At 65.4% G+C, this 57,193-nt stretch carries 56 protein-coding genes and 3 tRNA genes (1 of these 59 cut by a window edge); 28 read left to right on the top strand and 31 right to left on the bottom strand.

Features of this window, described 5'->3' with window-relative positions; genetic code table 11:
- Together VFC51_10225 and VFC51_10220 are read left to right on the top strand one after the other, a co-directional pair.
- Window positions 1-189, top strand: the end of a protein-coding gene (locus VFC51_10225) for a dienelactone hydrolase family protein (protein HZT07394.1). Its footprint begins 546 nt before the window's first position; 189 of the gene's 735 nt are visible here — the last part of the coding sequence; its start codon lies off the left edge, out of view; it ends in the stop codon at window positions 187-189.
- 47 nt (window positions 190-236) lie between these two features.
- The gene (locus VFC51_10220) at window positions 237-1,244 is read left to right on the top strand and encodes a VOC family protein (protein ID HZT07393.1); all 1,008 of its coding nucleotides are present in this window, start codon (window positions 237-239) and stop codon (window positions 1,242-1,244) included.
- Between the two features lie 103 nt (window positions 1,245-1,347).
- Here VFC51_10220 and VFC51_10215 read toward each other — a convergent pair whose 3' ends face one another.
- Window positions 1,348-2,271 carry an arginase gene (locus VFC51_10215; protein ID HZT07392.1) on the bottom strand — a complete coding sequence of 308 codons (924 nt, stop codon included), beginning with the start codon at window positions 2,269-2,271 and terminating at the stop codon, window positions 1,348-1,350.
- 99 nt (window positions 2,272-2,370) lie between these two features.
- Window positions 2,371-2,949, bottom strand: a complete 579-nt coding sequence (gene lepB, locus VFC51_10210; protein HZT07391.1) for a signal peptidase I — start codon at window positions 2,947-2,949, stop codon at window positions 2,371-2,373.
- 229 nt (window positions 2,950-3,178) lie between these two features.
- Here lepB and purQ point away from each other — a divergent pair, with 229 nt between their 5' ends.
- The 5 genes from purQ to purH are packed head-to-tail and all read left to right on the top strand — an operon-like array spanning window position 3,179 to window position 9,852.
- Entirely contained in the window at window positions 3,179-3,889 is a 711-nt protein-coding gene (gene purQ / locus VFC51_10205) for a phosphoribosylformylglycinamidine synthase subunit PurQ (protein HZT07390.1), read from the top strand.
- A 19-nt stretch (window positions 3,890-3,908) separates the two neighbouring features.
- Complete coding sequence (gene purL, locus VFC51_10200) at window positions 3,909-6,134, top strand: phosphoribosylformylglycinamidine synthase subunit PurL (GenBank protein HZT07389.1); 2,226 nt, start codon at window positions 3,909-3,911, stop codon at window positions 6,132-6,134.
- 22 nt (window positions 6,135-6,156) lie between these two features.
- Window positions 6,157-7,557 carry an amidophosphoribosyltransferase gene (purF, locus tag VFC51_10195; GenBank protein HZT07388.1) on the top strand — a complete coding sequence of 467 codons (1,401 nt, stop codon included), beginning with the start codon at window positions 6,157-6,159 and terminating at the stop codon, window positions 7,555-7,557.
- Window positions 7,558-7,613: 56 nt separating this feature from the next.
- Complete coding sequence (gene purN / locus VFC51_10190) at window positions 7,614-8,249, top strand: phosphoribosylglycinamide formyltransferase (GenBank protein HZT07387.1); 636 nt, start codon at window positions 7,614-7,616, stop codon at window positions 8,247-8,249.
- A gap of 49 nt (window positions 8,250-8,298) precedes the next feature.
- Window positions 8,299-9,852, top strand: a complete 1,554-nt coding sequence (purH, locus tag VFC51_10185; GenBank protein ID HZT07386.1) for a bifunctional phosphoribosylaminoimidazolecarboxamide formyltransferase/IMP cyclohydrolase — start codon at window positions 8,299-8,301, stop codon at window positions 9,850-9,852.
- 18 nt (window positions 9,853-9,870) lie between these two features.
- Here purH and VFC51_10180 read toward each other — a convergent pair whose 3' ends face one another.
- From VFC51_10180 to VFC51_10160, 5 genes are read right to left on the bottom strand one after another with little or no spacing between them, the layout of a single operon-like run.
- Window positions 9,871-10,962, bottom strand: a complete 1,092-nt coding sequence (locus VFC51_10180) for an MraY family glycosyltransferase (GenBank protein ID HZT07385.1) — start codon at window positions 10,960-10,962, stop codon at window positions 9,871-9,873.
- Between the two features lie 7 nt (window positions 10,963-10,969).
- Window positions 10,970-12,049 carry a polysaccharide biosynthesis protein gene (locus tag VFC51_10175; GenBank protein ID HZT07384.1) on the bottom strand — a complete coding sequence of 360 codons (1,080 nt, stop codon included), beginning with the start codon at window positions 12,047-12,049 and terminating at the stop codon, window positions 10,970-10,972.
- On the bottom strand, window positions 12,046-13,002 hold the full coding sequence (locus tag VFC51_10170) for a TIM barrel protein (GenBank protein HZT07383.1): 957 nt from the start codon (window positions 13,000-13,002) through the stop codon (window positions 12,046-12,048). Before VFC51_10170 ends, VFC51_10175 begins: the two co-directional genes overlap by 4 nt.
- A complete protein-coding gene (locus tag VFC51_10165; protein HZT07382.1) occupies window positions 12,947-13,867 on the bottom strand; it encodes an NAD(P)-dependent oxidoreductase in 921 nt (306 codons plus the stop codon). Before VFC51_10165 ends, VFC51_10170 begins: the two co-directional genes overlap by 56 nt.
- Complete coding sequence (locus VFC51_10160) at window positions 13,867-14,841, bottom strand: NAD(P)-dependent oxidoreductase (protein ID HZT07381.1); 975 nt, start codon at window positions 14,839-14,841, stop codon at window positions 13,867-13,869. The genes VFC51_10165 and VFC51_10160 overlap by 1 nt, the downstream gene beginning before the upstream one ends.
- Before the next feature lie 96 nt (window positions 14,842-14,937).
- Here VFC51_10160 and VFC51_10155 point away from each other — a divergent pair, with 96 nt between their 5' ends.
- Window positions 14,938-15,711: a WecB/TagA/CpsF family glycosyltransferase gene (locus tag VFC51_10155; protein HZT07380.1), complete on the top strand. Its 774-nt coding sequence runs from the start codon at window positions 14,938-14,940 to the stop codon at window positions 15,709-15,711.
- 23 nt (window positions 15,712-15,734) lie between these two features.
- Here VFC51_10155 and VFC51_10150 read toward each other — a convergent pair whose 3' ends face one another.
- The 5 genes from VFC51_10150 to VFC51_10130 form a co-directional block, all read right to left on the bottom strand.
- On the bottom strand, window positions 15,735-18,083 hold the full coding sequence (locus VFC51_10150) for a response regulator (GenBank protein HZT07379.1): 2,349 nt from the start codon (window positions 18,081-18,083) through the stop codon (window positions 15,735-15,737).
- A 3-nt stretch (window positions 18,084-18,086) separates the two neighbouring features.
- A complete protein-coding gene (locus tag VFC51_10145) occupies window positions 18,087-18,503 on the bottom strand; it encodes a response regulator (protein ID HZT07378.1) in 417 nt (138 codons plus the stop codon).
- Window positions 18,490-21,261, bottom strand: coding sequence for a response regulator (locus VFC51_10140; protein HZT07377.1), 2,772 nt, complete (start codon window positions 21,259-21,261; stop codon window positions 18,490-18,492). Before VFC51_10140 ends, VFC51_10145 begins: the two co-directional genes overlap by 14 nt.
- A 159-nt stretch (window positions 21,262-21,420) precedes the next feature.
- Window positions 21,421-22,080 carry a response regulator transcription factor gene (locus VFC51_10135; protein ID HZT07376.1) on the bottom strand — a complete coding sequence of 220 codons (660 nt, stop codon included), beginning with the start codon at window positions 22,078-22,080 and terminating at the stop codon, window positions 21,421-21,423.
- Window positions 22,077-23,204 (bottom strand): histidine kinase, encoded by a 1,128-nt coding sequence (locus VFC51_10130; GenBank protein HZT07375.1) that lies wholly within the window; start codon window positions 23,202-23,204, stop codon window positions 22,077-22,079. The genes VFC51_10135 and VFC51_10130 overlap by 4 nt, the downstream gene beginning before the upstream one ends.
- A gap of 56 nt (window positions 23,205-23,260) precedes the next feature.
- Between VFC51_10130 and VFC51_10125 the strand changes: the two genes are divergently transcribed.
- Window positions 23,261-23,337, top strand: a tRNA-Asp gene (locus VFC51_10125).
- 167 nt (window positions 23,338-23,504) lie between these two features.
- On the opposite strand, the gene VFC51_10120 is transcribed toward VFC51_10125, so the two are convergent.
- Entirely contained in the window at window positions 23,505-24,620 is a 1,116-nt protein-coding gene (locus tag VFC51_10120) for a hypothetical protein (protein ID HZT07374.1), read from the bottom strand.
- On the opposite strand from VFC51_10120, the gene VFC51_10115 reads away from it, so the two are divergent.
- Window positions 24,597-24,950: an LLM class flavin-dependent oxidoreductase gene (locus tag VFC51_10115; protein ID HZT07373.1), complete on the top strand. Its 354-nt coding sequence runs from the start codon at window positions 24,597-24,599 to the stop codon at window positions 24,948-24,950. The two genes, VFC51_10120 and VFC51_10115, sit on opposite strands and share 24 nt — an antisense overlap.
- 141 nt (window positions 24,951-25,091) lie before the next feature.
- Here the strand turns inward: VFC51_10115 and VFC51_10110 are convergent, their stop codons facing one another.
- The 3 genes from VFC51_10110 to VFC51_10100 form a co-directional block, all read right to left on the bottom strand.
- Window positions 25,092-26,165 carry a glycosyltransferase family 4 protein gene (locus VFC51_10110; GenBank protein HZT07372.1) on the bottom strand — a complete coding sequence of 358 codons (1,074 nt, stop codon included), beginning with the start codon at window positions 26,163-26,165 and terminating at the stop codon, window positions 25,092-25,094.
- 180 nt (window positions 26,166-26,345) lie between these two features.
- Entirely contained in the window at window positions 26,346-27,584 is a 1,239-nt protein-coding gene (locus VFC51_10105; GenBank protein HZT07371.1) for an MFS transporter, read from the bottom strand.
- A gap of 49 nt (window positions 27,585-27,633) precedes the next feature.
- Entirely contained in the window at window positions 27,634-28,116 is a 483-nt protein-coding gene (locus tag VFC51_10100; protein ID HZT07370.1) for a response regulator, read from the bottom strand.
- 275 nt (window positions 28,117-28,391) lie between these two features.
- On the opposite strand from VFC51_10100, the gene VFC51_10095 reads away from it, so the two are divergent.
- From VFC51_10095 to VFC51_10050, 10 genes are all read left to right on the top strand, one after another.
- Window positions 28,392-28,619, top strand: a complete 228-nt coding sequence (locus VFC51_10095; protein ID HZT07369.1) for a hypothetical protein — start codon at window positions 28,392-28,394, stop codon at window positions 28,617-28,619.
- A gap of 264 nt (window positions 28,620-28,883) precedes the next feature.
- Window positions 28,884-29,186, top strand: coding sequence for a YciI family protein (locus VFC51_10090; GenBank protein HZT07368.1), 303 nt, complete (start codon window positions 28,884-28,886; stop codon window positions 29,184-29,186).
- A 55-nt stretch (window positions 29,187-29,241) separates the two neighbouring features.
- Window positions 29,242-30,354, top strand: coding sequence for a DNA-processing protein DprA (dprA, locus tag VFC51_10085; GenBank protein ID HZT07367.1), 1,113 nt, complete (start codon window positions 29,242-29,244; stop codon window positions 30,352-30,354).
- Complete coding sequence (gene topA, locus VFC51_10080) at window positions 30,351-32,513, top strand: type I DNA topoisomerase (GenBank protein HZT07366.1); 2,163 nt, start codon at window positions 30,351-30,353, stop codon at window positions 32,511-32,513. Before dprA ends, topA begins: the two co-directional genes overlap by 4 nt.
- 2 nt (window positions 32,514-32,515) lie before the next feature.
- The gene (locus VFC51_10075; GenBank protein ID HZT07365.1) at window positions 32,516-33,667 is read left to right on the top strand and encodes a Xaa-Pro peptidase family protein; all 1,152 of its coding nucleotides are present in this window, start codon (window positions 32,516-32,518) and stop codon (window positions 33,665-33,667) included.
- Window positions 33,651-34,214 (top strand): elongation factor P, encoded by a 564-nt coding sequence (gene efp, locus VFC51_10070; GenBank protein HZT07364.1) that lies wholly within the window; start codon window positions 33,651-33,653, stop codon window positions 34,212-34,214. Before VFC51_10075 ends, efp begins: the two co-directional genes overlap by 17 nt.
- Before the next feature lie 15 nt (window positions 34,215-34,229).
- Window positions 34,230-34,685: a biotin/lipoyl-containing protein gene (locus VFC51_10065; protein HZT07363.1), complete on the top strand. Its 456-nt coding sequence runs from the start codon at window positions 34,230-34,232 to the stop codon at window positions 34,683-34,685.
- 21 nt (window positions 34,686-34,706) lie between these two features.
- The gene (gene xseA, locus VFC51_10060) at window positions 34,707-35,990 is read left to right on the top strand and encodes an exodeoxyribonuclease VII large subunit (protein HZT07362.1); all 1,284 of its coding nucleotides are present in this window, start codon (window positions 34,707-34,709) and stop codon (window positions 35,988-35,990) included.
- The gene (gene xseB / locus VFC51_10055) at window positions 35,971-36,195 is read left to right on the top strand and encodes an exodeoxyribonuclease VII small subunit (protein HZT07361.1); all 225 of its coding nucleotides are present in this window, start codon (window positions 35,971-35,973) and stop codon (window positions 36,193-36,195) included. Before xseA ends, xseB begins: the two co-directional genes overlap by 20 nt.
- A 12-nt stretch (window positions 36,196-36,207) precedes the next feature.
- The gene (locus tag VFC51_10050; protein HZT07360.1) at window positions 36,208-36,636 is read left to right on the top strand and encodes a divergent PAP2 family protein; all 429 of its coding nucleotides are present in this window, start codon (window positions 36,208-36,210) and stop codon (window positions 36,634-36,636) included.
- Here VFC51_10050 and VFC51_10045 read toward each other — a convergent pair.
- Window positions 36,633-37,298 (bottom strand): hypothetical protein, encoded by a 666-nt coding sequence (locus tag VFC51_10045; protein ID HZT07359.1) that lies wholly within the window; start codon window positions 37,296-37,298, stop codon window positions 36,633-36,635. The two genes, VFC51_10050 and VFC51_10045, sit on opposite strands and share 4 nt — an antisense overlap.
- Before the next feature lie 101 nt (window positions 37,299-37,399).
- Window positions 37,400-37,476, bottom strand: a tRNA-Arg gene (locus VFC51_10040).
- Window positions 37,477-37,601: 125 nt separating this feature from the next.
- On the opposite strand from VFC51_10040, the gene VFC51_10035 reads away from it, so the two are divergent.
- Window positions 37,602-37,677: transfer RNA gene (locus tag VFC51_10035), tRNA-Lys, on the top strand.
- Window positions 37,678-37,767: 90 nt separating this feature from the next.
- Here the strand turns inward: VFC51_10035 and VFC51_10030 are convergent.
- Together VFC51_10030 and VFC51_10025 are read right to left on the bottom strand one after the other, a co-directional pair.
- A complete protein-coding gene (locus tag VFC51_10030; GenBank protein ID HZT07358.1) occupies window positions 37,768-38,064 on the bottom strand; it encodes a tyrosine-type recombinase/integrase in 297 nt (98 codons plus the stop codon).
- Window positions 38,065-38,334: 270 nt separating this feature from the next.
- A complete protein-coding gene (locus tag VFC51_10025; protein ID HZT07357.1) occupies window positions 38,335-38,661 on the bottom strand; it encodes a hypothetical protein in 327 nt (108 codons plus the stop codon).
- 535 nt (window positions 38,662-39,196) lie between these two features.
- Between VFC51_10025 and VFC51_10020 the strand changes: the two genes are divergently transcribed.
- Window positions 39,197-40,789 (top strand): hypothetical protein, encoded by a 1,593-nt coding sequence (locus VFC51_10020; GenBank protein ID HZT07356.1) that lies wholly within the window; start codon window positions 39,197-39,199, stop codon window positions 40,787-40,789.
- A gap of 65 nt (window positions 40,790-40,854) precedes the next feature.
- Here VFC51_10020 and VFC51_10015 read toward each other — a convergent pair whose 3' ends face one another.
- Window positions 40,855-41,448 carry a family 16 glycoside hydrolase gene (locus VFC51_10015; protein HZT07355.1) on the bottom strand — a complete coding sequence of 198 codons (594 nt, stop codon included), beginning with the start codon at window positions 41,446-41,448 and terminating at the stop codon, window positions 40,855-40,857.
- A gap of 925 nt (window positions 41,449-42,373) precedes the next feature.
- Between VFC51_10015 and VFC51_10010 the strand changes: the two genes are divergently transcribed.
- The gene (locus VFC51_10010; protein ID HZT07354.1) at window positions 42,374-44,080 is read left to right on the top strand and encodes an ABC transporter substrate-binding protein; all 1,707 of its coding nucleotides are present in this window, start codon (window positions 42,374-42,376) and stop codon (window positions 44,078-44,080) included.
- A gap of 45 nt (window positions 44,081-44,125) precedes the next feature.
- Here the strand turns inward: VFC51_10010 and VFC51_10005 are convergent, their stop codons facing one another.
- Window positions 44,126-45,838 carry an ABC transporter substrate-binding protein gene (locus tag VFC51_10005; GenBank protein HZT07353.1) on the bottom strand — a complete coding sequence of 571 codons (1,713 nt, stop codon included), beginning with the start codon at window positions 45,836-45,838 and terminating at the stop codon, window positions 44,126-44,128.
- Window positions 45,839-45,932: 94 nt separating this feature from the next.
- Here VFC51_10005 and VFC51_10000 point away from each other — a divergent pair, with 94 nt between their 5' ends.
- Window positions 45,933-46,907: a dihydrodipicolinate synthase family protein gene (locus VFC51_10000; GenBank protein HZT07352.1), complete on the top strand. Its 975-nt coding sequence runs from the start codon at window positions 45,933-45,935 to the stop codon at window positions 46,905-46,907.
- On the opposite strand, the gene VFC51_09995 is transcribed toward VFC51_10000, so the two are convergent.
- The 3 genes from VFC51_09995 to VFC51_09985 all read right to left on the bottom strand — a co-directional run bounded on the left by VFC51_09995 (window position 46,908) and on the right by VFC51_09985 (window position 49,697).
- Window positions 46,908-47,465 (bottom strand): tripartite tricarboxylate transporter substrate-binding protein, encoded by a 558-nt coding sequence (locus VFC51_09995; protein ID HZT07351.1) that lies wholly within the window; start codon window positions 47,463-47,465, stop codon window positions 46,908-46,910.
- 58 nt (window positions 47,466-47,523) lie between these two features.
- Window positions 47,524-48,504, bottom strand: a complete 981-nt coding sequence (locus VFC51_09990; GenBank protein HZT07350.1) for a hypothetical protein — start codon at window positions 48,502-48,504, stop codon at window positions 47,524-47,526.
- 83 nt (window positions 48,505-48,587) lie between these two features.
- Window positions 48,588-49,697, bottom strand: coding sequence for a cobalamin-independent methionine synthase II family protein (locus VFC51_09985; protein ID HZT07349.1), 1,110 nt, complete (start codon window positions 49,695-49,697; stop codon window positions 48,588-48,590).
- A gap of 192 nt (window positions 49,698-49,889) precedes the next feature.
- Between VFC51_09985 and VFC51_09980 the strand changes: the two genes are divergently transcribed.
- Together VFC51_09980 and VFC51_09975 are read left to right on the top strand one after the other, a co-directional pair.
- Window positions 49,890-50,282 carry a VOC family protein gene (locus VFC51_09980; protein HZT07348.1) on the top strand — a complete coding sequence of 131 codons (393 nt, stop codon included), beginning with the start codon at window positions 49,890-49,892 and terminating at the stop codon, window positions 50,280-50,282.
- A gap of 46 nt (window positions 50,283-50,328) precedes the next feature.
- Window positions 50,329-50,751, top strand: coding sequence for a hypothetical protein (locus VFC51_09975; GenBank protein HZT07347.1), 423 nt, complete (start codon window positions 50,329-50,331; stop codon window positions 50,749-50,751).
- A gap of 196 nt (window positions 50,752-50,947) precedes the next feature.
- Here the strand turns inward: VFC51_09975 and VFC51_09970 are convergent, their stop codons facing one another.
- Genes VFC51_09970 through VFC51_09960 form a run of 3 tightly spaced genes read right to left on the bottom strand, consistent with a single transcriptional unit; the run spans window position 50,948 to window position 52,974 of the window.
- Window positions 50,948-51,781 (bottom strand): hypothetical protein, encoded by an 834-nt coding sequence (locus tag VFC51_09970; protein HZT07346.1) that lies wholly within the window; start codon window positions 51,779-51,781, stop codon window positions 50,948-50,950.
- Window positions 51,771-52,715: an FAD:protein FMN transferase gene (locus VFC51_09965; protein HZT07345.1), complete on the bottom strand. Its 945-nt coding sequence runs from the start codon at window positions 52,713-52,715 to the stop codon at window positions 51,771-51,773. The genes VFC51_09970 and VFC51_09965 overlap by 11 nt, the downstream gene beginning before the upstream one ends.
- Before the next feature lie 13 nt (window positions 52,716-52,728).
- On the bottom strand, window positions 52,729-52,974 hold the full coding sequence (locus VFC51_09960) for a hypothetical protein (GenBank protein HZT07344.1): 246 nt from the start codon (window positions 52,972-52,974) through the stop codon (window positions 52,729-52,731).
- A gap of 126 nt (window positions 52,975-53,100) precedes the next feature.
- On the opposite strand from VFC51_09960, the gene VFC51_09955 reads away from it, so the two are divergent.
- Both VFC51_09955 and VFC51_09950 read left to right on the top strand, forming a co-directional pair.
- A complete protein-coding gene (locus tag VFC51_09955) occupies window positions 53,101-53,223 on the top strand; it encodes a hypothetical protein (protein HZT07343.1) in 123 nt (40 codons plus the stop codon).
- A gap of 52 nt (window positions 53,224-53,275) precedes the next feature.
- On the top strand, window positions 53,276-54,481 hold the full coding sequence (locus VFC51_09950; GenBank protein ID HZT07342.1) for a Rieske 2Fe-2S domain-containing protein: 1,206 nt from the start codon (window positions 53,276-53,278) through the stop codon (window positions 54,479-54,481).
- Window positions 54,482-54,498: 17 nt separating this feature from the next.
- Here VFC51_09950 and VFC51_09945 read toward each other — a convergent pair whose 3' ends face one another.
- From VFC51_09945 to VFC51_09935, 3 genes are all read right to left on the bottom strand, one after another.
- Window positions 54,499-55,605, bottom strand: coding sequence for a sigma-70 family RNA polymerase sigma factor (locus VFC51_09945; GenBank protein HZT07341.1), 1,107 nt, complete (start codon window positions 55,603-55,605; stop codon window positions 54,499-54,501).
- 204 nt (window positions 55,606-55,809) lie between these two features.
- Window positions 55,810-56,343: a cyclic nucleotide-binding domain-containing protein gene (locus VFC51_09940; GenBank protein ID HZT07340.1), complete on the bottom strand. Its 534-nt coding sequence runs from the start codon at window positions 56,341-56,343 to the stop codon at window positions 55,810-55,812.
- Window positions 56,344-56,347: 4 nt separating this feature from the next.
- Window positions 56,348-57,193 (bottom strand): Glu/Leu/Phe/Val dehydrogenase dimerization domain-containing protein (locus VFC51_09935; GenBank protein ID HZT07339.1); only part of this gene is annotated, 846 nt, incomplete at its 5' end.

The raw sequence follows: 57,193 nt of genomic DNA, 5'->3' as shown, positions 1-57,193 counted from the left end.
CGCGCGGAGCTCGCGAAGCACGGGAAGGACTTTGAGATCATCACGTATCCGGGGGCCGACCACGGCTGGACCAATCCAAAGGGGACCGCCTACGTGGAATCGGCCGCCGAAGATTGCTGGCGCAAGTCGGTGCAGTTTCTGACCAAACGGATTGCGGCGCGTGAGATGGCCAGGGCCAGCGCGTCCTGATCCCCCGGAGTACACTGGGAGCAATTCATGAGATAGAGGAGGTGGCGATGTCGGAAGACCAGAGGCCTGGTGCGATTCATTGGATCGATCACTTCGCGGTTCCCACGAGCGATCTCGATCGATGGGTCGACTGGGCGGAGAACGTTCTGGGCGCAAAGGAGTCGTGGGGCGCCACAGGTGAATCGCACGGCCCTCGCTTTGCCGAGTTTCGGAACCTCGGTGGGTCGCACATCATCGGGTTCGTGCAGAGCACCCCGATTCCGCCGAACGCGGGCCTCGGAAAGGCGCATCCGCGGTACGGCTTCTACGTCAACGCCGCGGACATCGACGAGCACCGACGGCGCCTGGACCAGTTGAACGTGCCCCATACCGACCCGGTCCGCGTGTCCGACGGAGGTGAGCCTGGAACCGCGATCTATTTCGAAGACCCCGACGCGAACCAGTATGAGCTGTGGGCGCCGAACCGCCTGCCCGACGGCGCGATGGACAAGATGAGCGCCCTGAAAGTCGGGCGCATCAGCCACGGCGTGCACGAATCCCGCGATCTGGCCCGAACGGCGGAGTTCTACACGCGTTATTGCGGGATCGATCCCATGGCGGGCGCGGACATTCCGGATGACACGCTGGTCTTCCCCATGGTCGCGGGCTCCCGCCTCATCTTCAAGAAAGTGGATTCGCTCGACGTGCGGACGGGCGGGTCGACCAAGTGGCGCGGTGTCCACAACGCGTACATCGTGCGGGCGGACGAGTTCATGTCCGCCTATCAGCGCGTGTGGTCAGAGCTGTCGGAATGGGACTTCGACCAGCGGAAAGACGACCCCATTGCGGATCCCGCTGCGCTCCCGGCCCGAACGGGGATGCACGGCAGCGAGGCCGGGCGCAAGTGGAAGGCGATGTACGGGCGCGGCGACCAGATCTACGATCCCGACACGAACAGCTTCCATTTCGTGGGGGGCTCGTCGGCTGGTCCCAACCTCGCGACCTATGAGGGCCATTACATGGAGGACTACGTCGAAGCCTTCATGAAGGCGAAGCAGTCGGGCGCCGGATCCTAACACTCGGGACCGGGCTGGCGAACGAGCGGCTTCGTGGGCCCGCCGAGCCGCGCAACGCGCTTCGGCGGGCCCATCGCATGCCTATCGACGATTCGGCGGTTGTCTAGCGAAGAGCGGCTGCGTCGCTCAGGCGGATCCCCGCCCGCGGAGCGAACGTGTGCTCCAGCACCTGCATCGCGGCTTCGGCTGTCACGCCATCCACGTCTTCCGGAGGTGTCAGCTCGACCAAGTCCATCGCGGCGATGGGCGCCATGTCCGCCACGGTGCGCGTCATCAGGCACAGGTCTGAGACCGAGATGCCCCCTGTCGCCGCTGTCGACACGCCTGGCCAGCGCGCCGGGTCGAGGATGTCCAGGTCTACGCTGAGGTGCACGGCGTGCGTCTGCTTGCTTGCCAGGTACGCCATCGCCTCGCCCATGGTGGCGAGGATTCCGAAGCGCTCGACGTGCTCGCTGTCGAACACGCGCACGCCGGCCCGACGGAGATTGCTCATCTCACCCGCGTCGATGGAGCGGGCGCCGATGACGACGATGCGCTCGGAGTGCACCATCGGCGCATAGCCGAGGAGACGCACGAGCGGCGTTGGCCCCCAGCCTGCGGCGATGGCGAGCACCATTCCGTGGACGTTTCCCGTCGGCGAGGTTTCGGGCGTGTTGAAATCGGGGTGGGCGTCGATCCAGATAACACCCAGGCCGTGCACGACCTGCGCCGCCGCGGCGATGTTCCCGAGCGCGGCGGAATGGTCGCCGCCGACAACGAGGGGGACCATCCCTTCCCCGAGGGCGCGCCACGAGTGCTTCGCGACCCAGCGCGCGACGGTCTCGATTGACGCCAATCCGGCGGAACCGCGCGCGCCGCGACGGTGAGCCGGGATAGGAACATCTCCGAAATCCGTGACGTCGACGCCGGTTGCGCGGAGGCGGGCGACGATGCCCCGCTTCCAGAGCTCGGCGGGCCCATGCTCAGCGCCGAGCGGGACTCCGCCGAGCGATGAGGGGACTCCAATGGTTGCGATGTTGAGGGCCATAGCGTTCATCACCTCCTTGTGACAGTGCCAGGCCTGCACCAGCAGACAGGCGTCCCGTGGACCCTGCGCTCTGGTGCAATGCGAAGTCTGCAGCTCGTCCTAGCGTGCGTACGCTCCCGATGCCAGGGGACCCCAGTCGCTCGGCGGCCAGTACGCGAACCACGCCTTGCCGATCAGGTTGTCGACTGGCACCAACCCCCACACGTGCGAGTCGCTGCTGTTGGGGCGGTTGTCCCCTAAGACGAAATAGTGACCGGGAGGGATCGTCGTCGACGGATAACTGTAGCTCGGCAGATGGCTGATGTACGGCTCGTCCTGCGGGACGCCGTTCAGGTACACGCGTCCGTTCCGTATCTCGACGGTATCCCCCGGGACGCCGATTATGCGCTTGATGAAGTCCTTGTCCGGCTGAGCCGGGTAGCGGAAGACGATGATGTCACCGCGGGACGGACTTCCGAACAGAAACATCGGCGCGCCCGGGTCGTGAGTGCTGCCCAACAAGAACTGCGCCGGCGTGCCGTCAATTCGCGCATAGGTTGCCTTGTTGACGATCAGGAACTCGTTGGACCGGAGCGTCGGCTCCATCGACGTGCCTTCGACTTTGAAGTTCTGGATGACGGCACGAATGGCGAGAAACAGCAGCAGCGTGAGGGCGACAGTCTGAAGCAGCTCCCACACGAACTTTCCCGCGCGGGCCGTCCATCCGCGATCGCTTCCGACCTCGGTCGAGTCGCTTACCAGACTTCCACTCCCTTCTGCGCGCCCCGTGGCGTCTCTAGGCTCCGCAGAAATTATACGCACACTCCTTTCGTAACTCAGCGTTCTTCGGTACCGGGCATGAGACCCGCCGACGCCCCAAGGCTACGCGGCATGGTACAATCCGGTCTCAACAACGCTGGGAGCACGCGTGCGCTTCGGCATCGTCCTCTTTCCGGGCAGTAATTGCGAGCTCGACACGCTCCATGTGCTGTCCCAGGTCCTCCACGAAGACGCGAACATCATCTGGCATGAGCGCACCGACGTATCCTCCTACGATTGCGTCATCCTGCCCGGCGGCTTCGCCCACGGCGACTATCTCCGCGCCGGCGCCATTGCTCGCTTTTCACCGGTCATGGCCGCTATCAAGAGATACGCCCACGAAGGCGGCTTGGTTTGGGGAATCTGCAACGGGTTTCAGGTCCTCGTCGAGGCGGGTTTGCTCCCGGGCGCGATGCTCCAGAACGCCGGCCTGCGCTTCGTCTGTCGCTGGGTATCGCTCCGCGTCGAGAGCAATGCCACGCCGTTCACGCGCGCGATCCCGGTTCACGACGTTCTGCGCATGCCCATCGCCCACCACGAGGGGTCGTACTACGCTGATCAGGCGACCCTTGCCGAAATGGAGCGGCGTGGCCAGGTGGTCCTGCGGTACTGCGACGCGGGGGGAACCGTCTCGCCCGCGTCGAACCCGAACGGCTCGGTGTCGGGCATCGCTGGAGTCTGCAACGAGGCCGGCAATGTATTCGGTCTCATGCCTCACCCGGAGCGGTGCTCTGAGCCGATCCTCGGTGGCGTCGACGGACTTCGCCTCTTCGAGTCGGTGGCGCGCTCCTTCGTGAGCGAGGTCGTTGCATCCCGCTAGGGCGCTGAGCCCAGCCAACGTGGGGTTGACCCCCCATGAGTACGAGCACATCTGCAAGACGCTCGACCGCGAGCCGAACCCACTCGAGCTGGGAATGTTTGGCGTCCTCTGGAGCGAGCACTGCTCCTATAAGCATTCCAAGCAGCTCCTGCGCCGGTTCCCGACGCGCGGCGCGCGCGTGATTCAGGGGCCCGGCGAGAATGCGGGCGCGGTGGACATTGGCCACGGGCTCGCAGCGGTGATGAAAATCGAGTCTCACAACCACCCGAGCGCTGTGGAGCCCTTCCAGGGGGCTGCCACCGGCGTTGGGGGGATTCTGCGAGACATCTTTACCATGGGCGCTCGCCCCATCGCGCTCATGGACGCCTTGTGTTTCGGAAGCCCAGGTCATCCGCGCACCGCGCACCTCCTGAACGGCGTCGTGGAGGGCATCGCGTTCTACGGCAATTGCGTGGGCGTGCCCACGGTCGGCGGTAGCATCGCCTTTCACTCGACCTACAACGACAATCCCCTCGTGAACGTGCTGTGCCTCGGGCTGGTGCGTAAAGCGGACCTCCTGACCTCGTGTGCCCAGGGCGTGGGAAATCCGGTTCTCCTCGTTGGATCCGACACCGGCCGCGACGGCATCGCTGGTGCGAGCTTCGCGTCGGCCGAGCTGGGAAGCGACGGCGAGGAGCAACGCCCGGCCGTCCAGGTCGGCAACCCGTTCATGGAAAAGCTCCTGATCGAGGCGTGTCTCGAGCTGGTAGGCGATGAAGGCATCGTGGCGATGCAGGATCTCGGTGCAGCCGGCTTGACCGGGGCGGCGACGGAGATGGTGTCCCGGAGCTCGCTGGGAATCGACATCGACGTTGCGCGCGTGAGCCGCCGCGAGCGGGGCATGAGCCCCGCCGAAGTCATGCTTTCGGAGTCGCAGGAGCGGATGCTCATTGTCGCTCGCGAGGGAGCCGAGGAGCGCATCCGGGCCCTCTTTCGCCGCTGGGGACTCAATTCGGACATCATCGGCACGATTACCGACACCGGACTCGTTCGGGTGCGCGAGGGGGATACGCTGCTGGCCGAGCTGCCCGCGGCATTCCTGTCCGGGGGCGCGCCCGAACCACCCGCGCCCGTGGTCGAGCCGCGCTCGGGCCCGCTGCGCCGGGTCCGGGGCGAACCTCGGTTCGCCGACGGAGAATGGGGCGGGAGACCGGTCGAAGCGAGCGAGGCGCTGCTTCGCCTCCTTGGCTCCCCCCAGCTCGGTAGTCGCCGATCGGTGTTCGAGCAATACGACCATATGGTTCAGACGAACACGGTGGTCGCGCCGGGCGAGGGCGCGGCCGTGCTCCGCATCAAAGGGACTCCGCTGGGGCTCGCCCTCGGACTGGGCGACGGTGGAAATGTGTGCGCGGTGGCCCCACGGACCGGCGGCGCGATGGCTGTGGCGGAGGCGTGCCGCAACGTCTCTTGCGCGGGCGCTCAGCCGATCGCGGTGACCGATTGCCTCAATTTTGGCGACCCGGAGCGGGCGGCCGTTTGGCACGCTCTCGACGAGGTTGTGGCAGGCATGTCGGAGGCGTGCATCGCCCTCGACGTTCCGGTTATCAGTGGAAATGTGTCGCTCTACAACGAATCCCGCGGCGCCGCCATTCGACCGACCCCGATCGTTGGCGCCCTCGGAATCCTCGACAACGTGGCGTGTCACGCTCGCGCCGTGGCGCGAGCGGGCGATGAGCTGTGGTTGCTGGGGCCCACGAAGGGGTCGCTGGGTTCGAGCCAGTACGCCGCCATCATTTTGGAGTCGGTTGGGGGTGAGCCGCCAGGCATCGACTTGGAACTCGAGCGCCGAGTCCAAGCCTGTGTACGCGAAATCATCGCGGCGGGACGCGTGTCCTGCGCCACCGACGTCGCCGATGGCGGTCTCGCCGTTGCCCTGGCCGAGATCGCGCTCGCGTCCGGGGTGGGGGTGATGTGTGACTTCGGCGCATGGTCCGATCCGGCAAGCAATGGCCTTGCAGACATCGACGAGCTTTTGTTCGGCGAGGCCCCGTCGCGGATAATCGTGTCCGCGGCGCGCGGAGCGGCCGACGCGATACGCTCACGGGCCGCGTCGCACGGGGTGCCCGTCACGCTGCTCGGTCGAACGGGCGGCGAAGTCATCCAGATCGGGGCCCTGCGGGTTCCGCTGAGCGACGCGCGGGCTCGCTGGGAACAGGCGCTTGCCCACATCGGAGAGACGGCGGGAGGTATGGATGCCACGTCCTGACGGCGACCCGGCCGGCGATCGTATGCACGAAGCGTGCGGGGTCATCGGCATCTTCGGCCCGGGTGAAGAAGTGGCGCGGCTCGCCTTCTTCGGCCTGTACGCGCTGCAGCATCGTGGCCAGGAGAGTGCGGGGATTGCCACCGCGGACGGACACCGAATTGGCCTTTACTCCGATATGGGGCTCGTGAGCCAGGTCTTTTCGGAAGACGATCTGGCAGGGCTGACCGGCCACATGGCCATTGGGCACACCCGCTATTCCACAACCGGGTCGAGCTGCGTCGAGAACGCGCAGCCCATCTGTATCGAGAGCGATCTCGGGCCAATCGCCATCGCCCACAACGGCAACCTGGTGAACACCTCCTATCTCGCCGAGCGACTCGAAGAGCGCGGCGACACGCCGCTAACGACGACAGACTCGGAGATCATCGGGCGGCTGTGCGCCACCGCTCCGGGCCGCGATTGGGTCGAGCGCATTCGCCACACGATGCCTTTCGTCAAGGGCGCCTACAGCATGGTGATGATGAGTCCACGCCAGCTGATCGCGATTCGAGACCCGTACGGGATTCGCCCCCTGTGCCTCGGCCGCCTGGGGAAATCGTGGATCGTGGCTTCGGAATCGTGCGCACTGGACACGATCGGCGCCGAGTTGTTGCGTGAAATTCAGCGGGGCGAGATCTTGATCATCGACGAGGGCGGGCCACGTTCGTGTCACATTGACGACCCTGACGCGCGCGCCGCTCTCTGCATCTTCGAATACATCTATTTCGCGCGCCCGGACAGCGTGATCGACGACACGCTCGTGTACCTCGCGCGGGAGCGTATGGGGGCAACCCTCGCACAGGAGCATCCCGTGGAGGCCGACCTCGTCATGCCGGTGCCCGATTCGGCTACGCCGGCTGCGGTGGGTTACGCGCGAGCTTCGGGCCTTCCCTATCGAGAGGGGCTCATCAAGAACCGGTACATTGGGCGAACGTTCATTCAGCCTGACCAGCGGCTGCGGGAGTCCGGGGTCAAGCTGAAGTTCAATCCCCTTCCCGACGTGCTGAACGGGAAGCGCGTGGTTGTCGTCGACGATAGTATTGTTCGGGGAACGACGACGCCGAGCACTGTCGCGCTCCTCCGACGGGCAGGGGCCCGCGAGGTGCACATGCGGGTGACCTCACCGCCGATGGTGAATTCCTGCTACCTGGGCATTGACACGGCGCGGCGGGAGGAGCTGATCGCGGCGAACATGGACATACCATCCATTTGCCGACACATCGGCGCCGACTCGCTGGGTTACCTCAGTCTGCATGGTCTCATCGAATCCATCGGGCTGCCCGGCGACCGTTTCTGCCAGGCGTGTTTCAACGGGGACTACCCGATGCCGGTCCAGCTCGATCTTGACAAGCTCGTTCTCGAAGGCGCTCGGCGCGCTCGTTGAGGGCGGGTTCGGCAAACTTGGCGCAGGGCCGCGCGCAGCGATATCGAGCGTAGCATATGAAGCCCTTACCCATCGGCGTCCTAATCTCCGGGCAGGGGACGAATCTCGACGCGATCCTGCGTCGCTGTGAATCGTGCACGCTCGACGCTGAGGTGCGCCTTGTCGTGTCCAACCGTGCCAACGCACCAGGTCTGGAATATGGACGGCGCCGCCATATTCCAACGACCGCCATCGTGCGAAGCGAGTTTGACTCGCGCGAGGCGCAGCAACGGGAAATGGCTCGTCGGCTCATCGAGCACGGTGTCGAGCTGGTGGTTCTCGCCGGTTTTGATCAGATCCTGAGCGCGGAGTTCGTGGAAACGTTCCGACATCGACTCATCAATCTGCACCCGTCATTGCTTCCCGCGTTCGGAGGCGGCATGCACGCGGTGCGCGACGCGCTGGACTATGGCGTGAAAGTCACCGGCGCGACGGTGCACCTCGTCGACTCGGACTTTCCAGATGCAGACTCCGGTCCGATCATCCTGCAAGCGGCGGTGCCGGTGCTTGAAGGCGACGACGAGGCCAGCCTCCTGGCACGAATCCATGAGGTCGAGCATCAAATCCTGCCGGAGGCGATCCAGCTCTTTGCGGAGGGCCGCATCCGGTTCGTGGGACGGAAGGCCCACATACTCGAGCCATCACCAACGTAAATCATCATCGCGCGGCATCGGGTACGGAACGAAGGGGGACGTGAGCTATATGCGGGCGCTCATCAGTGTCTACAACAAGAATGGACTTGTCGACTTCGCGCGCGGCCTACTCGAGCTCGGCGTCGAGCTGTTTTCCACCGGAGGTACGGAGGAGCTGCTCCGCGGGGCCGGGCTCGCCGTCCGATCGGTCCAGGATCTCACGGATTTCCCCGAGCTCTTGGGTGGACGGGTAAAGACGCTGCACCCTGCCGTGCATGCTCCGATCTTGGCCCGCCGTGATGAGCCCGCGGATCTCCAGGAGCTGGCCGACCGGGGGTTCGCTCCCATCGACATCGTCGTGTGTAACTTGTATCCATTCATCCAGACGATCCAGGCGCCGGGCACGACACGGGAAGCGGCGCTCGAATCCATCGATATCGGGGGTGTGGCGCTGTTGCGCGCCGCCGCCAAGAATTTCCGAGACGTGCTTCCCGTCTGCAATCCTGAGGACTATCCGTCGGTGATGGACGGGCTGCGTCGACCGGCGGGCGTATCCGTGGACACGCGTCAGCGGCTCGCCGCGAAGGCGTTTCAGCACTGCGCCGTGTACGACACGTGCATCGCGACGTATCTGCGCCCATATGACGAGCTATTCCCGGACGAGTTCTCCATCGCGCTGCAGAAGGTCGCCGGCCTCCGGTACGGAGAGAATCCGCATCAGCTCGCGGCATTCTATCGAGACCTTTCGACGCGCAGCCTCGAGCTCGGGGTCGGCTCGGCCGAGCAGCTCCATGGGATCCCTCTGTCGTACAACAACACCCTCGACGTGGACGCCGCCTGGGGCGTGGTGACCGACTTCGCGGCCCCCACGGTCGTGATCATCAAGCACGGCAATCCGTGCGGCCTGGCGTGCGATACAGACCTCGTCGAAGCGTTCAAGCGCGCGCTGGAATGCGATCCACAGTCGGCCTTCGGTGGCGCCGTAGGCCTCAACCGCGAAGTGGACAAGGATACCGCCAGCGAGATCGCGCCGGTGTTCTTCGAGGACATCATCGCGCCGGGCTACACGGAAGATGCGCTGGCGATCTTAAAGAAGAAGCGGGACCTTCGGGTCATGCGAACCGGCGCCCAGCCGCCGAACTATCGCCCAGGGCCGGGGGAACCGGTCGACCTCGACTTCAAGCGGGTATCCGGCGGCTTTCTCATCCAGACGCGCGACACGATCCCCGAAGGCGCCATCAACCGCGACGTGGTGACGACCCGCAACCCGACGTTGGAAGAGTTGACGGGCCTGCTCTTCGCTTGGCGGGCCGTCAAGCACGTGCGCTCGAATGCCATCGTTCTGGCCAAGAAGCTCGCCCTCGTGGGCGTTGGCGCGGGGCAGATGAGCCGGGTGGACAGCGTGGACATCGCGTGTAGGAAGGCTGGCGAGCGCGCGGCAGGGTCCGTCATGGCTTCGGATGCCTTCTTTCCCTTCCCAGATGGGGTGGAACGCGCAGCAGAGGCCGGCGTGACGGCAGTTATCCAGCCGGGCGGCTCGATCCGCGACCAGCAGGTGATCGAGGCAGCCAACCGGGCCCACATGGCCATGATCTTCACGCATCAACGGCACTTCCGGCACTAGCGAAACACCAACCATCGCTCACGGCTCGCGCCGATGGGTGATCGGTGCGGTCGGATCAGGCGAGCTTCCCAGGCGCGCGGTGGCTCGCCCGACCAGGACGAGCATTGCTGATACGCCCGCCACGACGACGGCGGCAAGGTACGCCTTCTGTATGGTCGGCAGGATCGAGTGCATCGCCAAGACCGCGGCGCCGATCAGGGCGCAGACAGCGTAGACGAGAAGGACAATGCGCCGGTCCGACAGTCCGAGAACGCGGAGGCGGTGCGGCAGGTGCTGGCCATCGCCGCCCCGAAATGGGGAGCGCCCGCTGGCCACGCGTCGGTACATGACCCATGCAACGTCGAGGATGGGTACCGCCAGCACAAGAAACGCGGTGCCGATCTTGGCGCCGCCGATGACAGTGATGACCCCCAGGAGATACCCGAGGAAGAGGGAGCCCGACGACCCGAGGATGACCTTTGACGGATGCCAGTTTCTCTGGAGGAAGCTCAGGCATGCGCCACCCAGGGCCAGCGGCAGCACCGCGATCGACGCCTGGCTGAACCACACCGTGCGGACGAAGAGGACAAGACATGCGATGCCGGCGACGCCCGTCGCCATCCCGTCCATGGTGTCCAGCAAGTTGATCGCATTGATCATCGCCACGACCCACACGACCGCGAGGGTAATCGCCGCCGCCTCGGGCAGGCTGACGATGCCAAATGGGGTCGCGATCTCGTCCATCCGGAGCCCGAACAGCGTTGGGATGGCCGCGGCGACGATCTGCCACGAGATCTGGGCGCCGGGTCCAAGCCGTCGCACGTCGTCGACCATCGCAAGCGGGAGCAGGGCGACCGAGCCCAGAAACACGCCAACGAGCCGCTCATTGTCAGCGGATAGGTGCTCGACGCCCGGCGCGCTCGCCGCGAAGCTCACGAGCACCGCCGCCCACACCGCGACGAATACCGCGTAACCGCCCGTCCGCGGGACGACGTGGGTCTGGACTTCGCCAAGCCGCGGTCGGTCCACTACCCCGGCGGAAGTGCCGATCCGTTCCGCGAGGCGCATGAGCGGCTGGGTTAAGACCGCCGCCGTGGAAAAGATCATGAGATACCAGACGTGAATGGTCATTGGGACGTCACTGCAGCTCGGCGGCGAGCTCCATAGCTCTCGTGCGCAGGCAATCCGGCGGAGCCTCGGCGATCAGTCGCTCGAGCTCGTCGAGCATCGCCCGGATCCGCCCCGAGCATTCAGCGCGACGGGCGTGAGCGATCTCCCACACGTCATCCAGCTCCCTGCCCAGAGGCCGCTCGCTCCGGCTGAATAATTCCTCGGCCAACCGCTCGCCGGGTCGTGGACCCGTCTCAACCATCGTTGGAGGCGTGTCCAACTCCGGGGCGACGAGGCGCGCGACGCGGACGGCCATCTCGCGGACGGGGATCGGCTCCCCCACGTCAAGCATGGTGCACGAGCCGCTGGAGAGCGCCAACGCGTGGATAACCATGTCGATCGCCTCGTCCATCGTCATCCAGTAGCGGGTCATGTGCGCGTCGGTCAGTGTCAGGGGCAACCCCTCGCGAATCTGGCGCGCAAAGGTCTCGATAACACTCCCGTTCGTTCCCAGGATGTTGACGTACCGAACGACGTGGACTGCCATGGCCGAGCTATCCATCGCTCGTGCAAGAACGGCGGACTCGGCGAGGCGTTTCGATGCGCCGTATAGGCTGGGCGGGTTCACTGCCTTGTCGCTGGATGGGTAGACGAAATGATCGACGCCGGCACTTGACGCGGCGCGTAAAAGCTCGGCGGTCGCTTGGACGTTCACCGTCATCACTTCGTCCGGCTCCTGCTCGCCAATGGGCACGTGCTTGTAGGCTGCGAGGTGAAATACGGCGGTGGGCCGGTACTCGCGCAGAATCCGGGCCATCTTATCGACGTTGCGGACGTCGGCCAGCCGTAGTGCGATGGGCGCACTCCCTGCCGTATCGCGCCCCAGGCGAAACAGCGACGCCTCGTGATGATCTACGGCCGTGATCTGCGCGACACCCAGCGTGCCGAGACGTCGCGCCAGCGCAGACCCGACTGAGCCTCCGGCGCCGGTGATGAGAGCACTGGCTCCCTGGAGGACCCGAAGACCCGCAGTAATCTCGATGAAGCGGCGGCGGCGTCCAAGCAGGATCTCGCCCTCGTGAACGCTTCGAAGATCATCGGGAGTCACGGATGGTTCATCAGTTGGGAGAGCACTGAGGCCATGCCGCGCTGAGCGGCCCGCATGTATATGGCGCGGTCGTTGTCCGCCTCGAGCGTCTCCGTGACGAGAAATCGGGCGCACCGCGCAAGCCGGCCGATCACACGGCTCATGTCGATGTCGCCCTCATCGTACGGCGCTCCTTCACCCAGAAGGCCACTGGCGTTGGACACGTGCGCCTCGAAGATCGAAGGCCCGAGCACGTCGATGAAGTCTTCCACCGAGTCGATGGTCGGGAATTTCCGCAGGTAGCGCATCAACGGCTGCACACCGGAGTCGCTCTCATCGCGATCGGCCATGCCGCGTGCGTTGACGTAGAGCTGGGCGTGGGAGATGTCGAGGGTCGCCATGAGTCCCGGCACACGCTCGATGAGCCACTGAATGTCCTGGGGCGACATGCCGAGGGGTGTGAAGAGATACCGGCCCTCACGCATGCGCAGCACCGGCGGCACGTTCTCGATCACCGGCGTGACGCCCATGGGCAGAAGCGTTTCCGCGTAAAACCGAGCGAACTCCAGGGCGGCTTCCAGCGCCGCGTCGCGTTGGTCCCAATCTTCGTCGGTGAGGGAGAACCGGGGCATGATGCAGTGCATGACCACCCCCGGCGCCGCGAGTCTCGCCGCCATCTCACCCAGTCGACGGATGAGCTCCCGCGTCGCGTCGGTGCACGCGCTCACATCCACGTACGAATTGTCGAGGGAGCGAATCGGTCCCTCCACCACGATTGCGAAATCCGCGGGGAGCTGACGTTCGCGAATGCGGTCGACCACCGCGTCGCACGTCGGCGCATCCGCGATGTCGGCCCGATCGAGGTACAGCTCGAGACCATCCGGCATTGGTGGCGCGAGCCGATCGGCAAGCTGGGATTCAGTCGGCCGCGCTTTCAGCAGGATCCGGGCCAGCGGCGGCGAGCCAGTCCGCATAGCGACGAACTCCATCAGTCAGCGTGATTCGGGGATAGAACCCGAGCTCCGTCCGGGCCCGATCAATCCTGGCGACGAGCCCTCCCGGGTCGCCCTCCGAATAGTCCTCGACGATTTCGGACGCGCTACGGGTTGCAGCCTTCACGACGCGCGCGAGCTGGAGCACGCTGGTCGGCGTTCCGGTCGCGATATTGTACGTCCGCGGCGGGGTTGTCGGCCGGCTGAGGGCGGCGCAGATCCCTTCGACCGCGTCGGAAACGTCCATGAAGTCTTTCATCTCGTGGCTCTTGACGACGAGCGGCTCGCCGTGGAGGGCGCGCTGTCCAAAAAGGGCGACGACGCCGCTCTGGCCGGATGCGATCCGCTGCCCGGGTCCGTAGACGGAAAAGAACCGGAGGACAGAGCCACGCAGACCGAACAGGCGGCCAGCCATCTCGACATAACGCTCAGCGCACAACTTCGTGTAGCCATACGGATCGGTCGGACGGGTAAAGTCGTCTTCGGAAAGTGGCTCGGGACCGGGCTGATAAACGCGCTGGCTCGACGCGAGGATAAACCCCGCGTCGCTTCGCATCGCGACTTCGATGGCACGAAGCGTTCCCTGCGCGTTCACCTGGGCTACCTCGGCCGGGCGCTTCCAGGCGTCCAGGGTGTTCCCATTGCCCGCGAGGTGAACGACGGAATCCACGTGTCCGACGTCCGGAAAGGGCGCAAGGGAGGCAACGTCGAAAGAAACGTGCGTGGACGCCTCCGGCGGTCCAACCCGCGCGCGGGAAGCGGAGATCACGGTGTGCCCTCCACCGGCCAGGGCGGCCGCCAGGTGGCGCCCGATGAACCCCGTGGCGCCCGTGACCAGGATCCGCACTACACGCGACTCGTGGACAGATAGTGATCCAGAACCGGACCCACGGATCGCTCGAATCGCAGCGCCGGTCGAAATCCGAGGGCCTCGTGGGCAGGGACCGTGCGGGATGAGGCGCGCGATGGCCGGCCCTCATACCGAATGTCGACGCGGAGGCCACGGCGACGGCCCGCGTCACGCACTGCGCGCGCGATGGAGGCCACGCTGCGCACTTCGCTCGCCACGTTGAGGATGGGCGGCAGTGACGTCCCGGTGCAGCTTCGAACCAGCGCTTCGACCGCGTCGTCGATGTGGACGAACGCCAGGGACGTGCGGGGCCCGGTCGCGACCCGGAGTGGCTCACCGCGCGCCGCCTGGTGGCAGAAGAGTTGCGGAGCGGCGAGGAATCGCGGATCGGCCTTCATAACGGGGCTGAGTCCGTGGACGATGCCGAGCCGCAGAGCGACGCCGGAGAAGCACCGGGCCCGTCCCCCCACGTGTTCACGGCCACAATCTTCCGCATACGCCGTGAGCAGCATCTCTCCGTAGAGCTGCGAGAGGTGAACCAAATCTGTCGGCTCAACGGGCGACGATTCTGTGAGACGCCGCGGCAATGGCGTTCGGTACAGGCGCATTGAGCTCACAAACACGACCTGGGAGACCCCATGCTGACGACAGGCCTCGAGGACGATTCGCGGACCCGTAAAATTCGTCTCCTGGGTGACCTCCACCGGGGCTGCTCGTGGATTCGTGCTGGACTGCGCCGCGAGGTGAACGACCCTGTCGACCGCGTCGATTGAAAAGGCTCGATCGAGGGTCGACCGATCGGCGATGGACCCATCGATCAACGTGAAACGATCAGCACGCTGGAGGGGGGCGAGCGCGGGCTTCGGCGTTGAGAAGAAGTTCTCGACCCCGATCACGCGCTCGCCACGATCGAGGAGGCGCTGAGCGAGCGCCGAGCCAACATATCCGAGTCCGGTGATAAGAATCGCCAACCGAAGTCTCCGAAGTTGGATCGGGGCGCTGGCGCGGCCAGCGTCACAGTGTACCCATAGTGCGGTCACGCATTGCCAAAGGCGGGATCAATCGTCATGGGTGAACCGACGGAACCCTTTGATCCGGAGCGCGTAGTCTCGGTGCTCGGCGTGCGCGTGCACGACGTGACGTTCGCCTCGGCGTTGGGGGCCCTGATCGGCTTCATTGAGTCCGGGCGACCTCATCGCGTCATCACGCCGAACCCGGAGATCGTGATGCACGCGCGGCAAGATCCCCACTACCGCGAAGTGCTCAACACATCGGACCTCGCCATTCCGGACGGTATCGGGCTGCTGTTCGCCGCGCGGATGGCTGGACGGCCGCTCCGGAGCCACGTGCGCGGGACAGATCTCGTGCTCAGGCTCGCGGCGCGATCGGCCGTCGAAGGATGGCGATGGTTCCTCCTTGGCGCGCAGCCCGGCGTAGCTGAGGCGGCCGGAACCTGGCTGGAGCGCGAGTTCTCCGGTCTCGTCGTGGCGGGCGCGGCATCCGGTTCGCCGGACCCGCGGGAGGATGCCGCCATCCAGCGCGCCATTTGCCGGGCGTCACCGGTTCACGTGCTCCTCGTCGCCTATGGAGCGCCGCGACAGGAGCTGTGGATCGCGAGGAATCAAGGCGCCACGGGAGTGCCCGTACAGATTGGCGTCGGGGGCGTCCTGAATTTCTTCGCGGGCCGAAGCTCGCGGGCGCCGGGCTGGGTCCGCCGGCTGGAGCTCGAATGGGCCTATCGGCTCGCCAGGGAGCCGTGGCGCTGGCGGCGCCAGCTCGCCCTGCCCGCCTTCGCGGTGCTGGCAATGCGCGCCGCGCTTGGGGCCCGAATCCGACGTTGAGGCGGCCGCCGTCGCCGGGCGCTTCATTTCTTCGGGACGGCCGTTCCTTCGGGGGAGGATCGGCGCGTGGCGGAGCACGGCGTGCTCTGCGATCCGCCAACCTGGATCGCGCGGAGGATGGCGGCCGTGATCTCCGTCCCTGTGCCGCCTGGCTTGTAGAGGGTTTCCGCGGTTCGGAGGTTGAGCTGATCGCGTTCCTCCGGAGCAAGATTCTTCGCTGTGAGAACGACGACGGGGAGGTCGCGGAGAGACGGGTCGGCGCGGATTTCTTCGAGAACGCCGAAGCCGTCGACCTCCGGCATTACCAGGTCGAGCACCAGCGCAAGGGGCGTGCACGAGTGGAGCCTGTCGAGGGCCTCCCTACCATCCGAGGCAGGGACGACGGCAAATCCGGCGTCCTCCAGCATGCCCTGCACGACGCTGCGGACGTTGGGATCGTCGTCGGCGACCACGACCGGACGCTCACCGGGTTCGCCCGCGTGCCGACGGATGCACGCGATCAATCGCTGGGCCGGGACCGGTTTGACGAGAAATTCCTCGACCCCGAGCGCCATGCCGCGGTCCTGGTCGTCGCGGCCTGAGACCATAATGATGGGAATGTCGGCCGTGGCCGGATCATCGCGAAGCGCGGCCATCACGCCCCACCCGTCCAGACGCCCCGTCAACCCTACGTCGAGCACGACGGCCGCGGGCCGCTCTGCGCGGACGTGATTGATCGCGTCCTCGCCACTCGAGACCGCTTCCACGGCATATCCGATCGAGCCGAGCTGCTCGAGGATGAGCGCGGCGATGCTCGGATCGTCCTTCGCCAGAAGGATCCGACCGTGCGCTGTCCCAATGGAGCTACTCGCTGGCCGGTGGGCGGGAATTCCAGAGAGTGGGACGGTGAAGGTGAACGTGCTGCCCAGTCCGATCCCCGGGCTCTCGGCCCATATGCGCCCACCGTTCCCCTCCGCGATCTGCTTGCAGATCGCGAGCCCGAGGCCGGTGCCCGCGACCTTTCGGTGCGCCGGCTCCTCGACGCGATAGAACTTCTGAAAAAGCTTGGGTATGGCGCCTGGAGGCAAACCGAGCCCCTCATCGCTGACGGAGATCCGGACCTCCCGACCCTCGGGACGCGCCGAGATGCGGATTTCGCCGCCATCTGGGCTGTACTTGATGGCATTGGACAAGAGGTTCAGAAGGACTTGCACGAGCCGATCTCTGTCGGCGCGCACGTAGACGCGATCCTTCGGGATGTCGACCACGATCGTGTGCTGGGAGAGCTGACTGGCGAGGCTCTCGCGCGCCTCGGCCAGGACCTCGTCGAGCTGCACTGACCGGAAGTGGAAAGACATTCTGCCCGAGGCGAGCCTCTCGATGTCGAGAAAGTCATTCACGAGACCGGACATGCGGTCTGCTTCCTTATACATGGTCTCGACAAAGGTGCGGGCCGTGTCGCTCAGCCGCTCGCGCTGCAGAAGCAGCTCCGCGAACCCATAGATGGCGGCGAGCGGCGTCCGCAGTTCGTGGGAGACGAGGCCCACGAAGTCCTCCTTCATCCGATGAACCTCGCGCTCGCTCGTGACGTCTCGAAAGACGGCAACGCCGCCGATCGGCTTGTCGTGGACGCCGGTCACCGGCGCAGCGGCGAGGCTTATCGCGATCTCGGTGCCGTCGTTGCGCCAAACGCCGAGCTCTCGAGGAGGCACCGGCGCTCCGGACTTCATGACCTGGACGATGGGGCAGCTTCGCGGGTCGATGGGCTGACCATTGCGGTCGCGAACGGATAGGGCTTCGTACCACGGCCGACCAAGGCAGTCGTCGGCCGCCATGCCGGTAATCTTCTCGACGGCGCGATTGACGTAGGTAATGTGGGCCCGCTCGTCCGTTACGAACACGCCGTCGCTCATGCTGGAGAGGATCGCCTCCGCGCGGCTCTTGGCTGCCGCGAGCTGATGCGCCTGCTGTTCGACCTCGACCTTGCTCTGCGCCAGATCGTCGTACGTGCGCTTCATGCGCAGAAGGGACCGGACCCGCGCCATGAGCTCGGCGCGGTCGACTGGCTTCGACAGGAAATCGTCCGCGCCAGAATCGAGCGCGCGCAGCTTGTCCGTGCGCTCGTGCAAGGATGTGAGCATCACGATCGGGATCGCGCTCAAGCTCGGGTTTCGCCGCAGAATCTCGCAAACCTGGTACCCGTCCATGCCGGGCATCATCACGTCGAGCAGGATCAGGTCCGGGTGCATCCGCTCGGCGGCATCCAGGCCAGCGGTCCCGCTCTCGGCGCAGGTCACGCGGTATCCCGCTCGCTCGAGTTGGGCCTGGACGAGCGCGACGTTCTGGGGATTGTCGTCGATGACAAGAATCTGGGCTTCGCGCTCAGCAGCCATCCGTTATCTCCTCTTCATTCCGCGCGCTCTCGCCTCGGCGATGTAGTGTTCCACCTCGCGACCGATGGAACGGGTGTCGAACGGTTTCGCGATGTATCCGTCGCAACCGGCGGTCAGTACGCGCCACCGGTCCTCCTTCATGGCGTGGGCGCTGAGCGCCACGACGGGGATGTCCGCGAGGGACGGGTCCGACTTCAATTCGCGGGTCAACGTCAATCCGTCGACTCCTGGAAGTTGGAGGTCCATGAGGATGAGGTCCGGCCGATAGTCGCGGAGCCGTTCGCGGACTTCGTCAGCGCACGTGGCCCCGAGCGTGAGGAAGCCTGCCCGTTTGAGCACCGCGTCGGTGAGCAGCATGCTCGCCGGGTTGTCCTCCACGATCAGGACGAGCATTTGTGCGAGGTTCTCAGCCAATGGCACCGGCGACCTCCCGCGCCCTGCCCAGCCGACTGACCGTGTCGTTCAGCCAGGAGAGGAGGTCGATGGTCGCCATCGACCCTTTTTGCAGAATCGTCGACACGCGGCCGTTGAGCGCAGCTTTGTCGGCTTCGGTGAGCTCTTTCGCGGTGACGATCAGGATGGGGATGTCCTGTGTCTCCGGATCAGACTTGAGCGTGGTGACGACATCGAACCCGCTGACCTCCGGCATCATCAGATCGAGCAGAATGACGTCCGGGTGTTCGGACCTGGCCAGCCGAATCCCCTCCGCGCCGCCCGACGCGGTGAGCGCCGTGTAGCCAGCAGGCGACAGCATTCCTTGGTACAGCTCCAGGGCCGACGGGGTGTCGTCGATGAGCAGGACGCGCGCCGTCTGCCTTTGCGTGGGCGTCTTGTTCCCATATTGCTCGAGCCGCGAAAGCAATGCGTTGCGATCGATAGGCTTGACGAGATAGTCGTCAGCGCCAAGGGCGAAGCCCAGGCGCTGGTTGTCCACCACCGAGATAATGACGACTGGGATCTCGCGGGTCACCTCGTTCTGCTTCAGCTCTTTCAGAACTTCCCAGCCGTCCAGGTCCGGCAGGATCACGTCCAGCGTGATGGCGATGGGGCGGAGTGCTTGCGCTTTCTCGATCGCTTCACGCCCGTTCGTCGCCATCTCCACGCGATATCCGCCGCGCGCGAGGTAGAGGGCGACGAGATTCGCGGATCGTGGGTCGTCCTCCACCACGAGAACGAGCCCACGGGGATCCTCGGGCATCTGCACTTCGGCGATGGGGAAGACAACCTCGGTGATGGGATCTTCGTCGTCGGCCGGCGTGGGTGTCGGCAGCGTGAATCGGAAGATGCTGCCCTGCCCGGGCTCCCCATCGACCCAGATCCGACCGCCATGCAGCTCGACGAAGCGCTTGGTAAGGGCGAGGCCCAGGCCAGTTCCTTCGTGCTGGCGTCCAGGGCCGGCATCGAGCTGCTGGAATTCGAGGAAGATCCGTTCCCGGTCCTCCGGAGCAATGCCGATTCCGGAGTCCTCAACGCTCACGACCGTGCCGCTGGCATCCTGGCCGATGGAGACGTGGATCCGGCCGTCATCTGGCGTGAACTTGATGGCGTTGGAGACGAGGTTGTAGAGGATCTGCTTGACCTTCCCCTCGTCCGCTACGACATCGCCTGCGTACGCGGTATCGGCGCTGAACCGAATGTGTTTGGCCGCCGCCAGCGGCTCCACGGTCGACAGCACGTGCTGAACGGTCTCCGCAAGCGAGAATCGCTCGGGGCGCAGCTCCATCCGCCCTGCCTCGACCTTGGAGAGGTCGAGGATGTCGTTAATGAGGGTCAGCAGATGCTTGCCGCTTTCGTAGATGCTGGAGAGGTAGGACGCACGGGTGGCGTGGTCGTAGCCGCTCGGCTGCTCGTCGATCAGCAGCTCCGAGAAGCCAATGATGGCGTTGAGCGGCGTCCGCAGCTCGTGGGACATGCTCGCGAGGAACTCGCTCTTCGCGCGGTTGGCTGCCTGGGCCCGACGGCTCTGCTCCTCGAGCTGCTCGTTGGCGGCCCGGAGCTGACGCGTGCGCTGGCGGACCCGGTTCTCCAGAGAGTCGTAGGACTCGGCCAGCCGCTTGGTCATCAAGTTGAACGACTGCTGCAGGGTGCCGATCTCATCGATCGATGTGACGGGGACCCGTTCGGTGAGCTGGCCGTGGGCCACGTTGGTCGAGGCCTCCGCCATTCGACGGATCGGCTCGGTAAAGCGCCGGGCCAAGAGCCAGGACGCGTAGAGACCGGCCGACAGAATCAGCACCCCGATGCCGGCGAGAATGAACCGCAGGGCCTCCGCGGAGCCGTATGCCTCGCTCGCGTCGATCGTCGCGACAATGCCCCAACCGTCCGGAGTGGCAGGCTCGTACGCCGCGAGAACGTCGTTCCCGCGATAGTCGCGCATGCGCAAAAAGCCGCGCTTACCCTCGAGGGAGCGCGCCATGGCGGGAACGTCCGCCGGGGCGAGGTTGGGCACGGGATCGGAGAACCGATTCGGCAGCAGGATGTCGATCTCCCCATCCACCATGGCGCCGACGAGCAAGTCGCCCGTCTTCCCGAGCCCGGCGGGGTCCGAGCTGATGCTGGCGAGGGGCGTCACGTCTACGAGCCCCATGATGACGCCGATCGTCTCGCCACTGGGCCCGCGGACCGGCGCGCTGACGCGTGCTTGGTAACGGTCGTCCGACAGGGATGGAAATCCGAGCTGTGGCCGGACGAGGCCGCCGGTGAACACCGGATCCGCTGCGAAGCTCCGGCCGAGGTATTGCTCGTCGCTCGACGCCACGACGTCGCCGCTGGGGTTGGCGATCCACAGGGCGTGCATGCCGTTGATGCTCTCTTCCGCGTCGGCGAGCGCGCGGGCCGCGGCAGCCGAGAAGGGCGTGCCGGCCGCGCTACGTGTCGGCGCGGAGTCGAGGAGCTGTCGAACGAGGGGCCGTTTGGCGACGACGTTGATCTCGTCTTTCTGGCCCCGGATGTACGCCGACAGCATGTCCCGGCGGTCGGCAGCGATGATGGAGAGCCGCTGGTCAACCTGCGCGGAGATCACGGCGTCCGTGAATGCGAGGCCAGCGAAGCCGATCGACCCCGCGGTGAGAAGAACGATGCCGCCGACAAACACCGCCAGCTTGAGGGCGAGCGAGGATCGCGCGGAGTGAACCAGGCGATACCACAGTGGCGCACGTCGAAGTGAAGTTCGTCGCACTGTGATCTCCATCACAAAAGTGTTACGGCGAAGTGTCAGCGAAAGGGTCAGCCGCCAGCAGTAGGCAAGCGAGCCTATTTCGCTCACCCGTGAGGGGGTATTTGGGGATCGCTATTTGGGGGAGGTCGGATCACCCGTTTGGGGGGATGGGCGGGGGTCTTACGATCCGGGTGGGAGTCGGCGCTGCGCGATGTAGGCGGCCGCCTCGGCCCGGCGGGTGAGCTGGAGCTTCTGGAGAATGTTGCTCACGTACGTTTTCACGGTGTGCTCGCTCAAGTACAGATCCCCGGCGATCTCGCGATTCGTCTTCCCCTCGGCGATCAGGGGAAGGATCTTGCGTTCTTGTTCCGAGAGACCGGCGAGCGGGTCGTCGACGTCCTGCGGACCCAGATGGCGCATCCAGTCCAGCACCGTTTCGGTGATGCCGGGATCCAGGAGCGACCCGCCGAGCGCAACGGAGTTGACCGCGTCGATCAAGCGGTTGGGCTCGGTTTGTTTCAGGAGGTACCCTGCCGCGCCCGCCATGATAGATGCAACGACCGCGTCCCGATCCGCGTACGACGTCAGCATGATGACGCGCACGTCCGGCCGCTCGGATCGAATCTCGCGGCAGGCTTCGACCCCGCTCCCGTCCGGAAGCCGGACGTCCATGATCACGACGTTGGGCTCGCACTCGCGCACGCGCGCGACGGCCTCCGCGATCGTTCCCGCCTCTCCGACGACGGAGAAATGCGGCACCGTGGCGAAGAGGCTTGCCAGCCCGAGGCGTACGACGTGGTGGTCGTCGACGAGGAGCAGGCGAATCGGCTCCTGGCTCATTGCTCGCGCTCCGCCGTGGGGAGCGGCATTTCGAGGGACAGCTCTGTTCCCTGGCCCGGCGCGCTGGAGATGGTGAAGCGGGCGCCGAGGGCTCTGGCCCGCTCGGCCATGTTCCGCAGACCATCGCCGGTGCGCCGGCCGGTGCGCTCTGGGTCAAATCCGTGGCCGTCGTCGCGAATCGTAAGCTTCAGGCGCCCTTCGTCGGCCGTCACGCTGATGGATGCCTCGCTGGCATCCGCGTGGCGGATGACGTTCGAGATGGCCTCGTGGGCGATGTAGAGCAAGTTTCCCGCCGCATCGGGGCTGACCAAGTCACCAGCGCTCGGGTCGAGATTGAGCGCTGGGCAGAGCAGGCCGTTGGCGCGAAGCTGTCCCGCGAGCTCGGCCAGGCCGGCCATCAAGCCGCGGTCCCCGAGCTCCTCCGGTCGCAGCTCGACGATGTAGTTGCGGATCTCCTGGATCACTTGATTGATCTGAGAAATGGCGTTTTGCAGGGCGTCTCGCGCATCGTCCGCTGCCCCATCGCGGAGCGCGCGCTCCCGCGCGGCGAGGCCGAGGCCGACGGCATATAGCGACTGGATGACGCCATCGTGGAGGTCCATGGCGATGCGCTCGCGCTCCTCGAGCAGGGCGACCAGCTTCAGGACGCTCACGTCGTGCATGAGGATTCCGGCGCTTCGCGAGCCCGCCCCCGATTTCAGAGGGAAAAACTGGACAACGAGGTCCCGGCGGACGGGCTGCCGGATCACGACCTCGAAGCTGGGGTGCTCGTCGAGGTTGCTGAGGGCGCGGTCCCACGCCTCCCGCGCCTCTGTCCGATTGAGGACCGACCGACTGACGTGGCTGAAGGCCTCGTGGACGGTCCGACCAACGATGGCAGCCCGATCGAGCCCGAGGAACTGGGCCGCCGGCATGTTGCAGTAGCGAATGAACTGATCGCCGTCGATGACGATGAGCCCATCGCTGATGCTCGCCAGCACGGCGGACAGCATCGCCTCTTCCTGCTCGATGTTGTCGAACAGATCCGCCGGCTGTTGATCGGCGACCGGCGCTGCGCGTCCTGGCGGAAGCGCCCCCGCCACGTCGACGCCGTCACGCGGCTGCGGCGGCTCGAGCGACGACAACGGGCAGCCTCCTGGATGGAGTCGATACGGCGGCTATGTTACAATTTTTTGCGTCTGGGCTCGTGGTGTAGTGGCCTAACATGCGGCCCTGTCAAGGCCGAGACCGGGGGTTCGAATCCCCTCGAGCCCGCCAGAGAAACCTTGCACGTCACACCGTTCCGCCTTGCTGTACGGCGCGGCGCGCAGTGCTGCGACCTCGCGCAACGCCGAAGCGGATCGCCTGGGCGATGGACCAGGCGGTCGAGGGGTTTACCGAGCTATTCGGCGGGCCCACCTCCGGCTGGCCCCCGGCCCACATTGTTAGCGGCTGGGGCCGCCGCGCGAATGGGCCGCTTCCTGCAGCTTTGCCTTCGCTTCCGCGAGGGCCGGTAGCTCCTTGAATGCGACGGTATCCACGCGAGCCGACGATCGACCGGTGTGCGCGCTCTCGTCCACCACCGGGTACATTGGGTGCCGGAAGTAGAGCACGAAGCGCAGGAATCCCTCGCCACCCACGATTCGATGGGCTATGCCGCGCGGCACGTAACCCATCTCCAGCGGATCCAGCTCGTGGATGCCCCACTCGGTCTCGTTGGTGGCATGGCCGCGGAACTGGAACCAGATCTCGTCGTCATCCATCCCGCGGTGGAACCCGAACTGCTGTCCTTCGGTGTTGTAGGAGTCGGTCCGGAAGTTCTCGCTCTCATAGTGCTGCGGGGCGCGCGCGCTGCCCTTGCCCGTCATGCCCACGAAATAGTCGAACACCCGGATGACCGACGCGCGACGCGTACCGGGCAGCGGCGCATCGCGTCCGGGGGGACCGGATAGGCAACCGACGAGCTTGGCGTGATCCCGCTCGATCACGATGGGGTCCAACGCGTCTTGCCAGAACTCCGTAACCTCCAGGATCTTGCCGGTTCTGGGAGGCAGCTGAACGGGTTGCCCGTCGGTCTGGCCGCCGTCCGCTCGCACGTCGAACGCGGTCTCGGTGAGTGGGTGGTCGGGCTCGACGCCGAGCGTCACAGGCTTGTTCAGCTTCACGACCATCTGGCGGCACTGGGGGTTGCCGACCAGGCGGTAGGCCACGCCAGCGGGCACGTGGAGACAATAGCCGGGCCCCAGCTCGAACTCGCCCATCTCGGTCTCGGCGGCCGCCCGCCCGCAGTACTGGAAGACGAGCACGTCGTAGTCGGCCGGTCGGTGAAAATGTGGCTCGGGTCCGGCCGTCCAGCAGGCTTCGATCACTCCATCCTCCCCGGCCCAGACAACGATTGGCTTGTTGCCGTCGCGGTTCGTGGGGCCGCGGAAGAGGTCCATCATGCGAATGCGGGGCATCGGACGGCCTCCCGCACGCTGGGTTCCGATCAGCTCGTCCTCTTCGCGCTCGAACCAGATGGGCGTTTTCTCGTCCCAATGCGTCATGAACTCACGGACCATTGGTTCCTCCTTTCGAGGCCGGTTGCGCCAGATCACGCCACGCCAGCCACGCTACGGTATATAGCGCTCGCACCTCCCGTTGTCTATTGCGCACGGGGGCACCTCCGCAACCCCGTGATCCTCGTCCATGAGCTGGCGACGATCGACGTCCTCGCGCTAGGCCGGCTGATCATGAGCATTGGGATCGGCAAGGGCGGGCCGGAAGGGGAGCGCGAGTTCGCGAACTGCAATGTGCCGTACACCGAGCGCGGACCACGACTGACCGAGATGCTCCAGACCATGCGCCGACTTTGGGTTCATGAGGTCCGATGTTGGGTCGCATCGCAATAGCACCAGCGATTTTTTTTGGCTCACCGGCCGAGATCGCTGCGCGGCTTTAGCCGCTGGTCGATGTTGGACTGACGAAGATCGTGGCTCGCTTCGTGGAGCAGGATCTACCAACCGGGCGGAAGCGAACGCCGCCGGGCGTCCTCAGTCCCGCGCCTGACCGCAAACGACCTGGAGCCCGTTGAGCCAGCTCGAGTCCGCCAGCAGCGTATAGACGTCTTCGTATGACTCGGCCATCGCCGCGGCCGAGAAGCGCCGCTCGACGTGCGCGCGACAGGCGGCGCGATCGAGCGACGCAACCCGCGGCACGGCGTCTACCATCGCGGTGAAGGTGTCACAGATGAAGCCCGTCACCCCGTCGATGATGACCTCGGGGACCGACCCGGCGCGGTACGCCACAACCGGCGTGCCCGTTGCCATGGCTTCAACCATCGTGAGCCCGAACGGCTCGGGCCAGTCGATGGGGAAAAGATAGGCGTAAGCGTTCCCCAGAAGCTCGTCCTTCTGCTGCTCGTCCACTTCGCCAATGAACTCGACGCGCGTCGAATCCCGAATCATGGGTGCGATCGCGTGGTCGTAATAGGCCTGATCGGCGGGGTCGACCTTTGCCGCGATGACGAGCTGCATGTCGAGATCGCGAGCGATCTCAATAGCGCGATCTGGTCTCTTCTCCGGGCTGATTCTGCCGAGGAAGACCAGGTAGTCCCCTCCCTCCGCGTTGTAATGGAAGTGCGACATGTCGATGCCGTTGTAGGCGGTGCGGACCCAGTTGACGCCGGGGAGGGGAGCGCGCTGCGACTGGCTAATCGACACGAGATTCTGCTCGCGGAAATGGTCGTACACGCGCTGCACTTCCCGCAGGTCGAGCCGACCATGGGTCGTGGTGATGGTTGGGGTATCGGACAAGCGCGCAAATGGAAAGGCGAAGTAGTCCGCGTGATTGTGGATAACGTCGAACTCACCAGCGCGCTCGTAGACCATTCCGAGCTGGACCATCGTATACGCCACCGTATCCTGGGCGTCTACGTCCAACCGCAGCCCGCGGGGACAACAGGGCACGAGGTCAGCGCGAGTTCGCGAATCGCCGCTGGCGAACAGGGTCACGTCATGGCCCCGCCGCACCAGCTCCTCAGTCAACACGGACACCACGCGTTCTGTCCCGCCGTAAAGCGCCGGCGGTACGGATTCGATCAGCGGAGCCACCATCGCAATTCGCAAACGTATTCCCCCTTTCCCGTGTGGCCAGAACGGCGTGTCGTGGTGCTGCGATTGAGCCCGCTCTGCCGATGCACTGCTGGGAAGTAGGGTATGGGACGCCGATTCTTCAATGCAGTGTCTTCCGGGTGGTTCCTTCCTCTCCACATGGGTAGTCCGAGGCGGAAGGGCAGACCCGAACCGTCACGCCGTTTGAGCTGCCCCGCGCCTCGTCTCGCGGGCGAGGAGGATCAGGAGCGCAGAGGCCAGATATGATGCCGCGATGAGCCCCCACACCGGCTCGAAACCGACTCGATCGATGAGGGCCGCGATGAGGGCGATCCATCCGGCGCCCACCGCGAAGACCCATGCGTAATAGAAGCCAAACAAGATGTCGCGCTCGCCGGCCGCGACCGAGTCCGCCGCGAACGTCTGGACGAGCGGGCTCTCGGCGAACGCGAAGGCACCCATGAGAAAGAGGACCACCGCGAGGACGGCGACGCCCCCTTCGTGGAACGCTGGAAGCGCCAGCGTTACGATCGTCGCAAGCACGAGCGCGCCGACGAGGACGAGCTTTCTGCCGACCCGGTCTGACAGGCGCCCCGCGGCCATCGGTCCCACGACACTGCCCACGAGCATGATCGTGTACAGCATCCCGACGATCCACGGAGCCAATCCGAGCACGTTGGAAAGGTACAGAGGAATGATGGTGAGCAGCACGCCCAGCCCCCGACCCGCAGCCGCGACGGAGGACGCGCCGACGAGCGCCAGAACATTCCGGTTCCGGAGGATCCTGCCCAACTGAGCGATGCCGGAGCCGTGGCCCTGAATGCGGTCGCGGGCTCGATCGCGATCGTCCATCGCAAACATCAGGATGCCGCCCATCACGATGCCCGGCACGGCGAACGCCCAAAGGGCCTGCCGCCACCCCAGCGTGCCGATGAGGGCCACGGCGATGAGTGGGACGGCCAGGGTTCCGAGGTTTCCGCCGGCGAAATTCACCGCGAGCGCTGACCCGCGCCGCTCGCGGGGAAATCGGTCGGCGATGAGCGAATTCCCGACTGGGTGCTGCGCGGCATTGGCCACTGCCCCGCCAAACCGCAGGGCGGCAAACTGGGTGAAGTTCGCGGACACGCCAGTCAGCGCGGTCGTGATTCCGAAAAGGAGGTTCCCCAAGCCAAGCACGACGTTGCGGGGGAATGACCTGCCGATGAACCCGAAGAGCAGCTGCAGGGAGCCGCCGATGAAGCTCGTCAGACCCACCATCGTTCCGATGGCGGTGTACGACAGCCCCCATTCCTGCTGAATGCTCGGATAGACCAGGGGAAACAGGGCCGCATACACGTGGGTGATGGCGTGGGCCGTGCTGACGAGAATGAGGATTCCCGCCGGTTGCGAGAGGCGTTCGACTCCCGCGCGCAGTGCGTCGGACCGTGCAGTCATGCTCTATTCCTTCCGCTTGCCATCATGTGTGGGGTGATGCGGTGAACGGTTATTCCGCACCTGGTTTGGCGTGTCTCGCGCTTGTGGATTCGACACTCGCCGTGTCTCGGCGCGTTGTGAGCTTCAGAGCGAGCGCCACCAGGTCGGAGACGGCCGCGGGCTTGCTCAGAAACGCATTGGCTCCCGCCTGCAGGGCGTGGTTTCTCGCGTGCAGTGCGCTCACCACGAGGATCGGCAGCGCCGGGTGAGAGGCACGCAGCCGTCGCGTCAGGGCGAGCCCGTCCTCGTCGGGAAGCAAGATCGCCGTGATGACCAGCTCTGGCTCATGGTCGTCAACCGCCGCCTCGGCCTCCATGGCCGTTCGACACAGAACGATGTCGAACGCGCGGGGAGCCAGAATTGACGAGAGGAGTCGAGTTGATACCTCGTCTGCGTCGCACAGCACAATGCGCCGCCGCCGGTCCGGCTCAACATCACGGGCTTGCTGGCCGTCGTGCGATCGGTAGGAAACCGGGTTGGCCGGTTCACGCACCTGGAGCGCCTCCAAGGAATTTCGGCCCAGAGTGGGACGATCGGGACGAGGACTGGGATCGTATACAGCGAAGCATACCGGATGGCTCGCCGGTCAGTCGCCGACCGGCGATCACGTTTGGCGGATCATGTACAATCGTGCTGACGAGCGCCTGGATTGTTCCAGGAAGCGACAGCTAGCACCGGTTGTCTGCACCACATGTCGAATGCAGGGCAAACGGTCGGCTCCGACTCTCGCCTTCGGTTTCGTGCGGCGAGGGAACGCGGGAGGATGACGTGGACACCTTTGACCTCAGCTCCATCTCCGAGAATGACCAGATCGCTGCGGAGATGATTCGCCGTGCGGGCGTAATCGCGAAGTTCTACGCCGCAATGGTCGAGGGCGGGCTGCCCGTCGATCTCGCCGGGACCATCGTCGTGGAATGGGCGCGCGCGAGCCTTCAGCCGGCCGGCACCCCGCCTTGCGGGTGCGACTGCGACGTCTGCCGGGGCGAGGCTGGGTAGCGCTCCCCCCGCGCGCGGCCACCCAACACAGATCCCGTACCGTCGTACTCCGGTGCCCGTTTGTCCATCTGAGTCAGTGGGCACGGCGGCGGTCGCCATCCAACGAGGCTCGCTCCCGGCTGCTGGCCGCCCATTCCCGCTCGATGAGCGAGTTCCCGAAGCCACCGGGTCTGCACATGAGCACGCTGTGACAAGATCTGCCCCTTCCCGACCGACTGGCCTAGAATGCTGATGAGGGCACACGAAATAAATGGGGAGGCAGCAGTGTTTTACATAACACTGAGGCGACCAGTGGTTGCCCGCGAGCAGCGAAAGACGAGTCTCGACACGCACCTGCGGTGGATGGAGCGGCAACACAAGGAGGGAAAGATCGTCATGAGCGGGCCGAGTCCGGACCGCTCGCTGGGTATCTACCTCATCCGCGCAGATTCTCGCGAGGAGGCGGAGCGCGTGGCCGCGTCGGACCCGTATACCGTGGCGGGCGAGACGAGCTTCGAGCTAATCGAATGGGAAGTGCACCAAGTATTGGGGATCGGGCCGTTCACGGCCGCGGGGCTCGGACACTGAACGTCGGCGCGCCGAACTGGGGCGATCGACGCCCTCCTGCTACAATCGCTGCCCCATGAGCCAGTTTTTCAGCGCCCTCGATCCCGAGATCGGGTACTGGATCGCCCTGACGCGGGTCGGACGGATCGGTCCTCGCCGCTTCGACCTGCTGCTGCGGGCCTTCGGGTCGGCGAGCCGCGTTTGGGACGCCAGCGAGGCGATCCTGGGAGAGGCTGGCCTCGATCGTCGGACCGTGAAGTCGCTCGCGGCGGCGCGTCAACGCGTCGATCCGACCCGCGAGGTCGAGAACCTCGCGCGCGCGGGCGCCCGTGCGATCCGCAGCATCGACCCGGAGTACCCCGCGCTCCTGGGGAGGATCTATGATCCACCGCCGGTCCTCTACGTCCAGGGCGAGCTGGATCCGCCGGAGCACCCCGCCATCGCCGTCGTGGGCACGCGGACCGCGACGTCTTACGGGAAGATGGCTGCCGAGCGCCTCAGCGGGGACCTTGCCGCGGCGGGCGTGACCATCGTGAGTGGCCTCGCCCTCGGGATCGACGCCGCGGCGCATCGCGGCGCCCTCGCCGCGGGCGGGCGAACGGTCGCGGTCCTCGGTCATGGACTCGACCGGACCTATCCGTCTCAGCACTCGCCGCTCGCGAAACAGATCGCCCAGCACGGGGCTCTGGTGACCGAGTTCCCGCTGGGCACGAAGCCCGACGCCGTCAACTTCCCGCGGCGCAACCGGCTGATCTCAGGATTGACGTCTGGTACGCTTGTAGTCGAGGCGGGGGCGCGCAGTGGCGCGCTGATCACGGCGGCCTTCGCGGCGGAACAGGGACGCGACGTTTATGCTGTGCCGGGCAGTATATTCAGCCCGGCCAGTGAGGGAACTAATGGATTGATCCGGGACGGCGCCGCGCCGGTGACGCGCGTCGGCGACGTGCTCGCAGAGCTTCATCCCAGCCGCGCGCCGCGGCAGTTATCGGCGCAGGACATCCTTCCGCTGGACGATACCGAGCAGCGGCTGCTCGGCGTCCTGAGCACCGAGCCCCTCCACATCGATGAAATCGCGCAGATGGTCGCTCTTCCCATGTCGACCGTAAGCGCCGCGCTTGCGATGATGGAGCTGAAGGGCGTCGTCCAGCAGAGTGGCGGAATGAATTACGTGAGAGGCATTCGTTCGTGAGTAATAAGCTCGTTATCGTGGAATCTCCCACGAAAGCGAAAACCATCGGAAAGTACCTTGGGCGCGATTATCACGTGCTCGCTTCGCTCGGGCACGTTAGAGATCTGCCCAAGAGCAAGCTGGGCGTGGACTTGGACAGGGACTTTCAGCCCCAGTACCTGATTCCACGCGAGAAGTCGAAAACGGTGAAGGAGCTGCGGAGCGAGGCTCAGCGCGCCGACGAGATCTTTGTGGCGACGGACCCCGACCGGGAGGGCGAGGCGATCGCGTGGCACCTGGTCGAGACGATCGATCCCGGTGATCGCCCCGTGCGTCGGGTCGAGTTCCACGAGATCACCAAGAACGCCGTGCTGGCGGCGATGGCCAATCCACGCGCCATCGACGCGAAGCGCGTGGACGCCCAGCAGGCCCGCCGCATCCTGGACCGTCTGGTCGGCTACCAGATCAGCCCCCTGCTGTGGAAGAAGGTGAGACGAGGGCTCTCGGCCGGGCGCGTGCAGTCGGCCGCGCTGCGGATGACCGTCGAGCGCGAGCGAGAGATCGCCGCCTTCGAGCCGGTCGAGTACTGGTCCATCGACGCCGAGCTGGCCAAACGCGCCGCAACGCGCCGCGGCCAGCCGCGCTCGTTCGTCGCGGGCCTCATCGAAGTGAACGGGCAGAAGGCCGAGATGCCCGACGAACAGTCCGCGTCGGCCATCGTCCGCGATCTCGAAGGCGCCGGCTACGTCGTCGACGCGATCCGGCGACGGGAGCAGCAGCGCAATCCGCCCGCGCCCTTCACCACCAGCACCCTCCAGCAGGAAGCCAGCCGGAAGCTGGGATTCACGGCGAAGCGGACCATGATGGTCGCGCAGCAGCTCTATGAGGGGATCGACCTCGCCGATGGTGAGGGCGTCGGGCTGATCACCTACATGCGCACCGACTCGACGAACGTCGCGCAAAGCGCCATCGTGGAGGCTCGACAATACATCGAGGAGCGCCACGGGCGCGAGATGGTGAGCGAGACCCCTCGGACCTATCAAACCCGCAGCCGCCTCGCTCAGGAAGCGCACGAAGCGATCCGTCCGACGTCCGCCTATCGCACGCCGGACGACGTCCGTCAGTTTCTGAGCCGCGACCAGGCGCGCCTGTACGAGCTGATCTGGAAGCGCTTCATCGCCACGCAGATGGCCTCGGCGCGCATTGAGATCACGACCGTCGAAGTCCTCGCGAGTCGCGAAGGGTCATCGAATCGCTACCGCTTCCGAGCGTCGGGATCCGTCGTCCTGTTCGCTGGGTTCCTGTCGCTCTACACCGAGACACGCGATGAGGACGCAGTGGCGCTCGACGAAGACCGAAAACCGCTTCCCCCCCTTGATCAGGGCGAAGCGCTCGACCTGGTCGACCTGAAGCCGGAGCAGCACTTCACCCAGCCGCCCCCGCGCTACACGGAGGCGAGCCTCGTGAAGGCGCTTGAGGAGCGCGGCATTGGGCGTCCGAGCACGTACGCGCCGATCCTCTCCACCCTTCAGGATCGCGGGTACGTCATGCGGGTCGATCGGCGGCTCGAGCCGACCGAGCTGGGCATGCTGGTGAACGACCTGCTGGTGGAGCACTTCCCTGAGGTTGTGGACGTTGACTTCACCGCCAATATGGAGGAGCGGCTGGACGACATCGCGCAGGGCCGGCGCAACCGGGTGCCCGTGCTGCGCGAGTTTTATGGGCCCTTCTCGGCCACCCTCGCCGCCGCCGAGCAGGAGATGGAGCGGGTAACGCCGCCGGTGGAGCTGGCCGACGAGGTCTGCGAAAAATGCGGCCGACAAATGGTGGTGAAGCTCGGTCGGTTCGGGAAGTTCATCGCCTGCCCGGGCTTTCCGGCCTGTCGAAACGCCAAGCCGTTCCTGGTGAAGATCGGCGTCCCCTGCCCGGAGTGCGAGTCCGAGATCGTGGAGCGCCGCACCCGCAAGCGCCGCGTCTTCTACGGCTGCTCGCGGTACCCGGAGTGCGAATGGACCTCGTGGTCCCGGCCATTGCGCGCACCGTGCCCGACCTGCGGTGGTTTGCTCGTCGAAGCGGGACGCAATCGCGCCAAATGCACCGTCTGTGGCACGGTGATGCCATCGCCGGAAGCAGGGCGCGATGGGGATGAGTCCGGGCTGACGGCGGCTGTCGGACAGTGACGGTGGCGGGCAATCCTGGGCGTTTGACGCGGCTTCGGGATGCGCTGGCCAGCGCCGAGCTGGACGGCATCGTGGTATCGCAGCCGGAGTCGCGGCGGTACCTGAGTGGGTATTCGGCAACGGACCTCCCGCCGCGCGAATCGGCCGGCTATCTGTTCATCACGGACACCCGGCAGTATCTCCTCACCGATCCGCGCACATCCGCCCTCGCCGAGGCCGAGGCGCCCGCGTTCACGACCGTCGTGTTTGGGGCCGGCGCAACTGCGCGGGACGCGCTCCGGCAGGTCGCCCGAGAGGCGCTGCCGTCCGCCAGGCCCACCGGGCCGCGCGTCGGGTTCGAGTCCGGTCACCTCACGTACGCGGTGTGGCAGGCGTTCGTCTCGGCGCTCGACGGTATCGCCGATCTCGTGCCAGCCCCGGACCTGGTCGATTCGCTGCGCGTGCTGAAGGACGACGACGAGCTGGCGGCGCTGCGCGCGTCGATCGCGCTGAACGACGCGGCCTTTGCGCACGTCATCCGCAACGTCGCGGCGGGTAGGCGCGAGCGCGACCTGGCGTGGGAGATCGAGAGCTATTACCGCACGCATGGGGCGGAAGACGTATCGTTCGACCCGATCACGGTCTCCGGCCCGAACACGGCGATCCCGCACGCGGTCCCATCCGATCGAACGATTCGCCCGGACGAGCTGGTGCTCTTCGACATTGGCGCGAGGCTTGGGGGATACTGTTCCGACATGACGCGGACCTTCTGCATCGAGACGGCGCCCGACAAGCTGCGCGAGGTTTGGAGCATCGTTCTCGACGCGCAGCTTGAGGCGGAGGAGCGCGTGAAGCCGGGCATGACCGGCGCCGAGGTCGACGCCGTCGCACGCGGTGTGATCAGCGACGCCGGTTACGGGGACGAATTCGTCCATGGGCTCGGACACGGGATCGGACTGGAGATCCACGAGCCGCCATGGATCTCGCGTACCCGCGGCGATATGCCCCTCCAGCCTGGGATGGTATTCAGCATCGAGCCAGGCGTGTATCTCCCGGGGCTCGGGGGCGTTCGCATCGAAGACCTCGTCGTCCTGACCGATCGCGGCGCGGAGGTTCTGACCCGGTCGCCGAAGAAGCTTCAACTCTCGGAGGTACTGCTTGATCTCGACAGGTGATCTCCGCAAGGGCGTTGTCATCGAGATGGATAAGCAGCTGTTCCAGGTTCTCGACTATCAGCACCTGAAGATCGGGCGCGGAAGCGCCCAGGTTCGCATGAAGCTGCGCAACGTCCGCACCGGAGCCCTCATCGATCGAACCGTGCAGGCGGGGGAAAAATGGCCGCGCGTGCGCCTCGATCATCGAACGGTGCAGTTTCTCTATGAAGATCCGCCCAACTACGTGTTCATGGATCAGGAGACGTTCGACCAGCTCACCCTCGGGAGCGCGATCCTCGGGGATGCCGTGAACTACTTGAAAGACGGGCTCGAGCTGGAGATCCTCATGTACGACGACGAACCAATTGGGGTCGAGCTTCCTATCACCGTCGACCTGCAGGTCACCGAGACCGAGCCGGGCTTCCGAGGAGACACGGCGTCCGGCGGCACCAAGCCGGCCACCCTGGAGACGGGGCTCGTGGTCAACGTTCCGCTGTTCGTCAATACTGGCGAGATGATCCGCGTCGATACGAGGAGCGGGACCTACATCGAACGGGTAACCTCCTAACGTCCGGAGGATTCAGTGGAGCGGACCGGCGCCAAACCCGACCGCGCATCGGCAGCGACCGCCGACGTGGCCGTCCGCCGCCTGCTGGAGCTGGTGCGTGGAACCCGAATCACGGACATCGAGGTCGAGTGGGATGGTGGGTCGGTTCGGGTGAGCCGAGAGCCGGCCGTCGAGGCGGACCAGGCGCGTCCGGCCGTGGTCCATGCGTCGTCGGACGGGCCGGTCGTCGTGACCTCGCCCTTCGTCGGTGTCTTTCATCGCCAACCTCCCCCGTCGTTCCCGAATGTGGGCGAGCCGGTCAGCGCCGGCCAGGCCATCGCCCACGTCGAGACGCTCGGGATTCAGAACAGCGTCGTCGCGCCGTGCGACGGCCTCGTCGCCGAGATATTGGTGAAGGACGGGACACCGGTCGAGTACGGACAACCGCTCGCCGTGATGCGGCGGAGCGCGGGCGAGGCGACCGGGGGATGACGGCGCAGTTGGTGGACGTCGATGGCTAGTCCGGCGCCCATTGGCGCCCACTTCTTCCGGATCGAAGAGCTGGTCGCCTACATTCGGGATCTGTTCGCCAACGATCCCGTTCTCAGCGACGTCTGGGTGACCGGTGAGATCGCGGACGTGACGCGTTCGACGGTCGGCCACGCCTATTTCACCGTGCGGGACGAGCGGTCGCGCATCTCCGCGGTGATGTTTCGATCTGCCCTCCGGAGGCAGACGCTTCCGCTCGTCGCGGGCTTCGAGGCCCTCATCCACGGTTCGGTGAGCATCTATGATCAGCGTTCCACGTTTCAGCTCGTGGCCGACGTCGTGTTGCCGGGAGACGCGGGGCGCCTGCACGCCGAGTTCGAGCTGCTGCGGCGCCGGCTCGAACAGGAGGGCCTGTTTGCGAGCCAGCGGAAGCGGCCCATCCCCCGAATGCCGCGGCGCATCGGGATTGTCACCTCGGAATCGGGGGCCGTGCTCCATGACATTCTGAACGTTCTGAATCGGCGCTACCGCTGCGTGGAGCTGATCTTTGCGCCGGCCGGCGTCCAGGGAGAGGATGCGCCCCGCCAGATCGTGGCGGCGCTCGATCGATTGAACGCCTTCCACGCGGATCGACGGCCGCTCGATCTCATCATTCTGGCCCGGGGCGGTGGCGCGGCCGAGGAGCTTGCCGTGTTCAACGACGAGCGAGTCGCGCGAGCGATCTTCGCCTCGGCCGTTCCGATCGTGTCGGCCATCGGCCACGAAGTGGACGTGACCATCGCCGACCTCGTCGCCGACCTGCGCGCCCCCACGCCATCCGCCGCGGCTGAGATGGTGGTGCCCGATGCCGCTCAGCTCTGCGAGGAGACGCGGCGCACGATCGAGCGAGGGTCCGCCGCCCTGCACCGAATGCTCGGGGTGGCGCGAATGCAGGTGCAGGCGGCGGAGCAGCAGCTCGATCGGCATTCGCCCGCTCGCACGATCGGCGACTACCGGCGGGCGCTGGATGACCTGGGATCGCGCGGCAAGCGCGCGATCCGCGCGGTCGCCGGGCTTGCGCGCTCGCGGGTGGAGATGAGCCGGTCGCAGCTCGCGGCCTTGAGTCCGGAAACGACGCTGGCGCGCGGGTACGCGGTCTGCAGCCGTACGATCGATGGGAGTATCGTGACCGGCGCGGATCAGGTCTCCCTGGGCGAGCGCATCGCCGTGCGCCTGGCGCGGGGCCAGCTCGTGGGTGACGTGCTCGACCGATCCGACGGTGTATCGGGCGACGTAAAGGAGCGGTCCTATGCTGAGCAGCGAGAGTAACGAGCCACCCGCCAACTTTGAAGAGGCGTTCGGGCGGCTTCGAAAGTCCATCGAAGAGCTGGAGAGCGGGCCCCTCTCGTTGGACCAGGCGATTGCACGATACGAAGAGGGGGTCCGCCTGGCCAATCTGTGCAACGAGTTCCTCGATCGGGCGGAGCTTCGGATCGCCGAGGTGCTGCGCGAGACCGATCGAGAAGAGCGGTAGTCGTGGCCGCGGGTGCTTGAGAATCGACCGCTGGTCGCGGCGGTCGCAGCCTGGTTCCTGGCACAGCTCGTCAAGCTCCTCGCCGACCTGATCCGCACCGGGCGTATTGACCTGCGATACATGGTGAGCACGGGCGGAATGCCGAGCGCCCATTCCGCTCTCGTCACGAGCCTCGCGACCGCCATCGCACGGAGCGTGGGACTCAACTCGCCGCTCTTCGCGGTCTCCGCGGTCTTTGCCGCGATCGTGATGTACGACGCCGCTGGTCTACGTCAGGCGGTGAGCATCCAGGCGCGAATCCTCAACCGGATGCTGGACGAGATCTTCACGCAGCACGCTTTCAGCGAGCGCCGCCTTCGCGAGCTGATCGGGCACACACCGCTCGAAGTCTCGGCGGGTTTCGGGCTTGGCTTCATCGTCGGGATGGCCGTCACGCTTTAAGGCTCGGGGTCCTGATGCTCTGCGGGATCACCAGCCATGCGCCCAAGGAGTTCGACGTCGATGTCGTGAAGGCCAACCGTCACGACGCGCTGCAGCTCGACGGCGTATCCGAGGACGACCCAGTCGCCGCCGATGGGAACGAGCGCGCGGGGCGCCACGAGGATCTCCCCCGAGCCGGGTGGACGGGAGGCGGTGGCGAGCGGGATGGCCAGCGGCTCCTTCTCGACGATCGCGGACGCTATGGTGCGCAGCGCAGAAACGAACGCGTCGTCCGGTCCTGGCTCGACCAGTAGCGCGCGGACCAGGGGCTGAGTGGGGGCATGAAACGCGGGGATGAGCCGCGCGAGGGTCTCCCGAAGGGCAACGGTCGAGAGGTCGGGATTTGCGCAGGCGCCGCGCGCCACTTCTGCAATGACGACCGCGTCGCGGAGGTCTAGCTGTGGATGGTTCCCCGCTCCGGTGGCGAAGCGGTAGCCTCGCTGCCTGTGAAGGGGAAAACCAAGCTGTTCACGGATCACGACGAGATCGGCCTGGAGCTGGCGCTCGCTGAGGGAGAACTCCGCGGCGAGCTGGCTCCGACTCAGGCCTGGCTCCTGGTCGATGCGCTCGACGATGGCCCAGATGCGCTGCAGACGGTCCGAGAGGAGCCGTTTTCGATCCACGAGCGACCCTCGAACACGAGCGCGGTTGCGCTCGCTGGGTGAAGGTGCGATGCCCGTGCCAAGCCGATCGCTGGGAGAGGGGAGCAGGATCCTTGCGGCCGTGGTACGCCGGGAGGGATTCGAACCCTCGGCCTCAGCCTCCGCAGGGCTGCGCTCTAATCCGCTGAGCTACCGGCGCGGGACGGCTGAAGTATATCACAGGGGCCGGTGTGCCCCCGTTTGGGAGGGCGCCAAGAGGGGGCCGGGGCGCGAGCCATGCGAACCACGTGGCGAGGGAGGGCGCCGGTATAATTCGGAGGAGCTGGGCCGCTAGCTCAATTGGCAGAGCAGCTGACTCTTAATCAGCGGGTTCGGGGTTCGAGTCCCTGGCGGCTCACCATTCGTAGTTCGTCCGGTTCCCGCGAGATCCTGTCACAACGAATCATCGCTCGGGGGCCGGTCCGGCGCTCTGTAGTAACCGCTGTAGTAACTAGCCCAGCGAGCCGCGAATTTGGCGCTGGATTCGCTCGGCCGCGTCCGCGTCCAGGCCCTGCACCACGTGGCTGTAGAGGTTCAGGGTGATCCCCACTTGGCTGTGGCCCAGGCGCTCGGACGCCACCTTCGGATGGACGCCCGCCGCCAGCATCGCGGTCCCGGCGAAATGGCGGAGGTCGTGGAACCGGACCGACGACGGAAGGCCCGCGCAGGCCAGGGCGCGCTTGAAGGCGCGGTGGACATTCCGCGCGGAGAGGGGCGTCGAGCTCCGTCTGGGGGATCGTCCCGCCATCGACCCACCGCGCGGGGGATCGTACGCACCCCTCGCTGCAGCGCCCGCCGCGACCGGTCGAGCTCCAGCGCCAGGGCGCGCCGCGTCCGCGAAGGCCAGATGGGAGGAAGTGACATGGGAATGACAATGATCGCCTTGTCCGGCGGCCCACATGGTGGTGCTGGTATCCTGGTTTGGGGGCGTCGCGCGTGCAATCACTATGAGCGAATGGGCGAAGGTCTCGTTGACGGCTGCCTGGGCGAGGTGTACGCCGCGTTCTGGCAAGCGGCTTTAGGGGCGGGTGAAGAGAGTCTCGAGCTGCGGGAGCGCGCTCTCGTCAATTCGCCTTGGCGGAACGACGTGCAGGCGTATGAGCAGTGATCCCGCGTGCTTCTTCTGAACCCTGTGTGCGATCGCGAAGAGTTCTTCGGTCTCTTTAGGATCATCCCTATTGAGAAAGATCCAGAAGCCGATCTCCCGGTCATCGGCCCCCGAATAGGCAAGCCGCGCGACAGCTTCCCGCGACGAAACGGCCAGCGCGAATTGCACTGCCACGGCGACCGATGAGACTGGCACGCTGACCGGAAAGGAGGTGGGCGGGCTGGCGGTCGAAACCATGTGCACTGATCCCCCTTCCCTTCGATCATACGACGGGCAGGCCGTCCAAGCTAACCCATCTCAGGGTAGGTTGATGAATGTCCCAAACAGATTACGGGAGTCAAGATGAAATCTCAAGATAATTCCGACTTCGCGCTTGCCCACGTGCGAGATATTGGGCGGTCGCCTTCGTTCCCTTCGTGACGGCTTGGAGGAGGATGAACAACCGCCAGAACCAGCGCATCCTCGTTGGCCCTCATTTGCTGCGCGAGAAACTCGAGAAAGAGCCTTGCGTCATGGGGCACGGTTCCTATCGACGGATACCCGTCGATGTGGTGGTGAAGAATTGGTGACCCGTCGGTTGTCGCTATGGGCGTGTTCTCCACGATCCTCTGAAGCATCTCGCGATGGTTCGGCTGCGCCATTTCCCCCGCGAATTGATTCGATTCAGGCTCGAACGGGTGTGTCCGTAATGTGACACGCTACCCGCACGATCGGGTCTCAAAGGACCGCGCAGCGCCAAAGCTGGTTCTCCTAGCACCTATACTGGCGATTAGTGGCAGTTTCGGGTTCGGTACTTCGTGTTCGGCGGAGTGCCCTGGCGGCCTTTGGGCTTCGTCTGGGGCTCTTTCCTCTCGCGCCGGCATTCGCGCTCCTGGTCCTTTACGCCTTCGTCTACGTTCGCTTTGCGATTCGCCTGATGGCATTTCCATTCGGTTGGGACCAGGGCGAGGGCTACGACGCCTGGGGTGCCTGGCTGACGGCCCACGGTCAGCTTCCTTACAGCCAGAACGGGGCGTTTCCGTTCTTCTCGATCAACTATCCCCCAGTCTGGTCGCTTCTGGTCGCGCTCCCCGAGGCGATCGCGGGCCCCTCGCTCGCCCCTGCCCGGATCTTCTCGACTCTGATCGCGCTCGTGGACGTGGCCCTCATCGGGGCTGCGGCGTGGCGGCGGACCCGCTCGGGCACGCCGTACGCGTCGCCGCTCATCGCGGCGTGCTTGGCGGGCGGGTTTTTTCTCGCATCGCCGTATGTGTTTCACACAACGCCGCTCGCCCGTTTGAACAGCACGCTGACGCTCTTCACGCTCCTCGCGCTCACGTGCGCCGAGCGACCGACGCCTCGGCGAACCGTCCTGTGCACCGTGTTTCTCCTGGCGGGCATCTTCACAAAGCCCACAGGCCTGTTCGCCGCGGCGGCGTGTCTCGTCTGGCTCGTCGGAGCCCGGCCTCGGCTCGGCGTCATCGCCTCGTGCGCATTTGGGGTCACCACCCTCGCCCTCGTCGCGTCCCTGAATCTGCTCACCGGAGGCGCGTACTGGCTCAATGTCGTAACCGCGAACGCTGGCCAGTACGATCTCACGCTCCTGGGGCGCTACCTCGTCAACTTCGCCATTGTTCATCCGGTTGTCCTGGCCTTTGGCTGCACCGAGGCGTGGCGTGCGCTCCGGGGCCGCGCCTGGTCCCCGTGGCTTGCGGCTCTCGGAGCGAGCCTCGGCCAGGCGCTCCTGGTCGGACACGTCGGCGCAGGCGAGTCCTATTTCCTCGACTTCATCGCCGTGGCGTGCGTCCTGTCCGGCGCCGCCATCGCCCGCATTACCGCCTCGACGGATAGCTCGTGTGGCGGCATCGGCGTTCGCGGCTCTGCCCCACTGCGCCGGAGGGCAGGCGAGCTGCTCGCGGCCGGCGGCAGTCCGATCGTGCTCTTGGGCGCGCTGGTGCTCGTCCAGGCGCTCTTGATGGCCCACGGCCCGGTCAGTCGCCACGTCGACTTCTTGCCGGATCGCGGATTGCAGGGATGGATCCTCGGCCGTGAGCCGACGGCGGATGACCAAGACGCGGGCGAAGAGATCGTTCAGCTCGTTCGGTCCAGCCAAGGACCCGTCCTATTGGAAGAGCCGAGCTTTGCCATTGCCGCCGGCAAAGAGGTGGTCGCGAACGCGAGCCATCTTCGCGACCTGGATGAGGTGGGGCTTTGGGACGCCCAGGCGCTCGTCACGGATATCCGCGACCGGCGGTTCGGGATCATCGTGCTGAGTGCCCAGCGCTATCCCGCTTCCGTCCTTGAGGCAATCGGTCGCTCATACTACATTGCTCGCTCGCTTCGCATGGGCGCGGGAACATACTCCGTGTTCCTGCCCGGTGGGTGACGAGCCCGATCCGGCGGACAGTCCAGCGGCCCTCGGCGGCGATGTTGGATCTTGACGACCTGCGTCTACAGGCCGAGGACGCGGAAGGCTCGGACCGCCAGCTCGGTGTGATCGTCCCATAGCCCGACTGGCCCCGCTGGGCCAGCGCCCGCATCGTGAATATCCGCAACCACGACGCCGTCGACCAGGACGTGAAGGTCAGGTCCGTCGAGTTCGATCCGGTAGAGGTGCCAGCCGTCACCGGGGTCGAGAGGCAGGTTCGCGAGGAGCTGGGGGCTATTCGACCGGGCCGATAGCTGCGGGTTGTGCGCTCGGACAGAGAGCGTTGGCGGGCTATCGGCGCTACACATGTGCAGACCAATTTGGTACGCGCCGCCGGCCACCACGCCGAAGCTTCCGCACTGAGGACGACGCATGACCTGGACCTCCGCTTCGATGGCGTAGTTGGCGAGGCTAGGCGGCGGCGCGTAGGGAGCGGCGACCCAGTGGAGATTCCACAACCCACCCAGCCAGTTGGCGTCGCCGAAGTCGGACCCGTCGTTTTGGAGAAGCGCACCGGTGGACGACCAGCCCGCAGTGGCTGGCCAACCATTCAGCCCCGCCGTCCAATCGGCCTGGTAAATGATCGCCGCGTTTCCCTCGTCGACGAGGTCAGGCACCGTCGCACTCGAGGGTTCATCAGGGTTCACTCGGACCCCGGCGCTCGGCGGGCGGTTGTCGGTTATCGACGAGGCACCTCTGGGGCTCGACGCTGGCATCGAGGCCGGAGCGCGGCCCACGCCGAGATTCCAGAGGATCCCGGCGATGATCGCGACACCGAGCAGCGCACCGCCAGCCTTCAGCAGCATCGGCCCGAGACGCGATGCATTCCCGTGACCGACGAGATCCGTGTCAATCCGGCGAGGCAGCTCTGCGCGTTCGGCGCCTTCGTGCGACCGCGGTTCGATCGAACCTGTGCGCGTCGCATCCGATTCCACGCCCGCTGTCGGACGACGGTCGTGGGTCTCGGCGCCCACCTGCGAGCCAGGGACGGCCGCGAATTCTGGCGCGACGCGGCTTTCCGCCGGCCTCGGTTCGGGGTCAGACGGCGCCGCGGCTGGCGACCCCACGGGTTCACCGACTGCGATCGGCGAGCCAGACGCGCGCGGATCCGAAATCAGCAAAAATTCGTCCGTGTCGTCAGGATCAGACTGTCCGCCGAAATCGACCAACGTTTGATCGTCATCCACTTGTTCTTCCGGATGCAGATCGTGTTCTGGATTCTCAGGCATAAATGCGCCTCGCTCTGCCCGCCAAGATGCTGTTCCTCGTCACGATGAGCACCGAGTTTATCGGAAACGGGCTACAGGGTAGCGCCTATTCGCGAGCGTCCGCCACAACCGTTCGACTCGCGATAAAAGCGACACCAAAACGCGACTGTGGTGGCCCGGGGCGGCCCTGACGTTCGATGCTCCCGGACGGCGCGTGGGCTCTGATTTGCGCCGTTTGCTCGTTTCCGGGGGATTCTGCGCTAAGCTACGTCAGACCGGTCGTGCTCGCCGTCGGTCGTTTCACGGCGGTGTTCAGCGTCCGCGGAGGTTCGGAATGAGCGTCCCACAGCGCGCCGCGTTCGTCGGAACTGTCGTCATCGCGCTCCTGACAAGCTGCGCTCCGAGCCGTCCGGCGGCGCAGGCGCAGCCAACAGCGGCAGTCGCCGCGTCACCGAGGGCTGGGCACAACCGGGTCGTCGCTTCGATCATGGGTGAGCCAACGAGCATGGTCGCACGTACGAACACCACCCAGATCTCGCCGCCCGGCGCGGCCGTGCTGGAACAGCTCGCCAACTCGTCGTTGACCGAGATCAATGGCACGGGGGGCCTGCAACCGGTCCTCGCGGAGGCGGTACCCACCACCGACAACGGGCTCTGGAAACAGTTTCCCGATGGCCGGATGGAGACATCCTGGAAGATTCGCCCAAACGTCGTGTGGCAGGACGGGACGCCCTTGACCGCGGACGACTTCGTCTTCACCACGAAAGTGGATCAGGACAACACTCTGCCCATCGTGCGGCCGGCGGGCTATGCGTTCATCGAGCAGGTGACCGCCCCTGATCCGCAGACGGTGACCGTCACCTGGAAAAGGCCGTACATCGACGCCGATACGCTTTTCACCGAAGGTTTTGCGTCTCCCCTGCCCAAGCACCTGCTGGAGGATACGTTCACCAATGACAAGGAGCGTCTGCTGGCGCTCCCGTATTGGAGCCAGGAGTACGTTGGAACGGGCCCCTTCAAGGTGCGCGATTTCCAGTCGGGTAGCTCCATCGTGCTCGATGCGTTTGATCGCTACGTCCTGGGGCGGCCACTGATCGACGAGATGGAGATTCGCTTCATTCTCGACCTGAACACCCTGATGACCAATGTGCTGAGCGGCGCGATCGAGCTCACGCTCGGCCGCGGGTTCACGGTCGATCAGGCAATGCGCCTGCGCGACCAATGGAAGGATGGGCGGCTCGACTACGTGCTCCGCGCGTGGATCGTCGCGCACCCGCAGTTCATGAATCCGAACCCCGCGGTCGTCGACGACATCAAGTTCCGACAGGCGCTGATGTTCGGCACTGACCGGCAGCAATTGGTCGATACGATGCAGGGTGGCCTCAGCGAAATCGCCCATCTCTACCTTCCGCCCTCAGAGCCGGAGTACGCGGCGGTTGCCGACCGCGTCGTCCGTTACGAGTACGACCCGCAGCGCGCGACGCAGCTCATTCAGGATCTCGGATACACCAAGGGGGCGGATGGGATCTTCCGCGACAGGACGGGCGAGCGACTGGCCGTGGAGCTGCGATCGAACGGCGAGCGGATCACGGAAAACACCATCATTCCCCTTGCGGACATGTGGACGCGGCTCGGCGTGGCCACTGAGCCGATCCAAGTCCCACCGCAGAGGATCTCCGACCGAGAATATATGGCTACGTTTCCCGGCTTCCGCCTGATGCGGCAACCGAATGCCGCGAGTCAAGTATCGCGACTGCACAGCTCGCTGACGCCACTGCCGGAGAACCAATTTGTTGGCAGTAACTATGCGCGATACGTGGATCCGGCTTTCGATGCGCTGATCGACAGGTTCCTCACGACCATCCCTCGGCCCGAGCGCATTCAGGTTCTTGGCGACATCATGCGCGACATCTCGGTGAACTTGAACCTCATGGGAATGTTCTACGACGCGGATTTCACGTTCATCGGCAATCGACTCGATCACATCGGCGCGAGAGAAACCACGGCGTGGGACGTTCATAAATGGGAGGTCAAAGGCTAGGCGGACCGGTGCACGGTCGAAGCCGTAACGGGCCGGACCGGTCCGCTACGGCTTCCAGTCCCACCGGTAGATGTAGTCGAGGGGGGTGACCGTCGGGTGGCCCGCCCGGGGGACGACGCCGGTGAGATCCCCAGACCAGGCGATTACGGTCGGGGTCAAATAGTGCGTGATCCCGGGTAGCTGATCGAAGTATGTCTGGCCCATTCGGAGAATGATCTCGGCGCGCTCGCTCGGCTCCAGGGTCACGTCGAAGGTCGCCTTGAGCCGGTCATAATCAGGATTTTCCCATCCTCCATAATTCTGTCCCGTCCAGCGCTTCTCCGGCCGCGGGATCTCGTCGCTGGTCAACCTGGTGAGCGTCGTGCCGCTGCCAGTGAAGAGCGCCGGAAAAAGTGCTCGGGCCCCCGGCGTCAGAAGCTCCGCCTGGGTGTAGGCGCGGGAGAAGGCGTCGATGCCCGCGCGATGGAGGCTATCTACGAAGATCGCGTTCTCTCGCGCGTTGCTCGCTTGTTGAATGAATCCGAACTCGAACCGAAACGGGCTGCCATCCGGAGCCCGGAACAAACCGTTGGACCCCCGCGATAGGCCCGCGGTTTCCAGCAATTGCTGGGCCCGCTGTGGGTCATATCCGTAAGTCGGGATGGCCTTCTCCAACGCGGGCTGGAACGCCAGAGCAGTCGGCTCGACCGCCGACAGCGGGACGGGAACGATCTTTCCTTTTCCGAACGTGATCGCGTCCAGCGCCGAGGCGTTGTCGATGCTGTAGGCGATAGCCTTGCGAACTCGGGGGTCTCCGAGGAGGGCCGGATCCTGGTAGCCGGACCGAAATTGGAAGCTGGTGAACCGGGCGATCGTGGGCGCGTCGTCGACTGCCGGTCCTCGCGCTTGTCCGCCCGCCAGCTCTTCGATCGCTCGGGCGTCGTCGGGGCCGATAATGAAATCGGTGATAAAGTGGCCTTCACCAGACTGAAGCCAGGCGATTGCCGTGTTGGGGTCCTGGATGAAGGAAAGTCGCATCCTCTCGATCTTTGGTCGGCCAAGCACATACCCGTCAAAGGCGGACGCCTCGATCGACGATCCGGCCTCCAGGTGGTCCACCTTGTACGGGCCCAGCCCGACGTACTCGCTGACCCAGAACGGCAAGCCCGCGAACTGGACGGGATCCATCTCCTCGAAGCTCTGACCCAGGATCGTTCTCGGGAGGGGCGGGAACCCGGCCGGTCCAAGGATCGCCGCGTCGGGATAGGGTTGATTCCACGCGATGACCAGTGTTCGGGGATCGAGGGCGCGTACGTCTTCCATATAGCTGATCGGGGCACCACTCGTTCCGAAATCCGGTGTGCTGTACACGCGCCAAGAGAAGACGAAATCGTTGGCGGTGAGGGGATCACCGTTCTGCCACGTGAGATTTGGCTTCAGCCGATAGGTCGTCTCCATACGACCATCGGGAAACACGCGCCAGCTGTCCGTCGCGAGCTGCGGCAACTGCTCGGCCAGCAGAGGAACGGGCTCCCCCTGCTCATCGTAGCGGTCGAGGCTGGCGTTAAACGGAATGACAACGCTTCCTGCGGATCCGCTCCTCCCCTGGAGAGGCTTTCCCGCCAGACTCGTGACCTCTCGACCGATGATCACCACCGTCCGATTGGGTTTGGGCGACGTCGGCTGCGCTCCAAGGTCCCGCGTCTCCCGCGGGCTGGAGCAAGCCGCAATGACGGCGAGAAGAGCCAACGGTACGGAGCCGGAGATTCGATTGCCCACGGCGGCCCTCTTCTTCTTCTATTTGTAGCGGGTCCGGTTCCATCCTATACTGGTCGCACGGTGTAGTTCCATCCCAGACGGAAAGGAGCGCGCGATGTCATACGCCTTGGGGGACTTCAAAGGTGTTTGCGGGATGACGCCCGCCTTTTCCACTCCCGACGCGGGCAGCCTCACGGCGACCAACACGATCGCTGTCGACAATCTGCAGGCGGGGATCGATCGCATCATCAAAGATGGCATTGGATCGCTGACGACGACGGGCAGCTTCGGGCAATGCTACAACCTGTTCTGGGACGAATTTCAAACACTGGTGCGGGCAGCCATCGAAGCGGTGAATAAGCGCGTTCCGCTCATGCTGGGCGTTACGTCGGCGAACCCGCGTGAAACCTATCAGAAGATCAAGTTCGTGCGCGAGGCAGGTGGCGAAGGCGTGCTCATGGGCCTCCCATACTACGATGGGATGTCCGTACCCAAGATTATTGATTTCTACAAACAGATGTGTGAGCTGTTCCCCGATATCTCCTTCATGATTTACCACAACCCGCCGAACCACAAAGCCCACATTCCGGTGCGCGCCTTCCCTGAGCTGATAAAGAACCCGAATATCGTGTGCATGAAGGATAGTCATCGCACGCCAGCCGAGTTTCTCGCGCTCCACGACGTCATTGATGGCCACATCGCGCACATGGTGAACCAGGGGCAAATGTACCCGTACGTCATGATGGGCGCGGCGGGCTGCTGGTCGATCGACGCTTGGCGCGGTCCGTGGCCGATCATCCGGCTCTATCAGGCGTGCGTCGAGGGCGACACGGAGACCGCGCGGCGCATCTCGCGCGAGCTGCGTGGCGAAGGCGGCGAGGATCGCGTGCCGGCGATGCTGCCCGACGTTCAGGGGCAAGACGTGCAGGCGCTCACCGGCTACATCCAGCCGGGGCCGTATCGACCGCCCCACTCCCTTGGTCCACAGGATCCGACCGGGGAGCGCGCGCGGAAAACGGCTGAGCGATGGAACCAGCTCTGCGAGAAGTATCGACCAGAGGTTGAGGCGCGACGAGCGGCGCTCGTGTAGTTATCGGCGGATCTCGGCAAGGCGAGCCGCGAGGTCCGGGGGAAGATCATGGCGCAGTAGGTCGGCGGCGGTTTTGTATGGCGAGTCCGCGCGGACGGAGCAGATGGGCGTGTTACCCAGGGCGCTGCCGATCCAGCTGAATTTGCGGGCGTCGAACTGCACGCCGTCCGCCGCCGTGATCTGATTGAGCACCTGCTGTTCGTTGAAGGTCCCAATGGTCAGCCCATCTGGCTTGGCTGCGTTGTAGAGAAAGTTCGCAGCGACAAGGCTTCCGGCGCCGTCCATGTTCTGGACGACGACAGTTGGGCTCCCGGCCAAATGGTCGGGGAGGTGCCGAGCCAGGAGCCTCGCAACCTGGTCGAATCCACCGCCGGGCCCGTATCCAACGATGATCGTGAGCGTCTTTCCAGCGTAGAAATCGGAAGGGGACAGGGCGGATACTTCCGGGGCCGGCGCCGCGCCCATGGATCCGCTGCGCGGGCTGCAGGCGACGGCGGCGCACAGGAGGACCATGAACGCCAAGGGGGACGACGCGATCGATCGTATGATTGGCTGCATCCAGCCCACCTCCGATGAGCCGAAGGATGCTCGACGGTTGAGACCCTGTTGTCGAGCCCTACGTTCGGATGTCCCACTCATAGGCGTTCCAGGCTTGCGGGGAGCGAACATTTCCATGCGGCGGCCCCATGTTGGCGACCTTGTTCGCGATGAGATAGGGGTCCGCTTCATAGATGATCCCGAGTACGAGGAGCTGGTCCGTCATCATGTGAACGATCTGTCCGAGCACCGCGGTCCGCTCGTCATTCGGGCTCGTTGAAAAGAAACGGTCGAGGAGCCCGTCCCATTCGGCGTTCTTGTAGTTCATGTAGTTGCTGCCCACGTAGTTGTTCTCCGGCAGCCGCATCTGTGAGCTGTGAAAGATGACGAGGCGCGTGGGATCGGTCGGGTTGCGAATCACCTCGAAGCCCGGAAAGGTTGCTCGGATCTGCGGCGTTTGGGCCTGCGCGCGGTTCAGCACGAGGGTGGAAGTCTCGACACCGGCGCGCTGCCAGTAGTCGGCCACCGGGTACAGCGTCTTCATGTGGAAGTCGAATCCGTCGTTCGTGCGCGCTTCAACGCTGAGCCGCTGGCCCGCGGGGTCGTGGAAGAAGTTCTCGACGGTGGGAACCGATTCGGCTAAATATGGCCGGACCGTGCCACTCGGATCGACCATTCCGAGTCGCGAGTTGACCAACTCCTCCAGCTCCTCCGCGCCTGGCGCCTGGCCCGTCCCGCCCGAAACCGTCACCTTCATGATGGGAGACACGGGCGTGCCGCGAATTCCCACGACGATCCGCTTCACCCCCGACGCCTGAGGAGGCGCATTACCAACGCCGGTGGGCCCGCTTATCGGCTGAGTCGCCGGCGCAACGCAGCTCAGCAAGAGCGTCGCGATCAGCGGAAGCACGATGAGCCCGGGCCGACCTGTCCTCGCGAACGCAGAGGCGGGTCCGACCGAGGGATGTCTGAGCGACGGCGCGACCGCGGCGTCGCGATTCCGACGCGCAAAGACGTCCAATACCATGGTCGCCTCCTCAACCACGGGTTCGTTGATCACGAGCCATTCCATCGCTGACACAAGCGCCTGTCGACGTCCATCATCGTCGCTTGGGGAGTCCTCGTCACCGAAGCGAAGCGGGCTCAGCCCCACATGCGCTCGGCAACCCGCGTCACCAGGCGCAATTTCCGCTTTTGGTCGTCGATGGTGAGGGCGTTCCCGATCACGGACGTCCCAAACCCGCACTGCGGACTCAACGCGAGACGCTCCAGCGGGACGAAGCGGCTCGCGTCGCGAATCCGTTCAGCCAGGTGCTCGACGCGTTCGAGGGTCGGGCGCTTGGTCGTCACGAGACCCAGCACCACCATCTTGTCTTCCGGGATGAACCGGAGCGGATCGAAAGTGCCCGAGCGCGGGTCGTCGTACTCGAGGAGAAGTCGATGAGCGTGGGTGTGTCGAAAGATTGGCTCCGCGATCAGGTCGTAGCCGCCTTCAGCCAGCCATCGGCTCCCCTGATTGCCGCGACAGACGTGCAGTCCGAACGTGATTGATGGATGACCGCCCATGACGGCGTTATCCATCTCGATGCCCTGTCCGAGCCAGCGGTCGAGACTCCAGCCCTGCTGTTCGTAGAAGGCGCGCGTCGTGGGATCCAGGAGTAACGGGTAGTGAGGCGCATCGATCTGGATGTACGTGGCGCCGAGCCGGACGAGCTCGCTCACCTCTTCGCGGAGAAGGTCGACGACGTCGGCCAGGAAGGAATCGAGCGTCGGGTATGCTTCTCGGGAGCGCTCGGCAGACCAAAAGTTGGCCCAAAGGCTCGGGCTTGGAAGTGTGACTTTGGCAATGCGCCGCGTGCGGGCACGAAGGTAGGTGAACTCCTCCGCCGAGAGGTGACGCTTCCGCCGAAGGGTACCGATCACGCCGAGGTCCGGGGGCCGTGCGCGCCGGAGATCGCCGACCGCGGCGTCGCCGTGCCACTCCCCCCAGAGAAAGGCGTCCAGGTCCCAGGCGCCGAAACCCTCAACCGCTTCGGGGAGTTGGCTCTGAAAGGACAGACGGCGCATCTCGCCGTCGGTGACGATCGGCAGGCCAGCGTCTTCTTGTAGGGCGATGGCTTCGTCCACCGCGCGGTCTTCGGCCGCCTTGAACTCGGCGGCAGAGATCCGCCCGGCCGCGTAATCGGCGCGGGCTTGCAGGAGCGTGGCGGGTCGCAGCAGGCTGCCAACGACGTCAGTATGGCTCGTGATCATGGCGGGCGACGTCGCATCGTTCCCCTGGATTCGAATCTGGGTTCCCGCCCCGGTCGCTCCCTCCAGCGGTAGTCCGCGGCTCCGTGGCGCCGACCTTGGCCCGAGTATATCGTGCGTCCCGACAGCCGGCCGCGTTTTGACCTTCGAGGTCTCGATGGGTATCGTGGTAAAGGAAACCATGGAGGTGCAGCCATGATCCAAACGGCGCTCAAAGTCACCGGCATCGACCACGTCGTGCTTTACGTCAGCGACCTTACCCGATCGAAGCGTTTCTACATGGATCTCCTGGGAATGGAGATTGCCCATGAGACGGAACACCAGTGTTTCCTTCATTGCGGGGGCGGGCAGCAGGTCGCGTTGTTCGAGGCGAAAGCGTACGGGGCGACCGTAGGCGCCAACACCGAGATGAACCACATGGCGATGCGGCTCGCCTCGGGCGAGTACCGGGAGGTGAAGGCTCGGCTCGAGGCCGAAGGGCTCACGGTCACCGGCCGCCGGGCCGATCCCAACTGCCTCTATTTCAGCGACCCGGATGGCCACAGGCTCCAGGTCCTCACCCCGGCCGAGCAGGAGCAGCAACACTGAGGGGACGGGCGGCACCGGTACCGTTCCGGAGAAGGCCCCGCGCCCGATGAGCGCAAGGCCGTTTGAGGCGCCAGACCCGTTCGTGTTTCGGGCGATCTGGGGAATTCCCGCGTCCGGAGCGGAGGGGTTCAATCTTCTGGTCGCGAGGCAGATGCTTTGGCTGCACCGGGCCGCGCCTGCCATTCGATCGCTGCTCTTCACGGAACGAGACCAGCCGATCTGCCCCTCATGTGGCGAAGTCGTTGAGCCGGGAGCGCCCTCGGTCATCTGCGTCGCGCTGTTGGCGGATCGGGCGCTGCAGGACCAGCTTCGGCGCGATGTCGCGGCCTTCGCCATCAGGGAGCCGGACGCCCTCGAGGCCTGGTGGCTCATGCACGGCGACTGTCGAGACCACTTGACGCGCGGAGAGGTGCGGGTCTGGAATCAGCGGCTGGAGCTGGCGCTCCGGGCATGCACGCGGTCCAACTAGGGGGCGTCGTCGCGCGAAGGCCGCCGCGGGGCCGACCGCCTTCGATGGTTGCGGGCAGCCGTCCGCCCTGAAGGGCGGGCCCGGGACGGCGTGTTGGCAGCCGCCCTGAAGGGCGGACCCGGGACGGCGTGTTGGCAGCCGCCCTGAAGGGCGGGTGCGGAGGTGGCGTGTTGGCAGCCGCCCTGGGGAGCGAGTCCTACACGGTAAGCCGCGACGCGGTGGATGCCAATCGTTCGCCGGTCGTCGGCATCGGACGGGCCCACGAGAGGCGATGCAGGGTCAGAAAGGCGACCATGAGGCCCGTGGTCCCGTAGAGCGCCCGAACCCACCACTCGCCCCCGTCGGTTCCGGACAGAATGCCGTGGAGCAGGGCGAGGAGATAGGCGCCGAAGGACGAGTAGTGGATCATCCGCCAGGCTCGCTGGCCGATGAGCGGTCGCACCTGGAAGCTCGCCGTGAGGACGACGAGTACGTACAGGGCAATCACACCGAGGCCCGTCCAGACGGGGCGGTACGGCGAGGCGAACGGCACCAGCAGCTGTTCAACCGTGAAGCCAATGTAATGATCCGCGAGCAGTGATCCGACGTGAAGCGCCAGCATGCCCAACCCGAACACCGCGGTGAACTGGTGGAGATCGAATGTCTGCCATCGCGCGATGAGGCGGTCGAGCGCGCGAGAATGGAGCCCGAGCCCCAGCGCCACCGTGACGAAGAGGAGCAGATAGGCGCTGAGGCCGGCGGCTCGGGCGAGGTACCAGAACACGTGGGTCGGCTCGGACCCAGCAGGCGGCGTGGCGGGCGCGAACTGTCTGGGAGGGAGCGGAGTCGGCTGGGCCCGGAATCGGACGCCGCGGCGCTCCTCGCGATCGTCTCGCTCCCTCATCCGTGGGGTGGCTCCGTTGTCGGTCGCCTCTGGGATGGGTCCCGGGCGTTGATCGACGGCCACGACCGCGGCGGCGCGCGCTCGAGGCGGCCCGAGCGCGACGACCGCCAGCATAACCAGGATGGCAACCGCGGGCCTACGCGGCACCGACCACCTCGGCCAAGCCGGATGAGGGCAGAATCCCCGCGTGTTCGATCACCAGCATCCCCTCCACGTCCGTCTCCCGTTCCAGGAAGGCAAGCCCTTCGGCCGGCCCGAGCAAGAGCGCAACCTTGGCGCACACTTCTGCGAGGGTCGCCGAGTTAGCGAGGACGGTCGCGGCCACCACGCTGGTCTCCGCCGGCAAGCCCGTGCGTGGGTCGATCAGGTGGTGCTGCGGCTGCCCGTCCATTTGCCAGCGGCGACGCATTGTGCTGGACGTCGCGACCGCCCGATTGGAGATGGCAAGGGTCAAAAGGTCCCGGTCGTGCGCGAAGGGATCTTGGACGCCAACCGTCCACGGGGACCCGTCGGCCTGCGTTCCACCGAGGCGCATGTCGCCGCCGGCGTCGACGGCGAAGCCATCGAAGGACGAGAGGATTTCTGCGGCCCGATCGATGGTCCAACCCTTGCCGATGCCGCCCAGGTCGAGTCCGCAGCCACGAGGCAGAGTTATGGTGCCGCGCGACGGATCGAGCCGCACGTCCTGCCACGCGCGTCGCCGGTTGAAGGCGGGCATCGGCGAGCGCGTTGCGGGCGTTTGGGCAGGTATCAGCTCAAAGGATCGATCGTAGCCGGCCCGAATCAATGCTCCCAGGATGGTCGGATCGAACAGCCCATCCGTCGATCGCGCGGCCCCGACGGCGGCTTCGACGACAGAGAACAGCACGGCCGAAGCGCTGAAGGACGTCTCCGGTGACTCGTTCAACCGTGCCAGCTCACTGTCGGGCCGAAATCGAGTCAAACGCGCCTCGACCTCTCGAAAGAGGGACTCGACGCCTTCGAGGGCCTGGCGGGCGGCTGCTGCTCTGCGCCGGTCCGCCACCACGATCGCCGTGACGTCGGTACTCATAGCGAAAAAGGTTCGTGCGAATTCTCGCACCTTGGCTCCGATCCTAGGAGGCGCGCGTTCTGAGGCGCGGCGGGCTGGCCGATTGGGACTGGGCCGGCGGTATCGCGAGCCGACCACCGACGGGCGCCGCGGCGCTGGACCTCGCCGGCGCGACGACGGGCTGCGTTGCGCTCGCACCGGTCGATGGCTGCAGATGGGCGACGGCGATGAGGAAACCGGTCGTCGTGAGCGCGGTGGCGGTGGCCACAATCCACCGAGCGCGGGTCCTCCCGTTCTTTGGTCTCGCCATCGGTCACTCCGTGTCTGGGTCGGTTCCACGCCCGCGGCGCGGCTACGATGAATCGTACCGAGCGCCTATTGAGCATCTGTTAGAAGACAATCAACAAATCACGCAATGGGTGCTCGCGCGTTGACCGTGACGAACGGTCGAGCCTATGATCAGCTCCTGAACCAGACAACGCGGGCCAACCCGGACAATTTGGCGCTTCAGCCCATGCAGGTCACGTTGAGTCGCTCCGATCTGGTGACCTTCGCGTGAGAAGCTCCCGCGAGTGGGTGTGGTGGCGGGATGGATCGGTGGGGAGGGACGCATGCTGTCGAAGGAAGAGAACGAGCTGATCACCAGCGTCGCACCCGGTACCCCCGGTGGCGACCTGTTTCGTCGATTCTGGCACCCCGTGGGCCTGCTGCTGGACGTGTCGGCCGAATCGCCCACGAAGTTCGTGCGCATACTCGGGGAAGACCTCGTGCTCTTCCGGGATCGGAGCGGCAGGGTCGGCCTCATTGCCGACCACTGCTCGCATCGAGGAGCCTCGCTGCTGTACGGGCGTGTGGAGGAGCGAGGCATCGCCTGCGCGTATCATGGCTGGCTCTACGACGCGCAGGGAAACTGCCTCGAGACGCCGGCGGAGCCGGCGGACAGCAAGTTCCATCTGACGGTGAAGCATCGCGCATACCCGGTCCGGGAGCGCTACGGACTCTACTGGACGTACATGGGCCCCGAGCCCGCGCCTGCCATGCCACGCATCGACATCCTCGAGGACTATCGCGTCTGGGCAGTGGGCGTCGTGCCCCAGCAAGACTGCAACTGGCTGCAAATCATGGAGAACAATATCGACCAGGCCCACGTCTTTATCCTGCATCAGGACACGTCGGGACGCGCCGAGCCCGTGGAGAGCACGACGCGTGGTCTCATCGACAAGCTCGAGATGATCGACTACCGGGAGGAGCCGCTCGGCATCATCCGCAAGCAGGTATTGAAGAACGGGTACGTCGAAACGGATCTCTACATGTTCCCGAACATGCAGCGGGTGCTGAATCACATCTCCATTAAGGTGCCCATCGACACGACCCATACGAGGAACTTCCGCATCTTCGCGGACGTCGCAGGTGGCTCAGTCGCGGACAATGGGGCGTCAAGCGAGCCGATCCAGTACTTTCTCGAATCGATGGACGACGCGAAGAGCCCGCCCGACGCCGTGTACCCATCCGCGCATTATCGGATGGACCAGCTTCGCTTCCAGGATTTCATGGTGATGGAGACGCAGGGTCCCATCAGCGCCCGCGAGAACGAGCACCTGGCGACGACCGATCGTGGTGTCGCCCTACTGCGCACGATCCTCAAGCGGGAGATCCTCAGCCTCCACGAGGGAGCGGATCCCAAGGGGGTGGTCCGGGACCCGGACTTTGTTATCCGAACCCATACGGAGACGCTGCACGATGATCGGCGCTCCCGCTGGGTCCGGCCCTCCGGCGTCCGCATCCATGCAGAGCCGCAGTCCGACGGGGTGCGATAGCAGACGGGCGGGCTCGCCTACTCCACGTACTCCCGGAACTGTCGCATGAAGGGGACCGTCGTCCGCAGCTTGCGAATCGCCTCGGATTCGATCTGGCGCGCACGCTCACGGCTGATGTCCAGCTCTTCCCCGACCTCGCCGAGGGTGCGCACCTGGCCATCCTCGAGACCAAACCGCATCCGGAGGACCTGGGCCTCACGGGGGGTCAGGTGGCGCCGGAGCGCCTCGTCGAGCATGTCCGAGAGCACTTCCTCTTCGGCCACTTCGGCCGGGGCGCGCGCGGCCGCGTCGGCGATGAGATCGGCGAGGGTCGATTCCTCCTCCTCGCCGACTGGCGTCTCGAGGGAGATCGGAACCTTGGCGGCCCGGAACGCCTCGCGCACCTTCTCGGGTTCGAGGCCCAGGCGATCGCCGATCTCGACGGGCGTCGGCTCGCGCCCGTACTCCTGATGCAGCTCGCGGGCCGTGTTGTAGAGGCGCGTGAGCTGCTCGATGATGTGCACGGGGAGGCGAATCGTGCGCGCCTGGTCGGCCACCGCCCGGCTGATCGCCTGGCGAATCCACCAGTATGCGTACGTCGAAAAGCGGAAACCGCGCCGCCAGTCGTACTTTTCCACGCCTCGCTGGAGGCCGATATTGCCCTCCTGGATCAGGTCCAGGAAGAGGAGCCCGCGCCCCATGTACTTCCGAGCGACGGAAACGACAAGACGGAGGTTTGACTCAACGAGGCGCTTGCGGGCAGCCTCACCAATGCGAATGGTCTCTTCGAGCGCCTCTCGCTCGTCCGGGGCGACCGAGCCCTCGGCGAGGCGTGCCTTTGCTTCCTCCCCCGCCTCGCGCTGCTTCGCCAGCTCGACCTCTTCCTCGGCGGTGAGGAGGGGGCGCTGGCTGATCTCGCGCAGGTACAGCGCGGCCGGACTATCCGGCGCCAGCTCTTCGGCGGGAGTGGGCGTTGGCGAGACGGCGAATGCACCCGGCCCCTCGTCGGAGAGAATCTCGATGTCCTCCCAGGGGTCGCGAGTGCCATCAACAAGCTCTATTCCAGATTCTCGTACCAGTTTGGTTGCCTCATCCAAATCGATTGGCGAGCCGCTTGCGCGATTAATCGACTCTTCCAAGGTCATCAATCCGCGCCGCTTTGCTCGTCTTGCGAACTCCGCGTGGTCGCGAGCGTTCTCATTGCGCTTTCTCTGGCGTGCAGAAAAGTACGAAAACGACCCGATACCATCATAATGATACCAGGATTCGCGACAAATGGCTTCAATTCGCTCGACACGCGGCGCGCCCCCCTACCATCTCAAGCTCCATCCAACCACCGGCGAGCAACATCAGAGCGCCCATTCCGCGAAGAAGATCTTTCGAAGCCGATCGAGATCGTCTTCGGCCATCGCGGGCCCGGACCCCTTGGACGCGATCGCGACGAGCTGTTCATCGGCCGCTCGCAACCGGGACGCCAACACCCGCGCCAGGTTGGCAACTAGACGGTACGCCGGCAGCGATCCCGTGTCCAGCAGTTCGCGAAACCGGCTGTCCGGGAATCGCAGGAGGCGAACCTGCTCGCTGGCGCGCGCCGTGGCGGAGTGTCTTCCATCGATTAAGAGGCTCGTCTCTCCGATGATGGCGCCCTGGCCAAGGTGCGCCAGGAACCTCTCATCATTCTGAGGTCCTCGGGAAAAGAGGTCAATTCCTCCAGAGATCAGCACATAAAACGCGTCGGCGGCTTCGTCTTCAGAGAAGAGCGCTTCCCCCGCCCCCAGCTCGATGGAGTCAGCCATCGCCAGGAGCTGCGACAACTCCTGCGGCGGGATTCCTGCGAAGACGGGTATCGCGCTGATGACTCGACCGTCGACCTCGGATCGCATCTCCCTATACTCCCTGCAAAACGGCCGCGCGTCCAACGCGGCCGATCGCGATGATATAGCTGGCCGTGCGCAGATCAAGGTGACGGTCCGATGCAAGGGCGGCAACAGCGCGGTATGCCCCGCGCATCGTTTCGCTCAGGTGCTCATAGACCTGCTCGATCGTCCACTTCACGTGCTGCAGGTTCTGCACCCATTCGAGATATGAAACGGAAACGCCGCCCGCGTTAGCGAGGATGTCCGGCACGACGAGAATCCCACGGTCGGCGAAGACGCGATCGGCGTCTGGCATCGTTGGGCCGTTCGCCGCCTCAACGACCATCGAAGCCCGCACAGTCCGCGCCGCCGCCTCGTCGAACACGTCGCCGAGGGCCGCGGGGATGAGCACGTCGCACTCCGACGCGAGCAGCTCCGCGTTGGTGATGCGATCCGCGCCCGCAAATTCGGTAAACGACTTGCGCTGGCGCGCGTGCGCCAGGAGCTTCGGCACGTCGAGTCCCTCCGGGTCCAAAAGTCCGCCCGAGATATCGCTCGCCGCGATAACCCTGCCTCCGCGCTCGTGCAGGGCGCGCGCGGTGTTCGATCCGACGTTCCCAAACCCTTGAACGGCAAAGGTGCAGTCCGCGATGGTCCGACCGGACGCCTTGAGCGCTTCGTCGATCACGTGGACCACACCCAGGCCGGTCGCCTCTTCACGGCCGGCTGAGCCGTGTAGCTCAACGGGTTTGCCGGTGACGACGGCGGGATTGAATCCGTGGATCTTGGCATATTCGCTCATGATCCACGCCATCACTTCAGCGTTCGTGTTCACGTCGGGAGCGGGGATATCGAGCTGCGGCCCGATGACGTCGTG

It is taken from the genome of Chloroflexota bacterium, from assembly GCA_035652535.1.
Lineage (GTDB): Bacteria > Chloroflexota > UBA6077 > UBA6077 > SHYK01 > DASRDP01.
Note: the sequence above shows the minus strand (reverse complement) of the source record. Positions and strands in the feature narration are given on the sequence as shown.

What these genes read in the sequence shown, in the direction of transcription:
- VFC51_10220 (HZT07393.1), top strand. Translation starts at nt 237, where the DNA reads ATGTCGGAAGACCAGAGGCCTGGTGCGATTCATTGGATCGATCACTTC.
- VFC51_10215 (HZT07392.1), bottom strand. Translation starts at nt 2,271, where the DNA reads ATGGCCCTCAACATCGCAACCATTGGAGTCCCCTCATCGCTCGGCGGA.
- purF (HZT07388.1), top strand. Translation starts at nt 6,157, where the DNA reads ATGCACGAAGCGTGCGGGGTCATCGGCATCTTCGGCCCGGGTGAAGAA.
- purN (HZT07387.1), top strand. Translation starts at nt 7,614, where the DNA reads ATGAAGCCCTTACCCATCGGCGTCCTAATCTCCGGGCAGGGGACGAAT.
- purH (HZT07386.1), top strand. Translation starts at nt 8,299, where the DNA reads ATGCGGGCGCTCATCAGTGTCTACAACAAGAATGGACTTGTCGACTTC.
- VFC51_10180 (HZT07385.1), bottom strand. Translation starts at nt 10,962, where the DNA reads ATGACCATTCACGTCTGGTATCTCATGATCTTTTCCACGGCGGCGGTC.
- VFC51_10170 (HZT07383.1), bottom strand. Translation starts at nt 13,002, where the DNA reads ATGCGGACTGGCTCGCCGCCGCTGGCCCGGATCCTGCTGAAAGCGCGG.
- VFC51_10155 (HZT07380.1), top strand. Translation starts at nt 14,938, where the DNA reads ATGGGTGAACCGACGGAACCCTTTGATCCGGAGCGCGTAGTCTCGGTG.
- VFC51_10150 (HZT07379.1), bottom strand. Translation starts at nt 18,083, where the DNA reads ATGGCTGCTGAGCGCGAAGCCCAGATTCTTGTCATCGACGACAATCCC.
- VFC51_10135 (HZT07376.1), bottom strand. Translation starts at nt 22,080, where the DNA reads ATGAGCCAGGAGCCGATTCGCCTGCTCCTCGTCGACGACCACCACGTC.
- VFC51_10115 (HZT07373.1), top strand. Translation starts at nt 24,597, where the DNA reads ATGCGTCATGAACTCACGGACCATTGGTTCCTCCTTTCGAGGCCGGTT.
- VFC51_10120 (HZT07374.1), bottom strand. Translation starts at nt 24,620, where the DNA reads ATGGTCCGTGAGTTCATGACGCATTGGGACGAGAAAACGCCCATCTGG.
- VFC51_10105 (HZT07371.1), bottom strand. Translation starts at nt 27,584, where the DNA reads ATGACTGCACGGTCCGACGCACTGCGCGCGGGAGTCGAACGCCTCTCG.
- dprA (HZT07367.1), top strand. Translation starts at nt 29,242, where the DNA reads ATGAGCCAGTTTTTCAGCGCCCTCGATCCCGAGATCGGGTACTGGATC.
- xseA (HZT07362.1), top strand. Translation starts at nt 34,707, where the DNA reads ATGGCTAGTCCGGCGCCCATTGGCGCCCACTTCTTCCGGATCGAAGAG.
- xseB (HZT07361.1), top strand. Translation starts at nt 35,971, where the DNA reads ATGCTGAGCAGCGAGAGTAACGAGCCACCCGCCAACTTTGAAGAGGCG.
- VFC51_10030 (HZT07358.1), bottom strand. Translation starts at nt 38,064, where the DNA reads ATGGCGGGACGATCCCCCAGACGGAGCTCGACGCCCCTCTCCGCGCGG.
- VFC51_10025 (HZT07357.1), bottom strand. Translation starts at nt 38,661, where the DNA reads ATGGTTTCGACCGCCAGCCCGCCCACCTCCTTTCCGGTCAGCGTGCCA.
- VFC51_10010 (HZT07354.1), top strand. Translation starts at nt 42,374, where the DNA reads ATGAGCGTCCCACAGCGCGCCGCGTTCGTCGGAACTGTCGTCATCGCG.
- VFC51_10000 (HZT07352.1), top strand. Translation starts at nt 45,933, where the DNA reads ATGTCATACGCCTTGGGGGACTTCAAAGGTGTTTGCGGGATGACGCCC.
- VFC51_09995 (HZT07351.1), bottom strand. Translation starts at nt 47,465, where the DNA reads ATGCAGCCAATCATACGATCGATCGCGTCGTCCCCCTTGGCGTTCATG.
- VFC51_09985 (HZT07349.1), bottom strand. Translation starts at nt 49,697, where the DNA reads ATGATCACGAGCCATACTGACGTCGTTGGCAGCCTGCTGCGACCCGCC.
- VFC51_09980 (HZT07348.1), top strand. Translation starts at nt 49,890, where the DNA reads ATGATCCAAACGGCGCTCAAAGTCACCGGCATCGACCACGTCGTGCTT.
- VFC51_09975 (HZT07347.1), top strand. Translation starts at nt 50,329, where the DNA reads ATGAGCGCAAGGCCGTTTGAGGCGCCAGACCCGTTCGTGTTTCGGGCG.
- VFC51_09960 (HZT07344.1), bottom strand. Translation starts at nt 52,974, where the DNA reads ATGGCGAGACCAAAGAACGGGAGGACCCGCGCTCGGTGGATTGTGGCC.
- VFC51_09950 (HZT07342.1), top strand. Translation starts at nt 53,276, where the DNA reads ATGCTGTCGAAGGAAGAGAACGAGCTGATCACCAGCGTCGCACCCGGT.
- VFC51_09945 (HZT07341.1), bottom strand. Translation starts at nt 55,605, where the DNA reads ATGACCTTGGAAGAGTCGATTAATCGCGCAAGCGGCTCGCCAATCGAT.
- VFC51_09940 (HZT07340.1), bottom strand. Translation starts at nt 56,343, where the DNA reads ATGCGATCCGAGGTCGACGGTCGAGTCATCAGCGCGATACCCGTCTTC.